Consider the following 55,544-nt stretch of genomic DNA (forward strand, 5'->3'; position numbering starts at 1 on the left):
ACGCTGGCAACAACATGTGATTGACCACCATTGGTACGGACGTCAGCCGCACGGTCCCCAGTGGTACACCAGGGCCACCTTGGGTCAGGGCATTCACTGCCTGCATTTCGTCGCGCATAACCTCGGCATGCCGATGCAGCGAGCGGGCGAATTCAGTCAAGATCAACCCTGCCCCGCTGGTTTCAACGACGGCCCGCCCCAGACCCTGCTCCATCGCGCGCAACCGCCGCGTCACTGTTGTCTTGTCCACACCCAGCTGACGGGCTGCTCCCTTTAGACTACCGGCCTGCGCCACAGCCAATAGGTATCGCATGTCATCCCAATTCATGACTGCAACTTTGCATCATAGTGATGCACTTTTCCACCCTATCCAGCAGATTTGCAGCAGTTCATTCTATCCCGACCCAATCAGAAAGGACACGAAATGCTCTATTGCGTTACCTTCCAGGACAATCTCGGCCAAGAACACCTGCGTCAGAAATATATGGCCGATCACCTTGCCTTCCTGACCACGCTTGGCCCCAAGATGATTGGCGCCGGGCCGCTGTTTAACGGACCAGACGGCCGTGGTGGCATGTGGTTGGTCGAGGCTGAGAGTGCGGCAGATGTCCAAGGCCTGGTCGAACAGGATCCGTTTTGGCCCACCGGCCTGCGTAAGAGCGTCGAGATCCTGGAATGGCGTCAGGTGTTCCGCAATGGACAGCGCGTCTAGGGTTGCTCGCCCCGCTTTGCAAATGTAGCTTGGCGATTGAGTAAACTTGCAAATATGCGGGCATCCGACCATGGCCACCCTAAAACTTTACGCTGGCGCCAAGCTGCGCGAGATACGCACGCGCCTGACCCTGACGCAAAAGGATTTTGCAGCCAAGCTAGGGGTTTCGCTGCCTTATCTCAACCAGATGGAAAACAACAATCGACCGGTCTCGACCACCGTTGTTCTGGCGCTGGCACAAGAATTCGGGCTGGACGTGACCGAGCTTAGCACCGGCGACAGCGAGCGTCTGGTCAGCGACATGCGCGAAGCGTTGGCCGACCCGATCTTCGCCGACACCATGCCACCTCTGGCCGACCTGCGTCTGACCGCATCCAACGCTCCGGCGCTGGCGCGGGCTTTCATCGAGTTGCACAAAAGCTATCGCCAGACTCATGAGCGGCTTGCCTCGCTGGACGAGGCTTTGGGCCGCGAAGACGCCCGCATTCAGGCCAGTCCATGGGAAGAGGTGCGCGATTTCTTCCACTATTGCGACAATTACATCGACGCGGTGGATCACGCCGCCGAACGGTTCTCGTCCCAAGCCAACGACGCAAGCGACGTGCGCACCGCCGCCCTGGGCAGCCTGTCGGCACGCGGCATTCAGGTAAAATTCACAGACATCGAAGCTTTGCGCAGCTTCGACGCCAAAGCCCGCGTCTTGCATCTGTCGTCGCGCTCTTCGCCACAAACTCAGGTCTTTCAGATGCTCCTCCAGGTGGCTTTGGTCAGCCAGGACAAGCTGTTAGAGGCGACGCTGGATTTCGCCCGCTTTCACAGCGAAGAGGCGCGCTCCATCGCCAAAATCGGCCTGGCCAACTATTTCGCGGGCGCCGCGCTGATGCCTTACGGCACTTTTCTAGCCGCCGCGCGGGACTGCCGCCACGATCTCGAACTGCTCAGCGCGCGGTTCGGAGCATCCATCGAACAGGTGGCACACAGGCTGTCGACGATGCAACGCCCCGGCGCCAAGGGCATCCCGTTCTTCTTTGTCCGCGTCGATCAGGCCGGGACAATCACCAAACGCCACTCGGCCACGCGCTTGCAGTTTGCCCGCTTCGGCGGTGCCTGCCCTTTGTGGAATGTACACCGTGCCTTTGAAACACCCGGGCACTTCCTGCGCCAGCTGGCTGAAACGCCAGACGGGGTACGCTATATCTCGCTAGCGCGAGATGTGTCGAAACCTGGCGGTTCTTTTGGTGCGCCCGTGCGCCGCTATGCCATCGCGCTCGGCTGCGAGGTGCGCCACGCCGACGCGCTGGTTTATGCTGACAACATGGATGTCTCGAACGCCAGCGCCTATGAACCCATCGGCATCTCATGCCGCATCTGCGAGCGGCAAAATTGCCACCAACGCTCAGTCCCGCCACTTGAGCGTCGCCTGACGATCAACGCCAACGAGCGCGGCACCTTGCCTTATGAAGTGAACTGACCCCTTTCTCGTGCCAGAAATTTCACGGGGAGTCGCCAAAGACGACGGGGCAGCGCCCCAAATCCTTTCAGAATTGATGAATTTCGCAGCGAAACACCCTGTTCACCTCAAGTTACCTTTGCGAAACCCGCACAATTCTATAAGAGCGAACAAACGACTCAGAATAAGCAGGCGAATGTTCGATATATCCTCTTCGCGGCCGCAGCCCGAAATCCGAGCCGCAAGAGACTGGATCAAGGTCCTCTCGCAGTATCGCACCCCCAACGCAGGTCGCAGCTGGTTCGAGCTGGCGGTGACAGCCGGTCCATTCCTATTGTTGTGGGCGCTTGCCTGGTGGGCGCTGTCGGTCAGCTATCTATTGGCCTTTGTCATCTCGCTGGTCAGCGCAGCTTTTCTGTTGCGGCTGTTTACCATTCAGCACGATTGCGGCCATGGCGCGTTCTTTGAAAATCGCACGCTCAACGATTGGCTTGGACGCATTCTGGGTGTCCTGACACTGACCCCATACGACGTCTGGAAACGATCACATTCGATTCATCACAGTGGTGCTCGGCAATCTGGCGCGGCGCGGGATCGGCGACATCCATACCGCTACAGTGACCGAATATCGCGAGATGAGTCCTATGAGTCAGTTGATGTACCGGCTCTATCGCAACCCCATCGTGCTCTTTGGCTTCGGTCCCGGCTACCTTTTCTTTCTGCAAAATAGACTGCCACTGGGCTTCACCCATCAGGCCAAATACTGGGTAAGCGCCATGTGCACCAATGTGGCCATCATCGCGGCTCTGGCTGTGATCTGGTATTTTGGCGGGTGGGCACCCATCCTGCTTATCTTTGTCCCCAGCACCCTGCTAGCTGCAACTGCGGGCATGTGGCTGTTCTATGTGCAGCACCAGTTCGAAACTGCCCATTGGGACGCAGATGAAGACTGGCAACTGCATGATGCAGCCTTGCACGGCAGCTCTCACTACATCCTGCCGCCAGTACTGCAGTGGCTGAGCGCCAACATCGGCATCCACCACGTGCACCACCTTTACAGCCGCATCCCCTTCTATCGCCTTCCCGAGGTGCTGCGCGACCACAGCGTTCTGGCCGAAAGCAACCGCATGACCATCCGCGAGAGCCTGAAAAGCGCGCGCCTGCATCTGTGGGACGAACATTCCCGTCGCTTACTGTCATTTGCGCAGTATCGCGCGTTGACCGACTGACGTGGGGAGGGGCGCTTAAACGCCCTTTTTTGTTCACGAGCTTACTTCACCCAGTGGTGAGGCTGGTTCCGACCATTTCATTGAGTACCGCAGGCTTCTTGCGCGGACCCACCTCAATCAGTTTGCCGACGAGGCGAAACATCTGTTTGCTTCTTTCCCTAGCTTGAACAGGATCAAGCGCGGCGCAAGAAAACACATCGGATATCGCGTCGTTTTGCCTATGCTTGCAGTCGGAAGGCGAAAAACCCCGAGGTGTTGCATGGCCATTGAACCGTTTTTGAATTGCCGGAACTTGGCCGCGTCGGTTGATTTCTATACCAAGACCCTTGATTTCGAATTGGTCGTCGCTCCAAACCCTGATCCATCGAGTTTCGAATCTCGCTATGCGGCCCTTTCGAGAGACGGAGATATCCTCCACCTAAGCAGCCACGCCCGCGAGGATGGGGTCTTTGGCGCTGAAGTCTATGTCAGAGTGGATAATATCGATGAGCTCTGTGAAAGGTTCGTTGCCAATGGGGTCAAGCTTACCGTGCCGACCGGTGGCAGTCATCCAGTCGATCAGACCTGGGGAATGCGTGAAATCGGATTTCGAGACCCGGATGGGAACAAGATAACGTTCGGGCAACCATTGGCTCTCTGAAGTCCAAATGTTTTACGCCTGCCACCAAAGTGGCAGGCGTATGGCTTTGCAAATCATGAGGAGAGCGACTTGAGCACTCCATTGCGTTCTTCGCTCAGGCTTCACGCCTTGGACAACATGCCCCAGATTTCGTCCTTGAGAGCAGCGCGTTTCTTGCGCAAGTCTACCTCGGCCAGCTCTTCGAGTGGCTCGACATTGGTCTCGGCACGATGCACGGCACGGTTAATCTCGTGATACTCATCCGCAAGCCGGGCAAAATGCGCATCCGACTGCTTCAGCGCGCTCATGGCGTCTATCTTGTCGGGGAATTCCTCGGCCAGTTCATGCGGGGTGTGAGACATCTGTTCGCTCCTTTTCTTAGGTTCGAACAAAGCCTAGATCGCCCTGACGCCCCCCGCTTTGACCCGGATCAAATGAGCGAGGAAAACCCATCTTTTAGTCACTAGTTTTTGGCTGCCCGCCAGCCTGCGCGCCGTGCCTCATCAACGGTACAAAACCACCGTTCCCCCTTGGCTGGGCTGATCCGTGTCCGGTTGTAATGCGATTGACCGGGGCGGTGGAAAATACGCTCACCCTTGGCCGAGATATTGCCCTTTATTGCGCAGCTTGCCGGGAGCTCTTCTGTCCGCTTTGTAGCGCGATGATCCCAGGGCAGCATGACCCCAGTGGCATGCAATCCCGTCGCCTCTGACTTGGCGCGGTTTTCAGCGCCGACATAGGCCGTCGAATATTTGCGAAAAGCAAAGGCCAACCCTCGCGACACCAGTGTTTGTCCGACATCACGACCCTGAACCTTGCAGCGCGCAACTGTGCGGCCATAGCGATCCTGAGTGACGCGCGCGCACTGGGCCGCTCGCCCATCATAGAGGCTGCGCACTTTTTGCGTGGCCCAAGCTCCGCATGCCCAGCCCTGCCCCGAAGCACGGGTGCAGGTTTGATCCAATTCGGGCGCGTCGATACCGTGCAACCGCACGCGGGTGCCGCCAACATCCCAAGTGTCGGCGTCGATCACTCGCACCGGGCCAGACAGATCAGCAAAGCCGACCGCTGGCAGAGCGGCCAGAACAAAGGCGAAACAAATTCTTAACATGCCTCTGATATGCGCCCCCGATAGGGCGCATTCAACACGTGTTGTTAAGAAAGGTTAACGGCCCGTTGTCACCTTTGTGCCGTTTCCCAGTTTGGATTGATCCAAGGCACATCATTGGCCCGCGCCAATGCATCACGCCCCAACAGGTGATCGGACATCTTCTCACCCACCATGATCGACGGCGCGTTGAGGTTGCCGTTGGTGATGCGCGGAAAGATCGAGCTGTCGGCGACACGCAGACCATCGACGCCAATCACGCGACCTTCGGGATCGACCACGGCGTTTGGATCATCCGCTTGCCCCATCCGGCAAGTGCCGCAGGGGTGATAGGCGCTTTCAACATGCTCTTTGATGAACTCGTTCAGGTCCTCGTCGCTTTGCAGAGTATCGCCGGGCTGGATCTCGTGACCGGCAAAGGGCGCAAACGCCTCTTGCCCGAAAATCTCCCGCGTCAGGCGAATGCAGGCGCGGAAATCCCGCCAATCGTCTTCGTGGCTCATGTAATTGAACAGAATCTTGGGCGCATCCTCGGCGCGGTTCGACCGCAGGGTGACGGCTCCACGCGACTTGGACCGCATCGGGCCGACGTGCGCCTGGAACCCGTGCCCCTCGGCCGCTGCCTGCCCGTCATAGCGTACCGCCATCGGCAGGAAGTGATACTGGATGTCAGGATATTGCACGCCTGCTTGCGAGCGGATGAAGGCCGCGCTTTCGAACTGGTTCGATGCCCCCAAACCGGTCTTGGTGAACAACCACTGCGCCCCAATCGCCCCTTTGGAGATCAGGTTCCAGTGTTTGTAGAGCGTGATCGGCTGGGTCGCGGCCTGCTGGATGTAAAGTTCCAAGTGATCTTGCAGGTTCGCGCCAACACCGGGGCGGTCTGCTACGACATCGATGCCATGTTCGGCCAGATGTGCACCCGCGCCGATGCCCGACAGCATGAGCAGCTTGGGCGAGTTGATAGACGAGGCCGCCAAAACCACCTCGCGCCGGGCGCGGATAATCTGTTTTTTGCCGCCCTTGATGATCTCGACGCCGGTGGCGCGCCCCTCTTCCATCACAACGCGCGACGCCAGCCCATTGACCAGATCACAGTTCGGGCGTTTCAAAGCGGGTCGCAGATAAGCATTGGCGGCGGACCAGCGACGGCCTTTGTAAACCGTCTGCTCCATCGGGCCAAAGCCCTCTTGTTTCTCACCGTTGTAATCGCCGGTGACCTCATATCCGGCCTGCTGACCCGCATCGACAAAGGCCTTGAACAGCGGGTTTGAACGAGGTCCACGTGTCACATGCAGCGGGCCATCCGTGCCGCGCCAGGTGGGGTCACCACCATGACCGCCATCGTGCCAGGTCTCCATCCTTTTGTAGTAGGGAAGCACATCCGCATAGGACCAGCCATCTGCGCCCATCTCGGACCAATGGTCGAAATCCATCGCATGGCCGCGCACATAGACCATGCCGTTGATCGAGGACGAGCCACCAATCACCTTGCCGCGCGGACAGGCAAGACGGCGACCATCCAGATGCGGCTCTGGCTCGGACTGATAGCCCCAGTCATACCGCGACATGTTCATCGGATAGCTGAGGGCCGCAGGCATCTGGATGAACGGCCCCGCGTCGGTGCCGCCATGCTCGATGACCAAAACCGAAGCCCCCGCTTCGCTCAGGCGATAGGCCATAGCGCAGCCAGCATGGATCCGGCCCCTACGATGACAAAATCTGCTTCCATTTTTCAGGCTCCTGCCAAACCCGCCGGGGTCGCCTGCGATGCAGGCGTCAAAATTTCATGCCTCCGGCGGGAGTATTTTCAAAAAGATGAAGGGGTTATTCGCCACGCGGGAAGCGTTGGCTGTCCTCCAGATTGTCCAGGTTCATGTGGTTGCGCATGTAGCGTTCCGAGGCCTTTTGCAGCGGCTGATAGTCCCACGGGTAGTACCCGCCCTGCCGCAACGCCTCGTAGACCACCCAGCGGCGGGCCTGGCTGGCGCGCACATCAGCATCAAAGCGGTCCAGGTCCCAGCGGGCCTCTGACTTGGCTTTGATGGTGGCCAGCGTGCCCGCGTGAGCCGGGTCGTCCGCCAGGTTGGTCAGCTCGTGCGGGTCGGTGTCGAGATTGAACAGCTGATCGGGGTCCAGCGCGCAGCGGTTGTATTTCCATGGACCGTAGCGCAACGACACCAGCGGCGCATAAGACGCCTCGGCCGCGTATTCGATTGCCACAGGCTCTGTCCGCTCGGTCCCCTGCGCCAGTGGCACAAGGTTGGTACCATCGGTCCAGGGTGCGATTTCGGCCATATCCACACCGGCCAACGCGCCCAGTGTTGGCGTCACGTCGATGGTCGACACAGGCGTATCGATTTTGCCCGCAGGCATGTCGGGCGCCGAAATCATCAGCGGCACGCGGGACGAGCCTTCGTAGAAGCTCATCTTGAACCACAGGCCGCGCTCACCCAGCATGTCGCCATGATCCGAGACGAACATGATGATCGCCTCTTGCCGGGTGGTTTCCAGCACGTTCAGGATTTCGCCGATCTTATCATCCAAGTACGAGATATTGGCGAAATAGGCTTGGCGCGAACGTTTGATGTTCTCTTCTGTGATGTCAAAGCTGCGCCAGTCGTTGGCGTCAAAGATCCGCTTGGCGTGAGCGTCGTGATCCTCATAATCCATCGCCGGGACCTCGGGTAGCAGATGCTCGCAATCCTCGTAGAGGTCCCAGTACTTCTTGCGCGCCACGTAAGGGTCATGCGGATGGGTAAAGCTGACGGTCACGCACCAGGGGCGGTCATCATTGCCGCGCGCCAGATCATAGAGCTTGGCGGTCGCGTTGTAGGCGACCTCGTCGTCATATTCCATCTGGTTCGAGATCTCGGCGACCCCTGCCCCAGTGACCGAGCCCATGTTGTGATACCACCAGTCGATCCGCTCGCCCGGCTTGCGATAGTCCGGCGTCCAGCCGAAATCGGCCGGGTAGATGTCAGTGGTCAGGCGGTCTTCGAAGCCGTGTAGTTGATCCGGGCCCACAAAGTGCATCTTGCCCGACAGGCAAGTGTAATAGCCCGCACGACGCAGGTGGTGAGCATAGGTGGGGATGTCCGAACGGAATTCAGCCGCGTTGTCATAGACGCCAGTGCGCGAAGGCAACTGCCCCGACATGAAAGATGCCCGGCCCGGCGCACACAAAGGCGAGGCCGTATAGGCATTGGCAAAGCGGGTCGAGCGCTCTGCCAGCTTTTTCAGGTTCGGCGCATGCAGCCAGTCAGCGGGGCCATCAGGAAAGAGGGTACCGTTGAGCTGATCCACCATCAGGATCAGAATGTTGGGGTTTGTCATTTTCCGCTCTCGATCAGGGTATTCAGAACGCGCAGGGCGTGGTTGACGGCCAGTTGCGGCTCTTCCGGGGCGCTGAGTGCAGCGTGAATGTAAAGCCCGTCAATCAGGGCAATCATGTTTCCGGCACCTTCCACCGGGTCCGCCAGCAGCGGGCGCAGCGCATCGACCAGGTTCGAGCGCATGCGCGCCTGATAGATCTGCCACAGGCGCAACGCATCGTCGTTGGTCTGGGCCAGCACATAGAATGTCATCCATGCCGCGATTACATCCGGCGTGAAACAGGACGGAGCAAAGCAGGCGCGGATGATGGCCTGCGCCCGCTCGTGACGTGGGGCCGCTTTCAGCTCGCTGCGTGCTTCGGCGCCAAAATCCGTCAGGATGCGTCGCATAGCGGCCAGAAATATCTGATCCTTGCCGCCAAAGTAGTGGTGCGCCAAAGCGCTGGACATGCCCGCACGTTTGGCAATTTGACTTACGGTGACATCCAAAGATTTGGAGGCGCCAAGCTCGGCGATCGTGGCGCGCACGATGGCGTCACGGCGGATGGGTTCCATTCCAACTTTAGGCATTCACGCGTCTCCGGCAAGGTACAGAGAAAACGCTATGCGCTTTTTATTGACTCGTCAATCAAGAACCGGACGTTCAGTTCCTTCGTTGAAACCTAAGGATATTTCCGCGCGGCAGATGGATCATTTCAAGCGATGGCCCTTCGACCTGCACCTGTCCATAACAAGTTGCTTCCGACTCGCCATCAGAATGCATGATCAGGTAAGGCCCGCCGTCCGAAAAATCGTTGCATGTGTCGGCGATACGGATCGCGGCCTGTTCAACCACGTCATCGCCATAGGTAAATTTCATCAGCGACCCGAAGAGGTCTAAACCAGAGGCGTCATCGTCGTAAGACTGCCACCGACCTTGCATGTCCGCGAGTAGATCATCGGAATCTTCCCACCCGCGCGCAAAGAGCTTGTAGGGAACTATGTCAGCTGAGCGGTCGTAAACGGTTTCGAGGTCCCCGTGCACGATGACCGGGCTGCCAGAGCGAAATCGATCCACAAAATCAAAAGCATCCTTTCCCTCGCGTCCGTCTTGACGAAAAAATATCTGGTACCCTTCAGCGAACAGGCTGCACACTTTCTGCCCCACCTCCCCCGAACAGGACTGAAAGTTCCCTGCGGCGCTGTAAGGTTCGCCGTGCACACCCGGAGGCACAAAAGCTGGCTCTGAAGCGGGCGCCGGTCTAGAGACATTGGCAAGATACGCGACGTGGTCCTTGGACGTCTTACCGGTGTCCAGTTCCATGAATTGACCTTCGCTGTAGCCTCGCCCGCTGCAATCCGCGTCTCCGTTGATGTCAAACGCATCAGATAGAATGCAAAACCTGATCCCTTCGTGGTCGAATTCCCATCCGTCAGCCTTTGCCATCAGGTAATAGAAACGGTTTACCAGATCTCCACCTACCACCGTGGCACATTGGTCCGGCTCGATGTTCCACCACCCTTGGGACAACCATCCGTCCCCTGATTTGTACCCAACAGCGACGGAATGGAGGGCGGTTGTATCATTGCACACCGCCAATCCGGCAACAGCCGGTCCGGCAGCCAGCAGTCCCAAACCCAATGTGATTGCACGCAAAGACATGCCTCCACCCTAGGGGCAGGTAGCCAACCCTGACAAGCATTAGAGCTTGGGGGTATTGGGGTTCGGTGTGATCTGCCTGCGCTTCAGCACCGCCTCGCGCCATGTGATAAAGCTGATAGCACCCAGGATGAGGGTGCCGCCCAGAACAACCCAGATGTCCACACCCTCGTCAAAGATCAGGGCCCCGAGCAGAGTTGCCCAGATCAATTGCAGAAACGTCACTGGCTGCGTCACCGCAACCGGCGCTGCCTGCATTGCCAAAGTCATGAAGTAATGCCCACCGGTGGCAAAACAGGCGATCGCAAAAAGGATGCCCAGTTGCGGCCACGTGGGAGTTACCCAAACAGCCCACGCAAAAGGCGCTATTCCAATGGTCACAAAAATCGACATCATTGCGACAACAACAACGGGGCTGATCTCTTCGACCAGCATTTTGACCATCAAGTACGAGATCCCCATGCAAAGCGTCGTTCCCAGCATCGCCAGATGACCCGGGCTGATCTCGCGAAAACCAGGGCGCAGAATTATCATTGCACCAACCAGGGCGACGATGATCGCCGTAATTCTGCGCGCCGCCATGGTCTCGCCCAGAAACAGCGCGGCCCCGATCGTCACATAGACCGGCGTCAGATAATTCATCGCTGTCACCTCGGCCAAGGGGATCTGTGTCATGGCAAAGAACCACAGCATGACCGCAGCGCTATGGATCACGCCCCGCAGAGTGAACAGCCCCCACTGGCGCCCGGTCAGTCGCGTCCGCATCAGCGTTCCAAGCGCAGGTACAAAGAATACCAGACCCAGAAAATAGCGCAGAAACGCCGACTGTGTGGGATGCATGGTAGAGCCCATGGATTTCACAAGTGCCGTCATCACCACAAAGGACAATCCCGCGGCCAGCATCCAAAGGATACCGGCGACAGGGCGTTGAGTGGCTGTCACGCTGGCTTGGCTCATGCGCCCCTTGAACACCCATTCACGGGCAGGGGCAACCCTTCACATCGCAACAAGTTTTAGGGCAATTCCCCACATTACGACGCCGATACACGCGTCCAGAACTTGCCACGCCCGAGGTCGGGCAAACAGCGGCCCCAAGGCCCGCGCGCCATAGCCAAGCGAAAAGAAGAACACAAAGCTGGCCAACATCGCTCCAAGAGCAAAACTCACCCGGTCGTCATATTGCGCCGAGATCGAGCCCACCAGCACAACAGTGTCCAGGTAGACGTGTGGGTTGAGCCAGGTGAACGCCAACACCGTGGCCAAGGTTGCGGCCAACCCGCTGATCCGATCGCCGCTCATGTCCATGCTGGCCCCACCCTTCCAGGCCGAGCGAAAGCTCATCGCGCCGTAGAACAGCAAAAACAGCGCTCCACCATATCGCATCGCGGGCTCGAACCAAGGAACGGCCTGCGCCAAGGATCCCATGCCGTAGACCCCCGCCGCAATCAAAACCGCGTCCGACACCGCACAAGTCAGGCACACCACAAAGACATGCTCGCGCCGCAAGCCTTGACGTAGAACAAAGGCATTCTGCGCACCAATCGCTAAGATCAGGCTGAAACCAAGGGCAAAACCGGCAAAAAACGAGGGTGACATAGGGCTTCCTGGAGTTGAACGTCCGATTTGACTAAGCCGAAGTTTGCCAGTAATCCAGTTAAAGTTACTCATGGCAGGTAAGTTTCACTAATGCAATTCGACCCTCAACATCTGTCCGCGTTGTCCGCCATCCTGAGCCTCGGCAGTTTCGAGGCCGCTGCGGCAGATCTTGCTGTAACCCCATCGGCCATATCCCAACGGATCAAGGCGCTCGAAGACCGTCTTGGCACTTCCCTGATCAACCGTGGAACACCGTGCACTGGCACGGCGGCAGGCATTCGTCTTGCAAAACATGCCGAAGATGTCGGTCTGCTCGAGGCGCAGGTGAGCCGGGAGCTTTCACTGGACACAACACCCGGAACTGCACGATTGCGGATTGCCGTGAACGCCGACAGCCTTGCGACCTGGTTCGTGAGTGCCATGGCGGCGGTTCCGGACGTCCTGTTTGATCTGGTTCTGGATGATCAGGATCATTCGGCTGACTGGCTGCGCCGAGGTGAGGTTAGCGCGGCCATAACTGTCACAACTAAACCCGTTACTGGATGTGACACGATCCCCCTCGGTGCGATGCGTTACATAGCAACCGCCAGCCCGCAATTTGTGGAAAGGTGGTTTCCGGAAGGCGTAACCGCCAAGGCTCTGGCCGATGCGCCTTGCCTGACGTTCAATGCAAAGGACGGTCTGCAACGCACGTGGCTTCAAGAGAACTTCGACACGCGCATTTCGCCCCCCACTCATTTTCTGCCGTCCACGCAAGCATTTGTGGACGCGGCGCGCAATGGCATGGGGTGGGGCATGAACCCAGTCAACCTGGTACGTGGACCAATCCGAAATGGGCGATTGACGCCGTTAATTCCGCATACGCCTCTTGACGTTCCGCTCAGCTGGCAGGTCAGCCGCGTTATGGCTCCGGCCTTGGCTCCCGTCACAAAGGCCGTCAAACACGCGTCAAGCAAAGGGTTGATTCCAGCCTAAGCCCAACCAAAAATCAGGCGCCATACGAAGGACCCGCAATGTTTGCCCGCGAAGACCTGACTTATACCACCATGCCGCTACCTGACCGTTCAGACATGGACGACGACGAAATGCGAGCGGCCGCACTGGCGTTCTTTGAGGTCATGCGAAAACGCCATACGGTGCGCGACTATTCCGACCGTGCTGTATCCCAGACTGTTATTCAGGACTGCATTCGAACAGCAGGAACAGCCCCTTCGGGCGCCAATCATCAGCCGTGGCATTTTGCTGCCATCTCAAACCCTGCACTCAAGCAACGCATTCGCGAGGAAGCCGAAGAAGAAGAACGCCGGTTTTATGCGGGCGGTGCGGGCGACGAATGGATCAAGGCGCTGGAACCCATTGGAACGGACGCGGTCAAGGAACACCTGACTGTAGCACCGTGGCTGATCGTGGTCTTTGCTCAACGCTGGGGCCAGTTCGACGATGGCACACGTTTCAAAAACTACTACGTCCCCGAAAGCGTCAACATCGCCACCGGCTTTCTGCTGGCCGCCTTGCATCACGCAGGCTTGTGTACTCTTACCCATACGCCCAACCCTATGCGGTTCTTGAACGAAGTACTAAACCGCCCGGCCTCAGAAAAGCCCACGATGATCATCGCTGTGGGGCACCCGGCCCAAGATGCGACCGTGCCCGAAGTGGCCAAGATGAAAAAACCCTTGGATCAGATCTTGACCATCCACGATTGATCAGCAAGCGGTTCCCGCGCATGGTTAACCCCATGCGCTTCGTTCCGGCCTCTGCCTCTTTGCCTTACGTCTTCTGGCTGTGGATCGCCTTGCCGCGTGCGCTTATCTTAGGTGCCTTGACCGGACTCGGATCATCCCTGACGGTGCCCGCGCTAGCCCTCTACCCGCTTTTGGCGATGGATATCGCGGTTTTTGTCTGGCAGGTCATCTGGTTTCAACGCAGCGCCGACACCCACGTGGTCGCCCACGGCGGCCTGGCTGCAGTCTGGGGTGGTCAACTGGCGCTGCTGGTGATCGCCGGTTTGGGGGCTGCAATGTGGTGGGGGCTGGCGCTCGACACGCATGCGCCGCCAGAATTGGAGCTATTCACTGAGCGGATGGATCGCGAACATGCCTCAACCTACCGGTTGGAGTTATCGCAGGACGGCACCACGCTGATGTTTCAAGGGGCGATCACCTTTGGCCTGACCCGCCGGGCCACTGCCATTGCCGATGCAGCACCGCAGTTGGCAAAAGTCACCCTCCACAGTCCCGGTGGTCACATCTACGAGGCGCGAGGGTTCGCCAATCTGATCCTCGAACGCAACCTGAATACCCAAGCCGTCGGCGATTGCACTTCTGCTTGCACCCTTCCCTTTGTGGCCGGTCACAAGCGCTCCTTGGCAAAGGGTGCTCAGCTGGGATTTCACCAATACGCGCTGAACTTCGACACCGCTCTGCCACAGATCGATCTGCAACAGGAACAAGACAAAGACCGAGCCTTGTTTCAGAGCCAAGGAGTGCAGCTGTCCTTTCTGGACGTCATGTTCGACACCCCCAGCATCGGCCTGTGGTATCTGACCGAGGCAGAGGCGCGCGATGCGGGCCTCATCACCCCCTAACATTATGCCAAGCCTCACACATCAGCGTTCTGCGGTGCCGCGCCTCGCTGCAGGCGAGGCGCCCGGCCCAACGGAGCGAGGGCCCGTCAGGGCATGACGCGAAGGCGGGAGAGCCCCCTACCCATGTTTCGCCGCCAAATGCGGAAAGCTGTCGACAAATCGCCCGAACTTGTGGCGGCCGCATGTCACCGCTTCGTACCGCGCAGGATTATTCGCCGAGACACAGCCCGGTATCGGCGCGAACTCCGCCTCATAATCCGCATCGATGAAAAACGGGATCGAATAGCGCTCACGTCCGCTGGTGTTCACAACCCGGTGTAGGTTGGCCAAGTACACGTCATTGGTCAGACGCTGCACCAGATCGCCGATGTTGATCACAAAGGTTCCGGGGATCGGCGGCCCTTCTACCCAATCACCGTCGCGGTTCATCACCTGCAACCCGCCCACGTCATCTTGCGCCAGGATGGTCAGGTTGCCGTAATCCGTATGTGCGCCAATCCCCATCACGCTTTCGTCGACCTTGCCTGTCTGCGGCGGATAGTGCAGCAGTCGCTGAATGCTGATGGGGTCGCGCATCTTGGCCTCGAAGAAATCTGGCATCAAATCCAGGCTCTGCGCGATGCCCCGCAACAAGATGGCTGACAGCCGCTTCATCTCTTCATGATAACCATAGACCGCATCCCGGAACACCGGTAGCGCGTCAGGCCACTGATTGGCACCAAAAAACGGCACATCGACACCTGGCGTTTCCGGCCCAAGGTCGAAACACTCTTTCAAATCCCTGGTTTTAGTCGGGTCCGTGTTTTCGCCAAACACTTCGATATATCCCCGCATCGCCACGCCCGAGTTACCGATGTGCAGCTTCATCTTCTCCTCCAGAGGCAGGTCAAAGAACGCACGGGTCTGGGCAAAGGCGACCTCAACCGTCTCGGCTTCAACGCCGTGGTTCTTGACATACATGAACCCCACATTGGACAGCGCCCACCGGATATCTTTCGCGACCCTTGCCGGGTCGCTTCCATCCACCAAAGCGGCAACGTCGATCACCGGAATGCGGTCAAAGGATTGGCGCTCAGCACGCAGGCTGTCGTCGAGTTGGGCCAGGGCGGCATCGGACATGGGGTTCCTCCATTCATGTGCCACCAGAAACACGAGGTCGCGCCAGTTTGACAATTGCGAAAATTCTCACCATGGCTTACTTGTAGTAAGTCATTATCGAGCAAAAATGCACGAAACAGCCCTGCGGGAAAGCACACAAATGCCAAAACGTCCCTATGATCTGCCCCCGCTGAGCACGCTCTCCAGCTTTGAGGCAGCCGCCCGCCACGAGAGCTTTAAATCCGCCGCACAAGAGTTGAACGTGACACCGGCCGCCATCAGTCATCAGGTCAAGGCGCTTGAGGTAGAACTGGGCCAGCGGCTGTTCCAACGTCATCAACGCGGGGTGAAACTCTCCGAGACCGGGCAGATGTTGCAACTGGCCGTTCAGCGTGGATTTGACCAGATATCAGTAATTGTGACGCAGCTTCGGCAAGACAGTCAAACGCGAGCCGTGACCATCGGCGCCACAACGGCGGTCTCGTCCCTCTGGCTGACACCCCGGCTGGCCCGGTTCTGGAAACGGCATGGCAACATCGCAGTCACGCAAAACATCTCGGACACGGATCATGCACAGACCGGGTGCAATCTGAGCATCCACTACGGTGACATGACCCGCGACAGTGGCGATTGCCGCCCATTGTTTCGCGACCGGATCGCCGCGCTCGCCAGCCCTGAATTCGCCGCCGAGAACCCCACGGTTGCATTAGCAAATCTAGCCCACCTCCCCCTGATCCACCTGAATGCCCCGGACGAGCGGTGGACGGACTGGCGCACATGGTGCGCGGCGCTGGACTATGACGGCCCTATCGGCGAAGGGCTGCGGGTCAACAACTACACCATCGCCTTGCAGGCGGCTCAGGATGACATGGGCGTAGTACTGGGGTGGAATGCGCTGACTGCGCCGCTTGTGCAATCGGGCGCGCTGGTGCCGCTGCTGCCACAGGACATCGCCGCGCCCTTGGATTTCTACATCAAGACTCACGCAACGGCCCCAGACCGCGCCCACCTGCTGCGCGACTGGCTGCTAAGTGATCAGGTCTGAGCTCGGTTCGCTGGGACCTGATCGGCTAATCCTTTCAAGTTCCCATCGATGATCCTGCCTATCATCATCTTCATCTAGGTCTGCCGCACTATCCATCCCAAAGGACCGAATTTGACACAGTAGTCAAATTTCCATGTCACACACGCCTGCCCCCAACGGGGGTGATGCGAATATCGGCTGAGGCCACGCGCAACGGCTTAGGAACCTTGTCCGACAACTTGACGGTATAACCCTGTCCAGACGCCCATTCGTGAACTCCTTAACCAGCGAGTTGCCGTTCTTGAAATGGTTCCGGCGTCTCGAGCCCACGCCGATCTGTCTCATTGGCTGCTGATCGACCGACACAAATTCGCGAGTAAAGATGTCGATTTACATGAAACGCCCCAAGATTATCCAGATCCTGCGATCAACACGGACACCGATCACGGGACGAGAATTGGCCGATGAGATGGAATTGTCCCTCAGCTCTCTTTATCGCGACATGGCCGAGCTGAATGCGCAGAGCATTCCAATCACGAGTAAAGCGGGCGTGGGCTACGTATCGGGCGATGGCTACGTCATACCACCACTGACGAATTGTAGGCCGCTGCCCTTGGCGCAACATGGGTCGCCTCCGAGGCGGACCCGTTCCTGCCCCTGGGCAACCCGCGATTTGGTGGCTAACTGCCCCAAGCCATCCCCAGGGAACTGCGCCCTTTTGTACTGGACGCCAGTTCAAAACCGATCCGGACTCGCTTCAAGGCTGAACCGCGCTTTGATAGTGCGCTGCTGTCACGCCAGTCGCGAGCGGTATCGCCTGCAACTAATCTAGACTGAGCGGGTGCAGGAGCCGAAAGTCTTGGCCGACAAGTACCCGGGGCGGCAGGCCGTTCTGATGAAGCGATGGGCCGTAGTGTCACTCGAAAATGAAAACGCCTATCGCGATCAAGTCGCGATAGGCGCAAGATCAGCATCTGTAGAAAGACTTACAGCTGCTCCATCACCTCGTCCGAGGCTTCAAAGTTGGCGGTGACACGCTGAATGTCATCGTCGTCCTCCAAAGCATCAATCAGCCTCATCAGCTTTTGCATGCCTTCCAGGTCCAGCTCTGTGGTGGTGGTGGGTTTCCACACCAGTTTGGTCGAGTCCGACTCGCCCAGCGCAGCTTCCAACGCGTTGGACACGTCATTCAGATCGGTGTCGGCGCAATAGATGATGTGGCCATCTTCCGAGCTTTCGCAGTCTTCGGCACCTGCTTCAATCGCGGCCTCAAACACGGTGTCCGCATCACCCGCGTCGGCATTGTAAACAACCTCACCCTTGCGGTCGAACATGAAGCCAACGGAGCCGGTCTCGCCGAGATTGCCGCCGTTCTTCGAGAACGTCGAGCGCACGGTCGATGCGGTGCGGTTGCGGTTGTCGGTCATCGCCTCGACAATGACGGCCACGCCGCTCGGACCATAGCCTTCATAACGGATTTCTTCGTATTCGTCGCCCTCGCCCGCCTGGGATTTCTTGATCGCGCGGTCGATCACATCCTTGGGCACCGACTGCGATTTGGCCTCTTTCACGGCCAGACGCAAACGCGGGTTTTTCTCGGGGTCCGGATCGCCCATTTTGGCGGCCACGGTGATCTCTTTGGACAGTTTGGAAAACAGCTTGGACCTCAAAGCGTCCTGACGGCCTTTGCGGTGCTGAATATTTGCCCATTTTGAGTGGCTTAGCCATGTGGTGCTCCTGCAAGAATATGGTTTCGCAGGCTTCTATAAAACAAGCTGGGTGCCGGGTTCAAGCATCCGACACCCCGTTTGGTGCTCTGATCAGCTGTCCGGGCTTATATGTTTGGCAATTGCCTGCAAGGCCGACACCATCTGCATCTCGGTTTCGGGCTTTTCGTTGTACTCGGGATAGGCCGAATTCATCGCAATCACCACGCCCCTGCCCGGGTTGATGTAGAGGAACTGACCATAGATGCCGATGGCCGTGAAATCGCCACCATCGCGATCAACGGGAATCCACCACTGGTTCTTGTAGCCTAGTGGAAAGTCCGAGGCGGCATGGTCCCCCGGCTTTGATTGTGGCGTGTCCGTGGTTATGGATTGTTGCAACCAAGCCTCGGACACCACCCGCTCGCCGGTCATCGACACCCCACCGTTCAAAACCATCTGTCCCACTCGCGCCAGATCACGCAGGCGCAGGTTGGCCCCGCCAAACGCCACTGGCTCTCCCATCTGGTCTACCAGCATCTGTGCGTCCGCTTCGGCCCCGATCTTGGCCCACAACTTGTTGTGGAAAAATTCTGCGTATTCCTGTCCAGTCGCTCGGCGCAGCACCCAGGCCAGCACTTGGGTTTCGATACTGGCGTATTGGTTGAACGTTCCTGGCTCGCGCTGACGCACCATGGTGGTCGAAAACTCATCCAGCGAGCCGCGTAGGGTCGCAACCACTGTCTGCACGATGTCCGAGTTCAGATCGTCGTAATCTTCGACGTACCGAATGCCTGAAGTCATATCGAGAACCTGTTGCACGGTCACGCCATCATATCCGGTGTCCGTCAGTTCAGGGATATAGCTGGTCACCTGCGCAGTCACATCCAGCTCACCCGCATCATGCGCCACCCCCACAAGGATCGAGGTCAGCGACTTTGTCACCGACATTTCGATGTGATTGGTCTCGGCGCTGTTGCCTCGGGCATAAGCCTCGTGGATCAGCTTGCCGTCCTTGAGCACTGCCAGACCGGTCCAATGGAAGGCATCGAACAGCTCTTGGGTGGATAGGTCCTGCCCGTCATAAGTGAATGTCGTAGGCAGAACATCGGCCTGCTCCGCAACTTCGAACTCGGCCATGGGACCACCCCGTTCGATGGTGATCGAGGGGTAGGCTTCATAGAGCGTGCGGAAATTCTGGTCGATGTTCTCTGGTTCAAAAACCGCCGAATAGGCCATCAGGGCGCGCACGTCCTGTATCTTGCCCCAAAACACAGCTCCGCCGATCAGGGTCAGCGCCACTATGGCAACTGCCCCGCGTTTGATCCATTTCATGTGGGTCTCCTCCGTTTTTTCAGTCGGGTCCGTCCGACATCAACAGCTGATGCGCGGCCTTGCGGACCGCTTGGGGGTCGGACGGCATAAAGCCGATATCGGCAAAAAACGTGGCGCCAAAGCCCATGGACACGATGCCATATGCGCGACGTTCACGGTCCAGGTCGCTGCGGCCGATGCCGTCTTGCGCCATAACGGTGGACAGTTCTTGGCACAGGCGTTGATAGAGCCCGCGCAACCGCTCCTGAATGCGATCGTCCAGCGCGGCATAGGGCCAAAGCTCATCCACCATCAGACTCAGATCCTCGTCGCCCAGCAATTCACCTAGCACAAGATCAACCAATTGTGGGGCGCTCAGACTCCCCTGCTTGACCTGTTCCAGTTCTTCCAGTTTGGCCTCGCCTCGTTCGATCATCCGGTCAAAAAGCAGCAGCACGAGGTCGATCTTGTTGCCCGCAAAATACCGCAGCAGCGAGCGCGGCAAACCCGCCTCTTCGGCCACTTTGGCCAATGTCAACTTGGCCAAACCATCGCGCAGCACGATCCGTTCCAACGCATCCAAAATTTGCGCCTTGCGTTCGATTTCCATCTTGGGACGTGCCATGGTGGTCGCCTTTTTTGTTTCTTGTCGATTAGACAATTTACGAAATAATGTGATTCTTGTCACTTTGACAACTTTAATCTCTCGCGACCCCGCGTCACGATTTCCTGACCCGGTGTGGCGCGAATTCCCCGTCGCACCTTTGGGTTGAACCGGCTAGGGTGCGGGCATGACGACTGATCAGATAATATTGTTTTCACTCTTTGGCTTGGTGTTCGCGTTTCTTCTGTGGGGGCGGTTCCGATACGATCTGGTTGCCTTCACAGCCCTGATGCTGGGCGTGGTATTGGGCGTGGTTCCCGTAGCGGACGCCTTTTCCGGCTTTGGTCACCCCGCCACAATCGTTGTGGCGCTGGTGCTCGTCGTCTCAGCCGGTTTGGTCCGGTCCGGCGCGGTTTTCCTGATCACCCGCACGTTGGTTGATGCTTCCCGAGGGCTTGGCTCGCACATCGCGCTGATGGGCGGGATCGGTGCGGTTTTGTCGGCTTTCATGAACAACGTAGCCGCCTTAGCCTTGCTAATGCCCGTCGACATCCAAACCGCGCGCAAAGCGGGTCGAGCACCGGGGCTCAGCCTGATGCCACTGAGTTTTGCCACCATTCTGGGCGGCATGGCTACGCTGATCGGCACCCCTCCCAACATCATCATCGCCTCGATCCGGCAAGAAGCTGTCGGCGAACCCTTTGCCATGTTCGACTTTGCCCCCGTGGGCGGGATTGCGGCCATTGCGGGCCTGATCTTTGTCGCCCTGATCGGCTGGCGCCTGATCCCGACACGCGGCGACGATCAGGAACACACCGAAGCGCTGGCGCAATACATCGCCGAACTAACCGTCCCGGAAGACAGCCCCCACATCGGCAAACGTCTGGCCGAGTTGGACGAGGCTGCTGAAAAAACCGATGTCGCCATTCTGGGCCTGATCCGTGACGGAAAACGCCGCTATGGCCGCGCTGCAAATGCAATCCTGCGCTCAGGCGATGCGCTGGTGCTGGAGGCTGCGCCAGAAGCGCTCGATGAATTTCGTACCGCCCTAAACCTGGACTTTTCCGACAGCCGCCGACAGGAGGTGCTGAAGGCAGCTGGTGACGGTCTTGAAGTGATCGAGGTGGTCGCGACCGAGCACAGCCGGATCACCGGCAAGACTTCGCAATCCATCGGGCTGGCGTGGCGGCAAAGCACCGTCCTGATGGGCATCTCGCGTCAGGGCAAGCGGATCACCAAACAGGTTCGCAAGACAGAAGTTGAAGCGGGTGACATTCTGCTGTTGATGGTCCCCCGTGACCGCGGCCCGGATGTTACCGACTGGCTGAACTGTCTGCCTTTGGCCGAACGCGGCCTGAACGTGACAGCCAACGAAAAGGTCTGGCTCGCCATCGGGCTCTTTGCCGCTGCCGTATTGGCGGCCTCTGTCGGCCTTCTTTACCTGCCAATTGCCCTGGGGTTGGTGGTCGTGGGCTATGTCCTGACCAAGATCCTGCCCATTTCCGAGATCTATGATCACATCGAATGGCCCGTCGTCGTTCTGCTGGGGTCGATGATCCCGTTGGGCGCCGCACTGGAAAGCTCAGGCGGGACCGAGTTGATTGCGGGCAGCCTGATCTCTCTGACCAATGGCTTGCCTGCCTGGGCGATTTTGACAGTGTTGATGGTTGTGACAATGACCCTGTCGGATGTGCTCAACAACACTGCCACCACCATCGTGGCCGCGCCGGTCGGCATCCAGATGGCCAACACGCTTGACGTCTCCCCCGATCCGTTTCTGATGGCGGTCGCGGTGGCGGCCTCGGCCGCCTTCCTCACCCCTATCGGACACAAGAACAACACGCTGATCCCGGGCCCCGGCGGATACCAGTTTGGCGACTATTGGCGCATGGGCCTGCCGCTTGAGGTGTTGATTGTCGCCGTCTCCATCCCGTCCATTCTGGTCTTCTGGCCGATGTAACCCCCGGAAAGGAACCCCATGAGCCACGACGGTTACCTGCTGACCGCCCAAGCCATCGCCGCGATGGAAGGCACTGCCAAGACCCATTTCCTGAACCCCAACGCCCAACGGATCAACAAATCCCCGGGCGACGCCACTGGCCTGACCGGTATCGGCGTACACGTCATCGAGGTCGAACCGGGTCGAGACACCACCGAGTACCACGTGCATCATTTCGAGGATGAATGCGTCTATATTCTGTCAGGTCAGGCGGTCTCGATCATAGACGGTCAAGAGCAGACTGTAAGCGCGGGCGACTTCATCGGCTACCGCAAGGGCGGGCATGCGCACGGGCTGCGCAACGATGGGCCAGACCTGCTGCGCGTGTTGGTGATCGGGCAGCGGCTGGCGCATGACGTGGGCGACTACCCCAATAAGGGCAAGCGCATCTATCGAAACGAGGGGCTGGAATGGGACTATGTCGATCATTCAGCGATCAAGAACCCTTAGCGCGGCAATGGGGCCGCTTGCCCCTGCCCCACGGCACGGGTAATCCGGCCCCATGAAACCGTTCCTGATCCTGCAGCTTCGCCCTGAAATCGATGCCTCGGATGCCGAGTTCAACTCGATCCTCAAACAGACGGGCCTGACACCTGACCGCGCCGTCCGCGTTCGGCTGGATTGCGAAGACCTGCCAGCGGACCTGAACGTCACCGACTATGCCGGTGTCATCGTCGGTGGCGGTCCCGGCTGCGTCAGCGATGACCCGGCCACCAAATCCGAACTGGACGCACGGGTCGAGGCCGCGGCTCTGTCGCTGATGCCGCAGATCACCGCGCTGGATCATCCGTTCATGGGCTGTTGCTACGGGCTGGGCATCTTGGCGACCCACCTGAACGGCGATGTGTCCAAGGCGCAATATGGCGAACCGGTTGGCCCGTCGCTCTGTTCCCTGACGCCCGAAGGTGAGGCCGATCCCCTAACCGCTGGCCTCAAGCCGGTGTTCGACGCCTATGTCGGCCACAAGGAAGCGGTACAGAGCCTGCCCGAGGGGTGCGCGCACCTGGTGGCCTCAGCCCCCTGCCCGATTCAAATGGTCCGCTGGGGTCAGAACGTCTATGCCACTCAGTTCCATCCCGAAGCAGACGCGGCTGACTTTGAGCAGCGCATCAACATCTACCGCAACCACGGCTATTTCCCGCCTGAGGACGCCGATTCCCTGATCGTCGCCTGCCACAGCGCGGACGTGACAGAGCCGGGCAAGATCCTGAAACGGTTTGTTGCACGCTATGGCTAGGTACGTAACCTAACGGCACACCCCATTGCCCAAACTATCTTCCCCCGCATAGGCTGGCCAAAACGACCTTGGGAGGGGTGGTATTGGATTTTCTCATCAACGTGGGTCTGCCGCTGTCATTGGCGGTCATCATGCTGTCGCTGGGCATCGGGCTCGAGGTGGCTGATTTCAAACGTGTACTGACGCGTCGGTTTCCTTTTGCCATTGGCGCGCTCAGTCAGGTGGTGCTGCTACCCATCGTTACCTTTGCCCTGGTCACCACCTTTGCCTTTCCACCCGAGATCGCCGTGGGTTTCATGCTGCTCAGCTTCTGTCCCGGCGGCGTGACCAGCAACATCCTGTCGAAACTGGCCAACGGCGATGTGGCGCTGTCCGTTACACTGACGGCCGTGATTAGCCTGTTGTCTATGCTGACTGTGCCAGTGCTCGCGGCTTGGTCGGTCACCCATTTCATGGGCGAGGCCGCGCCTGAGGTGTCAATCACCGGACTGGCCATCGCCATGTTCCTGATCACCACTTTGCCCGTGGCGATCGGCGTGACCCTGCGCCATTTCGCCCGCAACACGGCCCTGGCAATCGACGGGCCGCTGTCAAAAATCGCAACAGTGCTGTTTGTTTTGATTGTGATCGCAGCGCTGGCCGGAAACTGGCAGCTCTTCATCGACAATCTGGGCATCATGGGGGCGGGTCTGATATCGCTCAACGTGATCCTTCTGCTGATGGGACTGGGACTGTCCCGCATCGCGGGCCTCAGCTGGACCGAAACCAAAACCATTGCCATCGAAACCGGCGTCCAGAATTCCGCGCTCGGGATCACGCTCGCCGCGTTGATCACCGCAACCACCACAGGGCTCAGCCCATTGGCCCTGCCCGCCGCAGTCTATGGGATCACGATGTATTTCGTCTCCCTTCCATTCATCCTCTGGTTTCGTAACCGCTAAAGGAGCCTGATCCATGACCACCAACACCGCAGATGCCATCATCGTGGGCGGGGGGCTGGCCGGGTTGGCCGCCGCCGCAGAGCTGGGAGATCGGGGCAAAAAGGTCATCCTGCTGGATCAAGAACCTGAGCGGTTCCTCGGCGGACAGGCCTTCTGGTCTCTGGGTGGCCTTTTCATGGTCGATACGCCCGAACAACGCCGCATGGGCATCCGCGACAACGCCGACCTAGCCTTGCGCGATTGGATGGGCAGCGCGCAGTTCGACCGGGCCGAGGATGAATGGCCCCGCAAATGGGCCGAGGCTTATGTGGAATTCGCCGCCGGAGAGATGCGCCCCTGGCTGCATGAGATGGGCCTGCGCTGGTTCCCGGTTGTTGGGTGGGCAGAGCGTGGGGGGTCTTATGCCAATGGCCACGGCAATTCGGTCCCTCGTTTTCACCTCACATGGGGCACCGGACCCGGTGTGATTGAACAATTTGAACGGCGTGTGCGCGAACATGCACGCGCCGGGCTGATCGACTTGCGCTTTCGCCATCAGGCCAGCCACATCATCATGCAAAACGGTGCGGCCAGTGGTGTTTCCGGTGAGGTTCTGTCGGATGACGGTGCCGAGCGTGGTCAGAAAACCAACCGCGATGAGGTGGGCGAGTTCGAGGTCTACGCCCCCTCGGTCATCGTCACATCCGGCGGCATCGGTGGCAATTTCGAATTGGTCCGCAAATCCTGGCCACGTGATCGGCTGGGCGAGCCGCCAAATGAGATGGTCGCGGGCGTGCCGTTTCACGTCGATGGCCGCATGATCGCGATCAGCGAAAAGGCCGACGGTCATGTGATCAACGGTGACCGCATGTGGCATTACACCGAAGGTGTCAAAAACTGGGATCCGATCTGGCCCAGCCATGGTATCCGCATCCTGCCGGGTCCCAGCTCGATGTGGTTCGACGCCACTGGAAACCGGCTGGAGCCGCCCTGCTTGCCCGGTTTTGACACGCTGACCACCCTCAAAGAGATCCTGAAAACGGGCTATGAATACAGCTGGTTCGTGCTGACCCAGAAGGTGATCAAAAAGGAATTCGCTCTGTCGGGCTCCGAGCAAAACCCTGATTTCACCTCGGCCAAATGGTCCGAGGTCATCCGCCAGCGCATCCTGTCAGGTAAAAGAGCCACCGACCCGGTCGAGGCGTTCAAGGAAAAGGGCGAGGATTTCGTGGTCGCCAATACTTTGGGCGATCTGGTGCGTGGCATGAACCAATTGGGGGGTGATCTGATCAACGAGGATCACCTGCGTTCTCAGATCGAGGCCCGCGATGCGCAGATGGACAACCCATTTAGCAAAGACGCGCAGGTCATGGCCATTCATGCTGCCCGCAACTATCGCGGCGACAAGCTGATCCGCACCGCCAAGCCACACAAGTTCCTTGACCCCAACAATGGCCCCTTGATTGCAGTCAAGCTGCACATCCTGACCCGCAAGACGCTTGGTGGTCTTCAGACCAACCTGGACAGCCAGATGCTGGGGGCTGACGGCCAAGTCGTTCCAGGCCTCTTCGCCGCTGGTGAAGTCGCTGGCTTTGGTGGTGGAGGTTACCACGGCTACAACGCTTTGGAAGGCACGTTCCTGGGTGGCTGCATCTTCTCGGGGAGAAACGCAGGCCGCTCCCGCGCCATCGCGTAGGCTTACCAGCTCCCTCCGGCGCCACCGCCGGAGGAGGACCCGCCGCCAAAACTTGACCGGCTTGAACCGCCAGAGCTGGAACTGTCGGACAGTTTCGGGATGGTGCGGATTTCGCTGTCGTGGTGGCCACAGTGCTTGCAATCATAGTCCACCCGCTTACGGCCGGTGCTGGACTTGGTTGCAGCACTCAGCACTGTGCTGGTGGTGGACAGCGTGCGATAGTTGCACTGTGGACAGGCGCCATAGCCCGAGAACCAGCTGCGATAGCGGTTGATGTCCATGTGCCCGCAAGACCGGCAGTGCCACACGTCGTAGTCGACGGATTTCAGATATTCTTCAAGCTGTTGACCGCCGTCCAGATGCGCGTCCTCTGCCTCTTCGCCTGCGCGCTCCATCAACGTCTTGCATTGTTCGCACGGACGTGGGCGATTGCGCAGGTATTTCCGAAGCCACCAGACAAAGCCGCCCAGTGGAACCAGCACCAACGCCAAGAGCCCATGGCCAATCGCTTGGATCTTGCGCCATAGCCATGTGATCCCCTGCTGAAACGAACCGGCGTCCCACTGCCCGGGATAGACGCCGGACACTTCGCGCACAGTCTCATCCGTGCCCTTTTCCAGGCCCGCCTCATATTGATCGGCCCGGAACCACGGCAAAAAGCCCTGATCCACGACGCTCTGCATCCGCGCGTCCCAGCTGCTGTCATAACCATCGCCCAAAGCGATCCACATCTCGCGGTCATAGCGCGAGATCAGGATCAAAACCCCATCGTTGCGGGTGGCATTGCCCACGCCCCATTCATTGAACGTCGTTGTGGCAAATGACCGAATGTCGCCAGAATGCCCATAAAACGCCATGTCCTGAATGGTCAGCAGAGTCATCTCGACCCCGGTACGATCATACAACTCTTCGAATTTAGCTTGGATGCGCTGCTCGGCTTCATCCGAGAGCAGATCCACGTAGTCATTGACATAGAGATCACTGTAGCCGGGTAACTGCACCCCATCGGCTGTGGTGATCTTGGTCGGGCGTTTGCGATGCTCGGCCTTTAACGGTTGCGTCGGAGGTACTGGTTCCACCACGGTGGTCGGCTTGGTCAACACACCGATGCCGTAGCCAATCGCCCAGCCGACAAATACAACGGCTGCCACGATCATTATCGCAGTGCGAAAGTCCCGACCCGTCATGCATCCCCCTTTTGAGCCCCCGGTCGAGGCTATCCCGATTTACCGTTTTTGGAAAAGGCTTTACGACCCCAGATTAAAGCGCATGACTGTGACACCCGAGTCGTTGGTCAAAGCCAATAAATCGCCGTTTCGAACAAACCCGGAAACCTCGGCCAAGGCGCTCAGGAATTCCTTCTCAAGCTTGTCGTATGGCGGCGGGCAGGCCATCAGGGTTCCGGCCATATTATCAGGGAAATCGATGTCATTGCCCGAAATGTCAGCCTTGCCGGTAAAGTTGTTGCACCCCCTTGGCCCCAAATGAGCCCGCTTCAGCAAACTGAATGCCGGGGCGTTTTTCGGTTGTCAGCACCTTGCCACGCAATTCAGTCAACCGCCATTGAGTGTTCTCCAATCCGGTTTCAACATCCTTGCTCACTTTGATCATCACGACCTCTGCCGAATTGCCTGCACCACGTGTCAGAACCGGATGAACGGTATCGTTGGTGAACAACAACTTGCCATCCAGAAAAACCGACGCCTGAACGGCATAGCTCATGGCTTCGTTGATCAGCGCATCGTCATATTCGAGCGAAAAGGATGTTGGTACTCCGGTCATGGCATAGCGCTTGCTGGATAGAACCGTCGCTTCCACGTCCTGACGCGAGATGTCCACCAATTGAACATTCAGCACCGCGCCCGGAGGCAGGGCAATACGTTCGCGATAGCTGGCTGTGCCGTTGAGTGTCCCGGCCACGGCACCTGTACCAATAGCAGCACACAGCGCCGCGCTTGCAAATATCTTACCTACCATCATCTCATTCCATCCGAATTCATTCATGAATACTCAGATCGGAGCGCAATTTGACGTTTCAAGTCAAGCCTTGGCAGATGCGCGGAAACAGACCGTTCCCCGCAGGCCTTACAACGGCCAGATTAGCGGGATTAGGGCCGAGGCCAGCAAACCCACGGTCAGGTTCAGAGGAATGCCTACTTTCATGAAGTCCGTAAAACGGTATCCACCCGGACCATAAACCAGCATGTTTGTTTGGTATCCGATGGGGGTTGCAAACGACGCCGAAGCCGCAACCATGACCGCCACAACCAAGGGTCTGGGATCAATTCCCATTGCCTGAGCCAAGCCAATAGCAATAGGCGTCACAACGACGGCAACCGCGTTATTCGAAACCAACTCGGTCAAAACCGACGTCAGGAGATAGATTGCCCACACAATCAGGAACGGGGGAACCTGCTCCAGGTAAGGGGCAAGCGCATCAACGATTAGGCTGACCGCACCTGAACTTTGCAAAGCGGCCCCGATTGCCAGCATCGAAAAGATGAGCGCCAGCAAGCGTCCGTCGACGAAAGAGAAGGCTTCGTCCGCGTCGATGCAGCGCGTGACCAGCACAAGGGCGACCGCCATTATCGAAAGCATCAGGATCGGTGCAACGCCCAGCGCAGCCAACGCGACGATCCCGACCAGAGAGGCAACGGCAATCGGTGCGTGGCTTCGCCTGTACGCACGATCCGAAGGTTGGGATACGTCGACCATATCCATGTCCACCGCCAACCTTTGGATATCTGCAGGCGCCCCCTCGAGCAGAAGGGTGTCGCCTACGCGTACCACCAGATCATCCAGCTGTCGGCCAATGTTCTGGTTGCGGCGATGCACAGCCAGAACATAGACACCATACCGGCGCCGCAGTCGCAAATTGCCCAGCGATCGTCCAACCATCTTGCAGCCCGGCGTGATCAACACCTCAACGGTCGAAGTTTCCACTGCAGATACCTGATCTACCCGCTTGAGTTCCTTGTTGCTTTGCAGACTTAGGAGTTCCGTCATCCGTGTGCGCAGAACAACCCGGTCGCCCAACTGCAACTCGACCCCTTTGAGGTTCCGACGCAGCGAGGTATCTCCGCGAACCACGTCAATCAAACGCACCCCGGGACGTTTGAACAGTTGCACGCCCGTCACTTCGCGTCCGATCAAGTTGCTGTCGGGTGGGATAACGGCCTCGGTAAAGAACTTCATCTTGGACTTGTCAGAAAGAAGCGTCGCCATACTGTCCCGCTCGGGCAGCAATTTCGGTGCAATGAACCGCAAATAGAGCATTCCGTAGACAACGACCGCCAATCCCAGGGGGTTACTTCGAAGATCGAAAAAGCCTCCATTCCCTGTGCCCGTGCCACACCGTCGACCAAAAGGTTGGTCGATGTTCCGATCAAGGTCAGCGTTCCGCCCATGATCGCGGCATAGCTCAACGGAATCAGTAACTTCGAGGCAGGCATATCGAGCGTGCGCGCGATCTGCACAAAGACAGGGATCATCACCACCACCACCGGAGTGTTGGACACAAAGGCAGAAGCGATCACAACAAACGCCATCAGCAACCCGATGGCGAACCCGGGGTTCACTTCGGTCTGTTTGCGGGCAATCGACGTGAATGCATCCAGCGCACCTGTGCGCACCAAAGCACCCATGATGATGAACATCGCAGCAATGGTCCATGGTGCGGGGTTTGCCAGCACTGGCAAGGCCGCATCGTATGGCAACACCCCTGTCACCAGCATCAGTGAAACCCCTGCAATGGCAACAACTTCTGTCGGAAAAGACTCTCGCAGGAACATCACAAACATGATGCCCACGATGATCAACGACAAGATTGCGGATCCGGTGTCGGAAAGCTGGATTAGCTGCATGTTTCCCTTGGTGCCTAGCGGGCATCATTGACAAAAAGACCGAAGGCCACTGTCCCTGATTGCCACGGTTCGGGCAAGCCTGCGTTTGCGCCTTTCCGTCAATTACGAACCAATTCAGAACGTTTGCCCCAAATTCAGGCGACACGCGGGGGTTCCGACAGGATTACAGAGTAGGAATTGCGGTCTGCAGTCGACCGCCCACACGGACCATGCTTATCGACTTGGCAGCCCCAGAGCGATCGTCAGTTTCGACAAAGACGCCAGACAGCGTTGCCTCTTCGGTCGCAGGTGTGAAGCGCGCTTTGGGCATGCCCGTAATAAATCGGCGCAACGGTTCCATCTTGTCCATGCCGATGACGGAATTGTAGTCTCCACACATGCCGGCATCGCTCAGGTAACCAGTTCCCCCAGGCAACACCATGGCATCCGCAGTAGGCACGTGAGTGTGCGTTCCGACAACAAGGCTGGCCCGACCATCGCAATAGTGGCCCATTGCCATTTTTTCGGACGTCGCCTCGCAATGAACATCCACGATGATCGCATTGGCAAGTCCGCCCCGCGGGTGCGATTTTAGAACGGCTTCAACTGCCGAGAAAGGATCGTCAAAGGGCCGCTTCATGAAGACTTGACCAAGAACTTGCAGCACCAGGACCTTGCGACCGCCCGGTGCATTGAACAGCCGGTACCCCTTGCCGGGGGCGCCCTTGGCAAAATTCAACGGACGAATGAGCCGTGGTTCCTTTTCGATGAACTGCAACATGTCCTTTTGGTCGAACGCGTGGTCGCCCAGCGTCACGCAATCGGCCCCTGCATCAAGCAGCAGTTTCGCGTGATCTCCTGACAGCCCCATACCGTTTGACGCGTTCTCACCATTGACCACGACAAAGTCCAACCGCCAGTCCTCGCGCAGACGCGGCAGGTTGTCCCGAACAGCCGCACGTCCGGCGCGACCCATTACATCACCAAGAAACAAACATCTCATGGCGCTGTCCTAGGCTGCTCGGCATTCAGGAACAAGGTCAAACAGATCAATAGCCTATCAAACGGCGGAATTCCCCCGCGTAGCCTGTGGTTGAAAACTGGAACAAGTGATGCAACCTTTGTTCCCAGCTCAACTGCTAAACAAAACCCAAAGCAAACCGAGGTAATGCAATGAAACCTATATTGACAACGTTGTTTGTGTTTGCGGCTCTGCCTTCCGCCCCCTTTTGGCCGCAGATACAAAAACGTCCCTGGCCAATCCTGCCGCAACATTTTGCGTTGAAAACGGTGGCACATATCAATTGAGCAAAGATGAAAGCGGCAATTCCGTTGGGATCTGCATTTTGTCCGATGGGTCAAAAGTCGATGCCTGGGACTACATCCGATCGCATTTCAAAGATTGATACCGAAAACCAAGTTCCAAACCACTTCCACAGTTGGAACATCCTCAGGCTGCGAGAGGCTTCAGCTGGTCGAAAAAATCCAGCTTCAGCGCGCTAAAACACCCTGAAACCTGGGGCGCTATTGTGCAGGTCGCTAGAACGTCAGGACCCGGCTTTCCGTGACCAGCATATTGAGCGGCTGGTCCGTCGGTTCCAGAGGCAGGTCCTCGGCCTCCTGCGCGTCAAAGGCAAACCCTATGGCCAGTGTCGGACGCTTGGCGCGCAACCCCTCAAGCGTGCGATCATAAAAACCACCGCCATATCCCAGCCGCCCGCCGTTTGCGTCAAAGGCCACCAGCGGCACAATCAGGATTTCAGGTTCGAAATAGTCGTCCACCTCGGGCACTTGCGCCCCAAACGGACCAGCGCGCAGCGCGCCTTCGGGCGTCCAGCGCGAGAATTTCAGCGCTTGCCCTTCACCCTGGATCACCGGCACGCCCACGGAACCATAGGCCGAGGCCTCGGCCATGGCTGCCAGCGGGTCAATCTCGGTCCGGATCGGCATGTAACCTGATAGCGAAACACCCCGGTGGTAAGCCAAAACCTCGGACAGACGCCCTGCTGCTCCAGGAATGCGCGCATCAAACGCCGCCTTACGCCGGGCAAAGCCAGCTTTTCGTGCTTCTGCCTTGATCGCAACCAGATCGCTCATAACAGCACCACCGTCGCCAGTCCCAAAAAGATGAAGAACCCCATGACGTCCGTTGTGGTCGTCACAAAGGTTCCCGATGCCAGCGCCGGGTCCACGCCCAGCTTGTCCAGCACGATGGGTACTACCGTACCTGCAAAGCCCGCGATGATCATGTTCACGACCAAAGCCGAGCCAATCACGACCCCAAGCATCGGAGAGCCAAACCACATGAGCCCGATCGTCCCCAACACAAGCGCAAAACACAGACCATTGAGCACGCCCACCATCACTTCGCGACGTATCACCCGCCACATGTTGGATGAAGTCAGGTCACGTGTGGCCAGCGCCCGCACAGCAACTGTCAGCGATTGTGTGCCCGCGTTGCCTCCCATCGACGCAACGATGGGCATCAGAATGGCCAACGACACCAGCTGCGAAATCGAGATCTTCGAATTGCGAAATCACCAGCGAGGCGCAAATGGCGGTAAACATGTTCACCCCAAGCCACGGCAGACGCCGCTTGCTGGTGTCGGCCACACTGTCCGACAACGAGCTTTCTTCGGCCACACCGGCAAGACGCAGAATGTCTTCTTCGTGCTCTTCATCCAGAACGGCCATGGCGTCATCAATGGTGATGACCCCCACCAGCCGGTCGTCATCATCAACAACCGGGGCCGAAATCAGGTGATACTGGTTGAACGCATAGGCCACATCCTCTTCGTCCTGGTCGACGGGGATGGTTTGGAATTCCTCTTCTGCAATCTCGGTCAGCAGTACCTCGCGTTTGGTCCCCATCAGCTTGCCAAGGGTCACGTAGCCAATGGGATGCAGGCGCGGGTCGACAAGGATCAGATGATAAAATTGCTCCGGCAGATCGTCGCTGTCGCGCATAAAGTCGATGGCTTGGCCGACTGTCCAATGCTCGGGCGCCATGACGACCTCGCGTTGCATCAGACGGCCAGCGGAATTCTCTGGATAGGCCAGTGCCTGTTCAACTGCGATCCGGTCGGCGTCTTCAAGCGCGTCCAGAATGGCCTCTTGCTGCGGCTCTTCCAGGTCCTCGACCAGGTCGACCACATCATCGCTTTCCAGCTCGCGCACAGCCTCGGCCAGCACGTCGGGCTTCAGGACCGCGATGACTTCTTCGCGCACAGATTCGTCGAGTTCGGACAGGATCTCGCCGTCAAACTCGCGGTCGTACAGGCGGATCAGACGTGAACGATCATAGGGATTGATCTGTTCCAACAGGTCAGCGATGTCGGCCGCATGCAGCGGCTCCATCAGTTCAGTCAGCTTTTCACGGTCTTCGACATCAACTGCATAGAGGATCGCCGCAACCTGCTTGCGGTCCAGCTCATAGGCGTCGTCGTCCGAGGTGATATCAAGATCGATGGGAGTGTTGCCTGTGGTCATGTTCTGCTCCCTTCTGGATTGGCCGCAAAATAGAAGAAGCTGCTACCAGAAAACAATGACAATAGCGCAATTTACCGAAATCAACGGGGCCTCTATCCTGTGTGATGGAAATTGACTGCGCATTGACGGCACGAGGAGCACCACAAAATGGCCAGCCAGACCATCCTGCAGGGACGTGTTCTGTCCTTTACCGGCACCCCGTTTGAGGGCGAACCCGGCGATGCCGTGCAGGTACATGAGGCGGTTGTTGTGTCCGGGCAGCATATCGCGGCTTTGGGAAGTCTGGACCAATTGAAGGCCGACTACCCCGAGGCCGACGTTGTTCATCACGGCGACAAGGTGATCATGGCAGGCTTTGTCGACGCCCACGTGCACTATCCTCAAACCGCGATGATTGCGAGCTGGGGCAAACGGCTGATCGATTGGCTGAATACCTATACCTTCCCTGAGGAGATGAAGTTCGCCGACCGCGCCTATGCAGACAACATCGCTGGCCGTTATCTGGACCTGACCGCCGACCATGGCACCACAACCATGTGTAGCTTTGCCACCATCCACCCTGAAAGCGTCGATGCGTTCTTCGCGGCGGCTCAGGCACGTGGTCAGCGCGTGGTCACCGGCAAGACCTGCATGGACCGCAACGCACCCGAGGGGCTGCGGGACACGGCGCAAACGGCCTATGACCAGTCCAAGGTCTTGCTGGAGCGCTGGCAGGGTGTCGACCGGCTGGAATACGCGATCACGCCGCGGTTCTCACCCACTTCGACGCCCGAACAGCTCGAAGCCATGGGCGCGCTTTGGGCGGAACACCCCGACTGCCTGATGCAGACGCATCTGAGCGAGCAGACGGATGAGATCGAATGGGTGCGCAACCTGTTCCCCGAGGCCCGCGACTATCTGGATACCTACGAGGCATTTGGCCTGCTGGGCGGGCGCGGCCTCTATGGCCATGCGATCCACCCGGAGCCGCGCGAACGGGATCAACTGCGCGAACATGGTGCGGCGCTGGTGCACTGCCCAACGTCCAACACCTTCATCGGTTCAGGCCTCTTTGACATGGCAGGCCTGATGGCCGAGGGACAGCGGGTTGGTCTGGCCACCGACACCGGTGGCGGGTCGAGCTTTTCGATGCTTCGCACCATGGCGGCGGCCTATGAGATCGGCCAGCTGCGCGGCGTGCCGCTCCATGCGGCTCAATTGCTGTGGCTCGCGACCATTGGATCAGCCCGCAGCCTGCGGATGGACGACAAGATCGGTAACCTGGCCCCGGGGATGGAGGCGGACCTGATCGTCCTTGATCTCGCCTCGACCCCAGCAATTTCGCAACGCTCTGCCGTGGCGGATGACCTGTGGGAGGCGGTGTTCCCCACCATCATGATGGGCGACGACCGCGCCATCGCCGAGGTCTGGATCAACGGCCAGCGGCGCTGATCGCACCCCTTGAGGGGTGCGAGCCTCCGGCGGGTGTATTTTTGAAAGGGTGAAGCCCAGGGTTTACGCCTGAAGCGCACGGGCCAACTGGTTCTGGCGTTCGATCACCCGTGGCAGGTCGATGCTTGTGACATGGCCATCACGGACAATCTGGCGACCCTCGACAAAGAGGTGTTTCACCTTCGTGGGGCCCGCCAACAGCAAGGCGGCTGGGTCCCAGCTGCCTGCGCTTTCCACGCCCGTCACATCCCAGATCGCAATGTCGGCCCGCTTGCCTGGCGCAAGTCGCCCGCAGTCCGGGCGGTTCAGCACGTCCGCGCCACCACGCGTTGCGATCTCAAGCGCTTCGCGCGCCGACATGGCATCGGCACCGTTGTTTACCCGTTGGAGCAACATGGACTGGCGCGCCTCGGCGATCAGATTGCCGCTGTCGTTGCTGGCTGAGCCATCGACACCCAAGCCGACGTTTACGCCTGCGTCCCGCATAGCGCGCACCGGTGCTATACCGCTGCCCAGTCGACAGTTGGAACAGGGGCAATGGGCTACGCCGGTCCTGGATCGTGCAAATAAATCAATCTCTTGCCCGTCCAGCTTCACGCAATGGGCATGCCAGACGTCATCCCCTGTCCAGCCCAGATCCTCGGCATATTGCCCAGGGCGGCAGCCAAAGTTTGCAAGGCTGTAAGCAATATCTTCGTCATTTTCTGCCAGATGGGTGTGGAGCATCACTCCCTTGTCCCGTGCCAAATTGGCTGCATCTCGCATCAGATCGCGGCTGACCGAGAATGGTGAACACGGTGCCAACCCAACGCGGACCATCGCCCCCTCGCCGGAATTGTGGAAGGCGTCGATTACGCGAATGGAATCCTCAAGAATGGCGGCTTCTTTTTCGACCAGACTGTCTGGCGGCAGGCCCCCGTCGCTCTCGCCGATGCTCATCGCGCCGCGCGTAGGGTGAAACCGCATCCCGATCTCGGCGGCCGCCGCAATGGTGTCGTCCAGACGCGATCCATTGGGATAGAGATAGAGGTGATCCGAGCTGAGTGTGCAGCCCGACAACGCCAGCTCAGCCAAACCCACTTGCGCCGAGACAAACATCTCTTCGGGCCCAAAGCGCGACCAGATCGGATAGAGCGTCTGCAGCCAGCCAAACAGCAACGCGTCCTGCCCGCCGGGCACCGCGCGGGTCAATGATTGATAAAGATGGTGATGGGTGTTCACCAGGCCCGGCGTCACCACGCAGCCCTTGGCCATTACTGTCTCGCCGCTGGTTTCCAGCGCTTGCCCGATCTGGGCAACTACCCCGTCGCGTATCAGGATATCGGCAGCCGACAACTCTTGCCGCTGATCATCCATCGTCAAGATGACATCAGCGCTCTTGATCAGAACTTCATGCATATCGCACACTCCACCTGTTTGCCCACCTCAGGTCGAAGTGTGAAATGCACCGATGGAAAGTGGGCTGAAGAACCGGTGCGGGAGAAATCCTAGCGCTAAAATGGCAATCTCTCAAGGCGAGACTATTTAGACTTTAGAATATTCAGTGCTGCCGCATGAATGTTAGAATTGGCCGCGGCCAGCACGCGCCCGCCATTGTGAGCCGGGCCACCCTGCCAATCGGTGACGATACCGCCAGCCGCCTCGATCACACCTATGGGGCCTTGGATATCATAGGCGTTCAACCCTGCTTCGATCACCAAATCGACCTGCCCAGCCGCCAACAAGGCATAGGCATAACAGTCCATCCCATAGCGGGTCAGCCGCACCTGGCTTGCCACGGCTTCGAATCCGGCGCGTTCCTCCGGTGTTCCAACCTCAGGAAACGTGGTGAACAACACTGCATCCTCCAGAGACTGCGTATCTCTGGTTTTCAGCTCTGCCACACCTTGCGGACCGGTCATTTCCGCCCCGCCTGTCGAGCCTACAAACCGTTCACCGATATAAGGCTGATCCACGATACCCAGGATTGGCCCCGTTTCGGTCGACAGCGCAATCAAAACACCCCAAGTCGGGGTTCCGCTGATAAACCCACGCGTTCCGTCGATAGGATCCAGAACCCATTGCCGACCAGATTGTCCTACGCTCTGGCCGAATTCCTCGCCCCAGATCCCGTCATCAGGCCGATGTCGTCTCAGAACTTCGCGCATGGCCTGTTCGCCTGCGCGATCTGCGGCTGTGACCGGGTCAAAGCCATCGGTCAGCTTGTTTTCGGCAGTCAGGTCGGCACGACGAAAAAATGGCAGAATCGCTGCTCGTGCAGCGTCTGCCATTTCATGTGCCACTTGCAGGTCAGTAATCGCGTCAGAAGTCATGTGTCACGAGTGACATTCGCGTACTTCAATTGCAAGTCTAAGTTGTCAGCCCTGTTTCACGCAACGTCGCTTAGAACGCGGGCAAGTTCGAACAAGCGACGGCGCTGGTTCTCAGGGATTGCATAGTAAGACCGCACCAGGTCCAAAGCTTCCTTGTCTCCCATCAGATCAGCAGGGACATTCGGCTTTTCCGGCGTGCTTTTATGTGCGTCATCCAGCCCTTCAAAGAAGAAGCTGACAGGTACATCCAGAGCATCCGCGATGTCCCACAAACGCGAGGCGCTGATCCGGTTCGCACCTGTTTCATACTTTTGAATTTGTTGGAATTTGATGCCGACTTGCTCGGCCAGCTGTTGCTGCGTCATACCGATCAACCAACGACGGTGCCGTACGCGTTTGCCCACATGGACATCAACGGGATGGGTCATTAGGGTATCTCCTCTGTTTCACTGACAACCGTCCGGGTTTCGACAACAGGGCGCGGCGCTCGTCCCACAATTGAGGCTTGCCGTTTAACATATCCCTAATTTCACCAATGCGACCCGAACCGCACCACAGGGAAAATATTACGAACTTTTCGATTGAATTCAACCCGGTTGATTCCGATAGCCCCAACACAAGTTTAAGGATGTGGCTCAAATTAAATTGAATGATGCTACGCAAATTGGCGGAACGCCATGCATCAAAGGGTTGCAGACGCATCCGTTTGTTCGCATTACCAAGCCCGACATTCGGATCAACAGCTGCGGTTCACCTGCAAGAAAACAAGGAAACCAGGATGCTTGCTTATCAAATACAATCCCAGGGTGAGTCCGCTTCCCTAGTTGAGATTCCCTGTCCGACCCCCGGCCTAGGGCAGATCTCGGATCTGTATCCGGGCCACCGGGCTGAATTTTGCCGATCTGCTGATGCAGAAAGGGACATATCAGGACATTCCCCCTGCCCCTTTCACGCTTGGACTTGAGGTTGCGGGTGAAATCGACGCCGTTGGACCGAACGTAAGCGGCTTGAAAACAGGCGACCGAATCGCGGTGTATTCCGGTCATGGCGGGTTGGCAGAGTACGGGGTCTTTGATGCCGATCGCGCCGTCAAACTGCCTGACACGATGAGCTTTGAAGACGCGGCCGCTATTCAGATCGCCTATGGAACGAGCCACCTTGCGCTGGATCACCGCGCGCAATTGCAACCGGGTGAAACACTTTTGGTGACCGGTGCAGCAGGCGGCGTTGGATTGACTGCCGTGGAAATAGGCAAGCTCATGGGCGCACGAGTGATTGCCCATGCGCGGGGCGCTGACAAGCTCGAAGTTGCCAGAAAGGCTGGAGCCGACATTGTGATCGACGATGCCGAAGATCTTCGCACTCGCGTTAAGGAACTTGGCGGTGCTGACGTGGTGTATGACGCGATAGGTGGCGAAGTGTTCAAGGCCGCGTTTCGCGCCACCAACCCCGAAGGTCGCCTGCTGCCCATCGGATTTGCCGGTGGCGAAGTCCCGCAGATCCCGGCAAACCACCTGTTGGTCAAAAACCTGACAGTCATCGGATTCTACATCGGCGGCTATCTGAAGTTCCGCCCTGACGTGGTTCAGAACAGTTTCTCCACCCTATTTGACTGGCACACCCAAGGGCGAGATCAAACCACATATCAGCCACACCTTACCTTTGGGCCGGGTCGCAGAAGGCATGCAATTGCTCAAAGATCGTAAATCTACAGGCAAAGTGATCATCACCGCCTAATGGCGATGAACTCGCTGGTGCTCCCCCCAGTCCTAGTTCCACTGGTATTGGGCTAGAGTTGATGCAGCCAGGTTTCGTAGTTTTCGGCCGTGTTTCGCCGGGTCACATCAACCCGGCGTAGGGTTTTGGCTCTTTCTCGATACGCGCGCGGAGATTGATCGTACCGGGCGCGAAACGCGCGGGCAAAGGCTGACGCGTTGTCGAACCCGCAAGACCATGCCACGTCATAAATCGGACGGTGGGCCTGTGCTGGATCCGCCAGATGCCGCGCAACAGCACGAAGTCGACGAGAACGGATGTATCTAACGACACCGCCATAAGATTCGAAAATCCGATACAGCTTGCTTCGGGATACCCCGGCGTGGCGCGCAACATCTTCCGGTGACAGGCAAGAATTGGCGAGATGCTCCTCGATGAATTTCTTCACGATTGCAATTGTCGCCAAGGGGACGTCCGACCCCGTGATGGGCGATCCATTGACTGTGCCGTTCAGACAAGCCGAAACCAATCCTGCGACATGAGGTACAACTTCGACGGCCTGCGCATGAGTCATTTCAGGCGCGATGCTGCGCAATGTTTGGATCTGATTGTGCAACAGCCGCACCAAAGGTTGCTCAGACGGAAGATAGCGCAAATGCTGATCGTCAGGTTCGTGCAAAAATGGAGCCACCATTTCGCGCGGCAAGATCAGGGAAACATTGGTAAAATCGTTTGTTACCGACTTTGCTTTGCGTGCAAGATCAAAGACCACAAGCCCGCCTTTGGGCGCCACGTCGTTGGCTATTCCCTGATCCGTCGCCATGTTGCCATGCGAAAACAGCTGGATCATGTAGTGATCCATTCCATCGGCAGCAATGCGTTGTGATGTACGCGACCATTTCTGTTGCCGCGAACTGGTTTCTGCAAGCATGACGCCATCCAGCAGATGGCCATCCACACTTGCGCTGAAGTCGCTTTGCCGGACGTCTGCTGCCGCCTCAACTTCAAAAATACAAGAAATACTCTCGCGCCACTCTTCGAATCGACGACGAGACGGCAGATCCCGTACAGAAAAATGACTGTGCGCCAATCGCGCGGAAGAGGCATCGTTATGCGCCTCTTCTAAATCAGGCATGTAGCCCCCCTCGCCATACACACCCATTCTTGCCGCGGGCAGTTTACTGTTAACTCTGATAGTCTATACGACTTCGCAATCTCGGCAAGTCAGCTCTTTGCAAAACCAGCTCAAATTGACTCCATGTCCTGAATTCTGTGCACTGCGTCCACCCGAGTTGAAAGTCATTGTCACGTGGATTTACCCTCCGCTACCCCTAGGTGCAGCTGCGCTGGATCGGCACGGGCTTTTGAGGCAAGTGAGCAGTGAGTGGGTTGACTTGTGAAGAGGCCTCTTCACGCGTCTGTCCGGCAAAAGCTGTCCCAGGGAACCCAAAGCTGCACAGAGTCTGCTGAGCGTTTTGACCAGTTTTTTAGGACGTAACAATTTTTGTGTGACGTCTCTGGCTCTCTGTCAGTCTTGGGTTCCCCCAAATCACCTGCAAATATCAACCTACGGCTTTCAGATGGGTTCCACCAAGATTGACAAAACTCTGTCGGACCAGTGACACCAGTTCGTCGACCACTGGGCCTTTGCTACCAGTCGCGCCATACAGGTTGATTTTGTGAACAGGCAGGTTCGGCAGGCCCCCTCCGCTATCGATTTGCACCAAATATCTGGGTTCGGTCCCTTCCAACATGGCATGGACGGCAAGATCAGCACTGACCGTGGCTTCGATAGTGCGGTCATTGTCGGTTTCCACCGCCAAATCCCAGGGCACATCTGCTTCATCCAACGCTGCTAAAACCTTGGGCCGGAATAGGCAACGGCGTCCCATGGCAACACGCAACGGTCGCTGACGCCATGCGGACCCGTCCGGGGCCCCAACCCATCGCAAAGGCAGTTCAGCGATTGTTTCACAATCTGGGCCTGCGTCCACTTCGGTGGTCAGGATGACATCGCATTCACCTTTTTCAAATTTCTCTTTCAGCAGCAGAGAGTGAGAGGACAATAGTTGTACCTTCATCCGCGGGTATGCGGCGTTGAACTGCTTTAGGACGCGCGGAATTGCCGGATAGACGATGTCATGTGGCACACCAAGCACGACTTCGCCTTCGAAAGCCTGATCCGTCAGGCGCCCAATCACTTCGTCGTTCAACGCCACCATGCGTCTCGCATAGGCCAGCAGCTGTTCGCCGGATGCGGTCAATGCGATCCCGCGCCCGGAGCGGTCCAACAGTTCCAGCCCCAGCAACTCTTCCAGTCGCTTTAACTGCATAGACACCGCGGATTGCGTCAAGTTCAGAAATCCAGCGGCCTTTGTGACACCTCCGCTGTCCGCAACCGCCACAAAGGAACGAAGGGTGGTGATGTCCAAGTTTCTCATTATCACAATCCTTGATGAATTATATCAAAAACATTCGTTTTCATAATCAAACACAAGATGCCATATACATCAAGGAAATTGATCAAATGAGCCGAAATCATCAACACCGGAAAGGACACCGAACCATGACCCTCATCAACACCTCGATTGCCCCTTGCCGCCCGCGCGCTTCGCTTCTGCAGACCATTTCGCGTTTGTTTGCAGTGAGTAGCCAACGCCGCTCCCTGTCGCAGATGGACGACGCAATGTTGGATGATATTGGCGTTTCACGTGCCGAGGCAGAACGCGAAGCCCGACGCCCAATTTGGGACGCTCCGGAAACATGGCGTTGCTAAGCCATGAACAATAAGACACAGATCGGCAGCCCCTAAATGCAAACACTGCCGATTTGACCCATTTTCGGTACAGATCAGGTACCGGAAATACTTGAATTTTCGCCCAACCTCTCCGATATTCTGTATGAAAGCTGCCGGTTTCTCCGTGCGGCCCCAAAATGTTAAATGGAGACCATTGATGGCACAATTCGACACGGTCCGGACGGCCGCAGGCGCGCGCACTGCCGAGATCGACGAGGGCCTGCGCGCCCACATGAACAAAGTCTACGGCACCATGTCCGTTGGCATGCTCATCACTTTTGCTGCTGCTTGGGCGATCTCCGGCCTGGCCGTGACTGCCGACCCAACGGCGGCCGTTGCTCAGCTGAGCGCAGACAAATACCTGACATCGTTTGGTTACACGATCTACGGCTCGGCTCTTAAATACGTGATCATGTTTGCCCCGCTGTTGTTCATCTTTGGCTTCAGTGCAGGCATCAACCGCCTGTCAGCATCCGCTGCACAGCTGGTGTTCTATGTCTTTGCAGCGGTGATGGGCTTGTCGATCAGCTCGATCTTCCTGGTTTTCACCGGCCAATCGATCATTCAGGTCTTCCTGATCACTGCGATCGCCTTTGCCGGTCTGTCGTTGGTGGGCTACACCACCAAAAAAGACCTCTCGGCCATGGGCACCTTCCTGATCATGGGCGTCATCGGCTTGATCGTGGCCTCGATCGTCAACATCTTCCTGGGTTCGCCAGCGGTTGCCTTTGCAATCTCGGCCATCGGTGTTCTGATCTTTGCCGGTCTGACCGCCTATGACACTCAGCAGATCAAGAACACATACCTGCAGATGGCCCACGCGGGCGACCAGGAATGGCTGGGCAAGGCTGCCATCATGGGCGCGCTGAGCCTCTACCTGGACTTCATCAATATGTTCATGTTCCTGCTCCAGCTGTTTGGAAACCGCGAGTAAGCGCACCCCAACACACCACATTCTGAAAGGGCGGGTTCACATCGAACCCGCCCTTTTTCTATGTCTTATGGGATATTCTTATGATCATCCGCCCCCTTGCTCATGATCATGCGCATCGGATTTTACCGCTGCTCCACCTAGTTCACGCATTGCATGTGGAACATCAGCCAGAACGCTACCCGCCAATAACCGACGATTTTCAGACGTTGGAGTGGCTGACGGGCTGGATGCAAAACGACAACATGCATTGTCTGGTTGCCAAGGGCGACGATGCGCTTTGTGGCTATGTAATCTATGAGATCGAGCACCGCCCTGCCACGCCTGTCCGTCGCGCCGAGACACGGGCCATGCTGCACCACATCTCGGTAGATGCACGTCATCGGCGCAAGGGCATCGGGAGCGCGTTGATCGACGCTATGAAAACCCACCTGGCTGAAACGGGGGTCGACATCATTGCCACGACATACGCCAGCTTCAACGAGGCATCGGCACGGCTGATGGCCGATGCAGGGCTAAGCCCCAAAATGATTTACGCGGAATGGCGTGCCTAGTCTTAGCTACAGTTCAACGCAACGGCATAGGCAGTGGTGCGTCGTGCATTTTTGCCGTTCTGATAAGCCGGACCCGTTGCCAGACAGCCGGTGAGACGCGGCACCGAGTTCACGAACTCTGCCCCTGCCCCTTCTTGCATCCGGCTGGAGTCTCCTTCGGCTGTGCGCAACACGGCAAAGAGCACGCGGTTCACTTCGACCATGCTCAAAAACAGGGTACGGCCAGAACCACCAACCTCAACCGCATTTGACGGCGTCCGACCACCTGCATCAATGGCGGCTCCTGCCATTGCACTGACGTCTGCGCTTTCAGCCTGCAAACGAACCGGCGGGATCGCTGCCAATCGCGCCGGGACAGATGCCCCACGAGAGACATAATCCGCCGAACCCTTGGCCTCGCTCAACGTCCTGGGTTCTCCGTCGATACCCGTAAATCCAACCCCCTCACGTGGAAAAAGCTCCACACAAGCGGACAAAGTCAGGGCGGAAAGACAGGCAGGCAGCAGGATTTTTTTCATGACAATCGAAGGTTAGTGGCAGACACCGCTAGGCTAGCGGCAGCCGCCCCCACATAGCAAGCGCTGTTTCATTCGAATGGTCGCGAAGGTCATTTTGGGTTGCAAAGGTACCTCAATTACTCCCAGATACTTGACTAGATCTGCTGGAATTGAGGAAAATTATCCAACGTTCCGTGTCGCGTTTCCCCTCTTGGCGACCTTTTTTCCAAACCATATGCCTATGCACGGCCTGTCGGACTGTGTTGGCTTCGGCGCCAACATGACAGATACATCGTCATTTTCCTGACGCAGCGATCAGAGATGCTAGTCAAATGTGAACGAAACCCTGGCCGTGGCAAAGAAAAAGGGTCACGCGTAGACGTGACCCTTTTTCAGGATTAATCCAGATCAGTAAGACTTACTTGATCTTACCTTCCTTGTACTCGACGTGCTTGCGCGCGACCGGGTCGTACTTACGCACAACCATCTTTTCGGTCATGGTGCGGGCATTTTTCTTGGTCACGTAGAAGTGGCCAGTGCCAGCGGTCGAGTTCAGACGGATCTTGATGGTCGTCGGCTTCGCCATGAGTTCTCTCCTGAGCCCAAAAGGCGCGGGCCTTTCGGTTGAATTCCTATGAGCGTGCGCTTTTACCTGTCCCGGCCCGCGAGTCAACACCAGAATCGAAGTCTTGGCACCGCAAATTGCATTTCCTGCCAACGTCTGCCCCGCACCGATCCTGGCTGAATTAGACTAGATCACGGATCTGTGATACGATCCGTCCAAGACCCAATACATCAAGTCGAACCGAAAAACGGCACGAGGCCGCGCTTCAGGCAACGAAAGTGCGAGCAGTAGCGGCGATTGTGCCGCGCTCTATTGGGGGAATATACTATGACGAATTGGATGATCAGTGGCGAAGAAATGGCCAACTGTAACTGCAATTTTGGGTGTCCGTGTCAATTTAGCGTCCTGCCGACTGACGGAACCTGCGAAGCTGCTGTGGTCTACGATATTGAAAGCGGACATCACGGTGATGTCGACCTGAGCGGGGTTAAGGCGGCATCGGTCTACAAATGGCCCGGCCCTATTCACGAAGGCAACGGCGAGATGCAGCTGATCATCGACGCCACCGCGAGTGCTGCGCAAAAGGCGGCCCTGGAGACGATCATGACAGGGGGTGACACCCAGGAAATGGCGACCATGTGGTTTGTGTTCGGTGCCATGTGCCCAACCAAGCATGAAACCCTGACAGCAACGATTTCGGTTGAACTCGACAGGGAAAACCGAGTCGGAAAGGCCACCGTTGATGGTGTTTTCGAAGTTGAAGGACAGCCACTGGCCAATGTTGTCTCGGGGGAACCTCACCGGGTACGCTTTGATTTGCCAAATGGATTTGAGTTTGCTCAGGCTGAGGCCGCACAGGGCCGAACCAGAACCATGGGCGGAGCTCTGTCTTTGCTGAAGAACACCGGCACCCACGCTCATTTTGCCCGGCTGCATCTGAGTGGAGACGGCGTCGTACGCGCCTGACGGGACCCGATCATGACACGAAACACTGGCGCTGCCGCGTCTGAGCGCGTTGAGCAATTGCTCAGGCGCGACAGGGCAATCGTTCTGATCAGCCTCACGCTGGTTGTTGTTCTGGCGGCCACATACACCGTGTTCGGGGTCGGCATGAACATGTCGGCTGTTGAGATGACGCGCATGGCTCGCCAGGTCGGAGAGCCCATGCAAATGGGTTCTGCCGCGCCGTGGACTGCGCTTCATGCGGTGCTCATATTCCTGATGTGGTGGGTCATGATGATCGCCATGATGACCCCAAGCGCTGCACCCACCGTGTTGTTGTTTGCTGCCATCAAGAAAATGGGGCCCGACGCACCCAGGTCGGGCGCCTTCACCGCTCTGTTCCTGGTTGGGTATCTTGTGACCTGGGGGATCTTCAGCCTGGGCGCGACCGGGGCGCAATGGGGTCTTGAGGCCGCCGGACTATCGGATGGCCCAATGATGACGCTCAAATCCAAGGGCGCCGCCGGAGTGCTGCTGCTGGCTGCTGGTCTCTACCAACTCTCGGCCTTCAAGGATGCGTGCCTGCGTCACTGCCGCTCTCCTGCCCATTTTCTGGCCGAGCATCATCGCCCCGGCCTTTTGGGGGCCTTTGCCACTGGCGGGGATCACGGGCTGTATTGCCTGGGCTGTTGCTGGGCCCTGATGGCCCTGCTCTTTGTTGGCGGGATTATGAATCTCTACTGGATTGCGGGAATCGCGATCTACGTGGCCCTTGAAAAGATCGCCCCGAAGGGTCGCTGGCTGTCATTTGTCACCGGGGGCGCACTTGTCTGCAGCGGCCTCTACCTGAGCGCAACTGCCGTGACTTCAGCGATGTGACGGTCGCCCGATTCGACAGAAAACGTTTCAAAAACCACCAATCCCAAAGGAGGGAACCATGCCACTATTTATCACCTATGCGTCGTACTCGACATCTGGTCTGCAAGGCCTGCTGTCAAAACCCGAAGATCGCGGGGTCGCCATTCAGGCACTTATGGACAAAGTCGGGGCAAAGGTCGTCGCGCTTTACTTCACGACCGGATCCAATGACGTTGTCATGATCAGCGAAGCCGCCGATGGCACCGACACCGTTGCCTTGGGCATGGCGGTTGCCGCCTCAGGTGCTGTTCAGGACGTCGAAACGGTTCGGGCCTGGACCAGCGCCGAATTTGGCGACATCGCCAGCAAGGCCGCGTCGTTGACCTCGGGCTATACCCCGCCGGGTGGGTAAGTCCCTGTCGAGTGAGCGCGCGGAGGGCCTGTAAGCCGGATTCTGTTCAGGGGTTGCCCCCTTTGATGACCATTCATCTAGGCCACGCATTGCTGCGCGGCTCGAGCTGCCAACCCGACCCCTCTCGGCTGAAGCGCGCCTAGCGGCGGTATCGACCAAGGCCGACACAGGCCCGCGCGGGGGTCCTATTTGGCATTGCTCCGGTGGGGCTTGCCGTGCCACCCCTGTTGCCAGGGGCGCGGTGGGCTCTTACCCCACCGTTTCATCCTTACCGCGACAGGCGCGGCGGTATCATTTCTGTGGCGCTCTCCGTCGGGTTTCCCCGCCCGGGCGTTACCCGGCACCGTTGCTTCATGGAGTCCGGACTTTCCTCGCGTGGGGTCGCCCCCACCCGCGGCCATCCGGCCCTCCGCGCAAGCGGCTGCGTATGCGGTGACAGAGAAGGCGTCAAGAGGAGAAGGCAAGTCTTCTTAAGACAGGGGTACTCCCGCGCCCGAGCAGACCTGACTGCGTCAGCCCTGCGAACGGACTTGGGCCGTGCGCCTCGCCTTTGGCTCGGCGCGGTCTCGTCTGTCGTCGGTGTTTCGCTACAATCGAACCGTTGCTGCAAAGCGCCAACCGCCGCGCGAAGCGCGGCCCGGCCCAACGGGAGGAGATGTTTCGCCAAAAACATCGACAACAGGCGGGAGTGCACCCGAAATCCCCAGCCATCATCTGCGGTTCAGGTACACTCAGGTAATTCTTACAAACGCTGTGAGTGATCAGGTCCACAAGGCTGTGTGACCCAGCGGAGAAAAATCTTCTGGCTCCAGCGGGCCGTGAGCCCAGGGACGATAGCGCAAGCGAACCGCAGCCAGAAGAGTTTCGTCATCTACATCAGCCGTGAAGCCGCAATCGCGGGCAAGTTCCCGAAATAAACTCATCGAAGCTTTTTGCGGCCCGGTGTCATGCCCCCGCTCTGCAGCCCACTTCTGCCGTTCCAACCGCTGCCAGTCGAACCGCAAACCCGGGTCAAACTTGCGCCCTGGCGCCATGTCGGAATGTCCGATTACGCCCGATGGTGGGATTTGCCAGCGATGTAAAACTTGCGGCAGCAAGCGCTCCAGCGCCGCGATCTGGGGCTCCGAGAAGGGATGATCGCCCCGATTGTCGAGCTCTATTCCAACCGAACGCGAATTGATATCATTCTGACCGTGCCACTCTCCGGCCCCGGCATGCCAGGCGCGATCTGCCTCTCGCACCATCTGCCATAATGTCCCATCCATTCCGACCAGGTAATGGGCCGAAACCTCGGCCGTGGGATCGCACAGTCGTCTCAGGGCGGCCTTGGCACTGGTCATCGCCGTATAGTGCAGCACCACAAGCGTCGGTGTCAGCCCGTTCCGCCTGGCACCAAAGTTCGGCGACGGATGCCAGAGCGCGCCCCTCGCATCTACCTGTGGGTCAATTCTGGACGGCACGACGGAACGGCGCAGGATCCCAGTTGCAAGCGTAGCCGTCCCCGTCTGGATCCAGGGATTTGCGGTCACGTTCCGGCCCACCTTGGCTCAAAAATTCTATCTGCGCCTGATCCGCCGACGCATAAGCTGCGCAGTTGCGCTTCGACTTAGCCTCAAGGTTGAAACCCGCGCGGCTATAAAGCTTGGTGCCACGGGGATTGTTGGTATTGAGAGCGTAGCTGACGATATTCGGTTGAGCTGTTCCGGCCCGCTGCGGAACAGCAGTAGCTGTAACCACTTGATATTGTTCACGGTTGCGTGCAATCCGCTCGGCATCACTTTCGATGGACTGACGGCTGGAAACTGCGGAAAAATCCTGTTCATCAGAAATCGAAGGATTATCCAGCACTTGCGGCGGAGGGTTGGACGGGCTGGCCTGAACTGGAGCAACACCAGAATTTTGTGCTGCTGCTGCAAGCGCCGCTTCGGTTTCATTCGCGATGTCCTGGGCCGTCAGGGTACTGCCGGTCGCAAGAGAGGCCGATGGAATTGCGGTCTGTGGATCGGTGGGCGTCGAAGGGGTAGCATCAGCAAACAAGCCCGGCGCCTGAGCAGGTTGTAAAGTTTGCGTTCCACCAGACGGCAGGGCCTCGGACGATACAGCCGCAGCTGGGATCAACGGATCACCATTGATCGTCTGTCCAGCCAAGGCGGCTTCGCGTTCGGCCTGCTCCGGTGATGGACCGAACCCGACCCCGGCTGCGGAATCGGGAACCTTTGGATCACAAGCTGCAAGAACCCCGATGACGGGGATCAAAAGATATGGGCGCATGGCTGCTATCCTGCCGTTTTTTGCTCTTACTTGAGCAGCAGCATTACCACCATTTTGCTGGTTTGGCTACAAAGCCCGCAGCCTCTTCGAGCGCGTAAGCGGTATTGAGCAAATCACCCTCTTCCCACGGGCGCCCGATCAGTTGCAGGCCCAGGGGCAGACCCTGTTTGTCCACGCCTGCGGGCACCGCGATACCGGGCAGACCCGCCAGGTTCACGGTGACTGTAAAGACGTCATTCAGGTACATCTGAACCGGATCCGCATCTGTCATCTCACCCAACCCAAAGGCCGCTGAGGGGGTGGCAGGCGTCAGGATCGCGTCGATGCCAGCGGCAAAGACATCCTCAAAGTCTTTCTTGATCAGGGTGCGAACACGGCGCGCGCGGTTGTAATAAGCGTCATAGAAACCTGCCGACAGCACATAGGTGCCGATCATAACACGGCGCTGCACCTCAGGGCCAAATCCTTGCGCGCGGGTCTTTTCGTACATCTCGGTGATGCCGTCACCCGCCTCTAGCGTCGCACGCTGGCCGTAACGCACACCGTCATATCGCGCCAGGTTCGACGACGCCTCAGCCGGAGCGATCACATAATACGCAGGCAGCGCATACTTGGTGTGCGGCAGCGAGATATCGACGATGTCGGCACCAGCGGCCTTGAGCATCTCTGCGCCTTCGGACCACAGCTTTTCGATCTCGGCAGGCATACCGTCCATACGGTACTCCTTGGGGATACCGATCTTCTTGCCCTTAATGTCGCCGGTCAGCATCGCCTCGAAATTCGGCACCGCCAGATCAGCGCTGGTGCTATCCTTCGGGTCGTGGCTGCACATCGCCTCGAGCATGATAGCGGCGTCGCGCACGTTCTTGGTCATCGGTCCGGCCTGATCCAGCGAGCTGGCAAAAGCCACCACGCCCCACCGTGAGCAGCGGCCATAGGTAGGCTTAATACCGGTGATGCCGGTAAAGGCCGCAGGCTGGCGGATCGAGCCGCCAGTGTCGGTGCCGGTTGCGGCCAGGCACAGGTCCGCGGCCACAGCCGAAGCCGAGCCGCCCGACGAGCCGCCCGGTGTCAATTCAGCGGTGTCGCCTTCGCGCCGCCAGGGGCTGACCACATTGCCATAAACAGAGGTTTCGTTCGACGAGCCCATCGCGAACTCGTCCATGTTCAACTTGCCCAACATGACAGCACCTGCGTCAATCAGGTTCTGGCTGACGGTGGATTCGTATTCGGGTTTGAACCCTTCCAGAATGCCGCTAGCAGCCTGGCTGTCGACACCTTTGGTGCAGAACAGATCCTTCATGCCGATCGGCAGGCCGCACATCGCAGGCGCATCACCCTTTGCAATGCGCGCATCCGCAGCCTTGGCACGCTCCAGCGCGATCTCGGGCGTCTTGTGCACAAACGCGTTCAACGCATCAGCGGCATCAATGGCGCTCAGGCAACTTTCGGTCAGCTCCACGCTGGTGGTCTCACCCTTGCGCAGCAGGTCACGGGCCTGGGCCAGGCCCAGTTTGTTCAGATCGCTCATGTCTTACTCCACCACTTTCGGCACAGCGAAAAAGCCCTCGCGGGCGTCGGGGGCGTTAGCCAGCACTTTGTCCTGCTGGCTGCCATCATTCACCACATCTTCACGGCGCTTCAGGCGCTGTGGCGTCACCGAGGTCATCGGTTCGACCCCTTCCACATCCACTTCGTTCAGCTGCTCGATGAATCCCAGGATCGTGTTGAACTCCGAGGCCAGCGCCAGCAGCGCGTCATCCTCGACCTTGATCCGGGCCAGTTTGGCCACCTTGGCGGCGGTGCTTTGGTCAATCGACATGGGAACCCTCAATATCGCGTCAGTGAGGCATTTACCCCCCTTTTCCAAGGCCGCAAGGTCGCATGTCACCGCGCTGCGCCGTTCAAAGTTTTACGCAACCTCAAAAGACGTGCCGCCTGTTTCAAGGCAATTGATCTTTCACATCAGACAAAACCCCGGAACCCAAGGTTCTCTGAAATCCAATCGGCGCTGCGTGGGTGAGGTCGAACCGACCGTGGCACGCAGGTTTTCAATGTTGGATAGAGTGGCGGGGAGACGGGGATTCGAACCCCGGGGACGCTCTCACGCCCAACGGTTTTCAAGACGGCAGGGGGCCTTTTGGCCCCTTGTTTTTATTGGCTTTTTGACGTGCTCCGTCGTGTTTTAACGTATGCGACCCATGCGACACATGCCTACGTTACATTTGGATGTTACACGGCGTGGGGGTGAGCGGCCTCAGTCTGACTGCCCAACCCTGAACAGCAGAAAGTTTGCGAAAACCACGAGGGGGAACCAGAGCGGTCGCCAGTCCCCCTCGAAAAAGTACAAGGTGACGATGGTCGGGGCGACCCACCCAAGCAGGATGACAGCGATCAACTTCATGCCGTGCTCCCTTCGCAAAAGTCAGCTTGTTCGAAAGCTTTGAACGCTTGTCAGTTGCAGTTGATACTGCCAACCACACCCATTGTCATTCCGTTGGAAGAGATCGTGCAATGCGTTGATTTGTTTGCAGCAGACATGGCCGCAACCATAGCACCGTAATCAAACTGCTGACCGCGGAACGCGAAGGTTGGTGTAATGCCACCGTCGCCACCGCAAGCATAGGCGATGCCGTACCAACTAAAAGGACCGGGCATAATGTCGGCGACCAGCCCTCCGGCATTCGACCAGCTGTCGATGATCGAGAAGTTACCACCACAGACCTTCTGGGCTTTCTTGTAAACTTTTGCAGGATTATGCGCTGCCTTCGCCATGTGAATTTCGCTTGCGCTGACGCTTGTTGCTGCAACGACGAGGGCGATGGCGGTTGTGATAGTCTTAAGCATGATTTGTCTCCCAAAAATGTCTGTATTACGGCTTTGTGCCGCCATGTCCCTAATTTGGGGACAGAACGAACCTGCGACTTGTGAGAACATGCCATTTGCTTGTGATTTGGGGGCACTCGAATATCAATTTGACTACCCGTGACGTTGGTTCGAACTTCGCCTGACTGAAATCTCGATGGCGGTTGGGCGTCACACCGGGCCTGCATTCGCGCAGGCATGGTGGTATCACTGCTTTGCTGGAGGCCGGTGTTCCGCTGGAGGCCGTGTCCTAGCATGCCGGTCACGCAACAACCGATATAACCGCAACGACTTTTGGCCGGGTGACGGACGATCTAGAGAAAAAGCAGGTTGCCCAAGTTGTCGGCGGTCTGTCGTCGAAGCCCAAGGAGGCTCCGGCAGCGCCCTTGTCGGACGACGTGATGAAAATGGCGCTGGAATACGCCACGTCATCGGGCCAGCAGCTTGAGCAGGTTCTGGCCGTTTTGCGCGTTGAAACCCAAAACAAGGCAGCGGAATGATGCTCTTGTCGCGTGGGGATGTATGTGCCGCAAATACCTCTTTAATACACAGCGGTGTCACATGCCCGCGTGACCCGAAGGCCGGATAGGCCATTCAACCAACCAGCATCAGACCCGTTTATCGTGTTGTTTTGGCTATAAAAAAATAAGGGTTCTGGTGGCGGGGAGACGGGGATTCGAACCCCGGGGACGCTCTCACGCCCAACGGTTTTCAAGACCGCCGCATTCGACCACTCTGCCACCTCCCCGCGTGCGATGTGATTTAGGCTGTCGTTCTGTACAGCGCAAGCCGAAAAAAGGGGGAATTTTTGCCGACCCCGAAGCAGCGGACTTTCATTGGCAAGCCATGCGCGTTATGGTCGCGGCGAACGGGCCTGAGGCTCGAACATGAGCGAATGACCGGACAACCGGCACCCAGGGCGTGAAACACGTCCAAAGCAGGCAAGGAATACGACATGATCCAACGGACAAAAACACGCAGGTTGTCGAAAAGGCTGGTTTTGTGTGCGGCAATGCTGGGCGTGTTGGCAGGATGCGAAGAAGGTGCACAGGTGCCGTTTCTGCAACCCAAAGACAAAGACACAGAAACGACTACCGAAGCCACCGGTCAAAGCACCAAACTGATCGAACGAGATGTCGAAGCGCCCGAAGTGTTCGAAGTGACAGAAGCAGGATTGTGGGACGGACGACCCTCGTTGGGGGGCGTCTGGGTGGCTCATTCCGGCGTAACCGAACCCGAGCGGGTCATTATTCGCAACAACTCGAACGGTAAATTCGTGATTGGCGCCTTGTTCCGCCGCGAACGCGATATTCCTGGCCCGCGCATTCAGGCCTCTTCCGATGCAGCGGCGGCTTTGGGCATGTTGGCCGGTTCCCCGGTCGAATTGCACGTAACCGCGTTGCGCCGTGAGGTGGTCGATGAAGCACCCGCAGACGAGCCTGTAGAAGCGGATACGATTGAGACCGAGGCTGAAATCGCCGAAACTCAACTTGATCCGATCGCAGGAGCAGCCGCCGCAATTGCAGCCACGGAAGCAGCGCCCCAAGCTGAACCCGAACAGCCCCCGGCTCCTGCAGCTCCGGCACCGGAACCGAAAACCTCTTCATTGAGCAAACCCTATATCCAGATCGGCATCTTCAGCGTCGAAGAAAACGCCAACCGCACTGCAAATCAGATGCGCAGCGCTGGGGTGGTACCAACTGTCTTTGAGCAGAGCGCGAACGGCAAACCGTTTTGGCGTGTCGTCGTCGGCCCCGCCCAGACGAAATCCGAGCGCTCGGCCTTGCTGAAAAAGGTTAAAGAGACCGGCTTCTCTGACGCCTATGCCGTGACCAACTAAGGAGAGCTGACCTCGTGCTATCGACGTTCCGTTCTACTACTGCAGCGTTACTTATGACATTGGCCGCCGTCCCGGCGCTGGCTTTTGATACGAGCGCTAAGGCTGCATATGTCCTGGACCAGAGTACCGGGACAGTTCTATTGGCCAAAAACGCCGAAGAGCCCCTGCCTCCAGCTTCGATGTCAAAGTTGATGACGCTTTATGTGGCGTTCGAGGCACTCCGCGAAGGGCGACTGACATTGGATGAGAAGCTGCCAGTTTCTCAACATGCAATGAACTACGGCGGTTCGACCATGTTCCTCAATACCCAGGACAAGGTTCGGGTCGAGGACCTTATCCGTGGAATTATCGTGCTCAGCGGAAACGACGCTTGCGCGGTAATTGCCGAGGCACTTAGCCCTGATGGATCCGAGGCAGGCTTTGCTCGCTACATGACTCAACGGGCCAAGCAAATGGGCATGGAAAACTCGACGTTTGCCAACTCAAATGGCTGGCCTGCGGCAGGACATCGGATGTCGGTGCAAGACCTTGCAATACTTGCGAGCCGTCTGATCTCGGACTTCCCTGAATACTATCCTCTTTTTGCGGAAACCGAATTTGCATTTGACGGGCGCGCGCCTTCGAATACCCGCAACCGCAACCCCTTGCTACGACTGGGGATCGGCGCAGATGGCCTGAAAACCGGACATACGCAGGAGGCCGGGTACGGCCTTGTGGGTTCGGCCAAACAGGCGGACCGCCGCGTGATCTTTGTGGTGTCGGGCCTCGACAGCACGGCGCAGCGCGCAGAGGAGGCGGAAGCCATCGTTAACTGGTCGTTTCGCCACTTTAGTCAAAAGACCATCGCCAAAGCCGACACCCCCGTCGCCCAAGCCCAAGTCTGGATGGGAAGTCAACAATCGGTAGGGCTGGTCCCGGCCGAAGATCTGAGCTTGCTGTTACCGGTTCTGGGCGGCAAAGAGGTTCAGGCCGAAGTGGTCTATGACGGGCCACTCAACGCCCCTATCGCCAAGGGTCAGCAACTGGCCGAGCTGGTGATCAAACCCGAAGGTTTGCCCGAAATGCGCCGTCCGTTGGTGGCCGTACAGGACGTGCCTCTTGGTGGTTTCGTGGTGCGGATGAAAACGGCCGCAAGCTTGCTGCTCAAGCAATTCACTGACGGTCCTGCGGGGGCGATGTGACAACACCCAAAGGTCTATTCCTGACGTTCGAGGGCATCGACGGATCAGGAAAATCCACCCAAGCGCGGCGTTTGGCCGATCACCTGCAAGCTCAGGGGCGTGACGTCGTGTTGACCCGCGAGCCCGGCGGCTCGCCCGGGGCCGAAGAAATCCGGCGTCTGGTTTTGGAAGGTGACCCCGACCGCTGGTCGGCCGAGACCGAGATCCTGCTCTTCACCGCCGCACGCCGCGACCATCTGGAACGTACCATCCTGCCTGCGTTGGAGGCGGGCAAAGTTGTGATCTGCGACCGGTTCGCTGACAGCACCCGCATGTATCAGGGCCTGTCACGTGGCGACCTGCGTGCGTTGGTTGACCAGTTGCACGGGCTGATGATTGGACGCGAGCCGGACCTGACGATCCTTGTCGACATGGATCCCGAAACCGGTCTGAGTCGCGCCAAAGGCCGTCAAGGCACCGAAGAGCGGTTCGAAGATTTCGGACCCGAACTGCAACGCAAGATGCGCGCCGGGTTCCTTGCCTTGGCAGATGAATTCTCTGGCCGCTTTCGCGTGATCGACGGCAATCGGGACATGGACGCCGTGGCGCGCGATATTGCAAGCGTCGTCGAACAGGCTCTGGTATAGAGCGGACATGAGCGACGACCTCCCTTCCCCGGATCAGGCGCCCGGCGCCCCCCACCCGCGTGAAACCGCCCAGTTGTTTGGCCAGGATGCGGCGCAGGCGGCGTTTCTGGATGCCTTTACCTCTGATCGTCTGCACCACGGCTGGCTGCTGACCGGGCCGCAGGGTGTCGGCAAAGCAACGCTGGCGTGGCGCATCGCGCGGTTTTTGCTGGCAACGCCCCCGGTGGATGATGGTGGCCTGTTTGGTGCGCCGCCCCCGCCCACCTCGTTGAACATTGATCCGGATCACCCGGTTGTGCATCGCATGTTGGCAGGCGCGGAACCGGGGTTGGCGTCGATCACCCGCTCGGCCAATGATCGCGGCACCATGCGCGGCGAAATTGTGGTGGATGACGTCCGCAAACTGGGTCGTTTCTTTGGCCTGTCATCCACGGACGGTGGACGCCGTGTGGTGATCGTGGACAGCGCCGATGAAATGAACACCAGCGCGGCCAACGCCCTGCTGAAAATGCTCGAAGAGCCGCCCGCACGCACCACGCTGT

The 55,544-nt window shown here is 58.1% G+C and carries 55 protein-coding genes, 1 tRNA gene, 1 other RNA gene and 6 pseudogenes (2 of these 63 cut by a window edge); 28 read left to right on the plus strand and 35 right to left on the minus strand.

Annotation, left to right across the window (positions count from 1 at the left end):
* Window positions 1-313 carry the start of a LysR family transcriptional regulator gene (locus tag ACZ1HE_RS14520; RefSeq protein ID WP_472621869.1) on the minus strand. The gene continues 524 nt to the left of window position 1, outside the view, so 313 of the gene's 837 nt are visible here — the first part of the coding sequence; the start codon lies at window positions 311-313; the stop codon falls past the left edge of the window.
* Window positions 314-424: 111 nt separating this feature from the next.
* Here ACZ1HE_RS14520 and ACZ1HE_RS14525 point away from each other — a divergent pair, with 111 nt between their 5' ends.
* The 4 genes and pseudogenes from ACZ1HE_RS14525 (at window position 425) to ACZ1HE_RS14540 (ending at window position 4,031) form a co-directional block, all read left to right on the plus strand.
* Window positions 425-712: a YciI family protein gene (locus ACZ1HE_RS14525; RefSeq protein ID WP_472621871.1), complete on the plus strand. Its 288-nt coding sequence runs from the start codon at window positions 425-427 to the stop codon at window positions 710-712.
* A gap of 70 nt (window positions 713-782) precedes the next feature.
* Window positions 783-2,183 (plus strand): helix-turn-helix domain-containing protein, encoded by a 1,401-nt coding sequence (locus ACZ1HE_RS14530; RefSeq protein WP_472621873.1) that lies wholly within the window; start codon window positions 783-785, stop codon window positions 2,181-2,183.
* A 76-nt stretch (window positions 2,184-2,259) separates the two neighbouring features.
* A pseudogene (locus ACZ1HE_RS14535) lies at window positions 2,260-3,391 on the plus strand (fatty acid desaturase).
* Window positions 3,392-3,650: 259 nt separating this feature from the next.
* Window positions 3,651-4,031: a bleomycin resistance protein gene (locus tag ACZ1HE_RS14540; RefSeq protein WP_472621875.1), complete on the plus strand. Its 381-nt coding sequence runs from the start codon at window positions 3,651-3,653 to the stop codon at window positions 4,029-4,031.
* Between the two features lie 101 nt (window positions 4,032-4,132).
* Here the strand turns inward: ACZ1HE_RS14540 and ACZ1HE_RS14545 are convergent, their stop codons facing one another.
* The 8 genes and pseudogenes from ACZ1HE_RS14545 to ACZ1HE_RS14580 all read right to left on the minus strand — a co-directional run bounded on the left by ACZ1HE_RS14545 (window position 4,133) and on the right by ACZ1HE_RS14580 (window position 11,688).
* On the minus strand, window positions 4,133-4,372 hold the full coding sequence (locus tag ACZ1HE_RS14545; RefSeq protein WP_209247217.1) for a YdcH family protein: 240 nt from the start codon (window positions 4,370-4,372) through the stop codon (window positions 4,133-4,135).
* A gap of 101 nt (window positions 4,373-4,473) precedes the next feature.
* Complete coding sequence (locus tag ACZ1HE_RS14550; protein WP_472621877.1) at window positions 4,474-5,121, minus strand: thermonuclease family protein; 648 nt, start codon at window positions 5,119-5,121, stop codon at window positions 4,474-4,476.
* 68 nt (window positions 5,122-5,189) lie between these two features.
* A pseudogene (gene betA, locus ACZ1HE_RS14555) lies at window positions 5,190-6,850 on the minus strand (choline dehydrogenase).
* A gap of 95 nt (window positions 6,851-6,945) precedes the next feature.
* Complete coding sequence (gene betC, locus ACZ1HE_RS14560; RefSeq protein WP_472621879.1) at window positions 6,946-8,454, minus strand: choline-sulfatase; 1,509 nt, start codon at window positions 8,452-8,454, stop codon at window positions 6,946-6,948.
* Window positions 8,451-9,023 (minus strand): choline-binding transcriptional repressor BetI, encoded by a 573-nt coding sequence (gene betI / locus ACZ1HE_RS14565; RefSeq protein ID WP_472621881.1) that lies wholly within the window; start codon window positions 9,021-9,023, stop codon window positions 8,451-8,453. Before betI ends, betC begins: the two co-directional genes overlap by 4 nt.
* 73 nt (window positions 9,024-9,096) lie before the next feature.
* Entirely contained in the window at window positions 9,097-10,095 is a 999-nt protein-coding gene (locus ACZ1HE_RS14570; RefSeq protein ID WP_472621882.1) for a DUF1036 domain-containing protein, read from the minus strand.
* A 39-nt stretch (window positions 10,096-10,134) separates the two neighbouring features.
* Complete coding sequence (locus ACZ1HE_RS14575; protein ID WP_472621884.1) at window positions 10,135-11,049, minus strand: DMT family transporter; 915 nt, start codon at window positions 11,047-11,049, stop codon at window positions 10,135-10,137.
* 39 nt (window positions 11,050-11,088) lie between these two features.
* Complete coding sequence (locus ACZ1HE_RS14580) at window positions 11,089-11,688, minus strand: LysE/ArgO family amino acid transporter (protein WP_472621886.1); 600 nt, start codon at window positions 11,686-11,688, stop codon at window positions 11,089-11,091.
* 90 nt (window positions 11,689-11,778) lie between these two features.
* On the opposite strand from ACZ1HE_RS14580, the gene ACZ1HE_RS14585 reads away from it, so the two are divergent.
* The 3 genes from ACZ1HE_RS14585 to ACZ1HE_RS14595 are packed head-to-tail and all read left to right on the plus strand — an operon-like array spanning window position 11,779 to window position 14,275.
* The gene (locus tag ACZ1HE_RS14585) at window positions 11,779-12,663 is read left to right on the plus strand and encodes a LysR family transcriptional regulator ArgP (protein WP_472621888.1); all 885 of its coding nucleotides are present in this window, start codon (window positions 11,779-11,781) and stop codon (window positions 12,661-12,663) included.
* A 38-nt stretch (window positions 12,664-12,701) separates the two neighbouring features.
* Window positions 12,702-13,394 (plus strand): nitroreductase family protein, encoded by a 693-nt coding sequence (locus ACZ1HE_RS14590; RefSeq protein ID WP_472621890.1) that lies wholly within the window; start codon window positions 12,702-12,704, stop codon window positions 13,392-13,394.
* 32 nt (window positions 13,395-13,426) lie between these two features.
* On the plus strand, window positions 13,427-14,275 hold the full coding sequence (locus ACZ1HE_RS14595; RefSeq protein ID WP_472621892.1) for a COG3904 family protein: 849 nt from the start codon (window positions 13,427-13,429) through the stop codon (window positions 14,273-14,275).
* A gap of 117 nt (window positions 14,276-14,392) precedes the next feature.
* Here ACZ1HE_RS14595 and ACZ1HE_RS14600 read toward each other — a convergent pair whose 3' ends face one another.
* Complete coding sequence (locus ACZ1HE_RS14600) at window positions 14,393-15,394, minus strand: isopenicillin N synthase family dioxygenase (protein ID WP_472621894.1); 1,002 nt, start codon at window positions 15,392-15,394, stop codon at window positions 14,393-14,395.
* A gap of 139 nt (window positions 15,395-15,533) precedes the next feature.
* Between ACZ1HE_RS14600 and ACZ1HE_RS14605 the strand changes: the two genes are divergently transcribed.
* Both ACZ1HE_RS14605 and ACZ1HE_RS14610 read left to right on the plus strand, forming a co-directional pair.
* Entirely contained in the window at window positions 15,534-16,418 is an 885-nt protein-coding gene (locus tag ACZ1HE_RS14605; protein WP_472621896.1) for a LysR substrate-binding domain-containing protein, read from the plus strand.
* 373 nt (window positions 16,419-16,791) lie between these two features.
* Window positions 16,792-17,229 (plus strand): helix-turn-helix domain-containing protein, encoded by a 438-nt coding sequence (locus tag ACZ1HE_RS14610; RefSeq protein WP_472621898.1) that lies wholly within the window; start codon window positions 16,792-16,794, stop codon window positions 17,227-17,229.
* 154 nt (window positions 17,230-17,383) lie between these two features.
* On the opposite strand, the pseudogene ACZ1HE_RS14615 reads toward ACZ1HE_RS14610, so the two are convergent.
* The 3 genes and pseudogenes from ACZ1HE_RS14615 to ACZ1HE_RS14625 all read right to left on the minus strand — a co-directional run.
* Window positions 17,384-18,115: pseudogene (locus ACZ1HE_RS14615) on the minus strand (YebC/PmpR family DNA-binding transcriptional regulator); the annotation flags it as partial.
* A 102-nt stretch (window positions 18,116-18,217) separates the two neighbouring features.
* Window positions 18,218-19,438 carry a serine hydrolase domain-containing protein gene (locus ACZ1HE_RS14620; RefSeq protein WP_472621900.1) on the minus strand — a complete coding sequence of 407 codons (1,221 nt, stop codon included), beginning with the start codon at window positions 19,436-19,438 and terminating at the stop codon, window positions 18,218-18,220.
* Between the two features lie 19 nt (window positions 19,439-19,457).
* Window positions 19,458-20,042: a TetR/AcrR family transcriptional regulator gene (locus ACZ1HE_RS14625; protein WP_472621902.1), complete on the minus strand. Its 585-nt coding sequence runs from the start codon at window positions 20,040-20,042 to the stop codon at window positions 19,458-19,460.
* A 166-nt stretch (window positions 20,043-20,208) separates the two neighbouring features.
* Between ACZ1HE_RS14625 and ACZ1HE_RS14630 the strand changes: the two genes are divergently transcribed.
* From ACZ1HE_RS14630 to ACZ1HE_RS14650, 5 genes are all read left to right on the plus strand, one after another.
* Window positions 20,209-21,981: an SLC13 family permease gene (locus tag ACZ1HE_RS14630; protein WP_472621904.1), complete on the plus strand. Its 1,773-nt coding sequence runs from the start codon at window positions 20,209-20,211 to the stop codon at window positions 21,979-21,981.
* Window positions 21,982-21,999: 18 nt separating this feature from the next.
* The gene (locus tag ACZ1HE_RS14635; RefSeq protein ID WP_472621906.1) at window positions 22,000-22,470 is read left to right on the plus strand and encodes a cupin domain-containing protein; all 471 of its coding nucleotides are present in this window, start codon (window positions 22,000-22,002) and stop codon (window positions 22,468-22,470) included.
* Window positions 22,471-22,522: 52 nt separating this feature from the next.
* Window positions 22,523-23,257 carry a glutamine amidotransferase gene (locus ACZ1HE_RS14640; RefSeq protein WP_472621908.1) on the plus strand — a complete coding sequence of 245 codons (735 nt, stop codon included), beginning with the start codon at window positions 22,523-22,525 and terminating at the stop codon, window positions 23,255-23,257.
* A 77-nt stretch (window positions 23,258-23,334) separates the two neighbouring features.
* The gene (locus ACZ1HE_RS14645) at window positions 23,335-24,198 is read left to right on the plus strand and encodes a bile acid:sodium symporter family protein (protein ID WP_472621910.1); all 864 of its coding nucleotides are present in this window, start codon (window positions 23,335-23,337) and stop codon (window positions 24,196-24,198) included.
* Between the two features lie 13 nt (window positions 24,199-24,211).
* Window positions 24,212-25,873, plus strand: a complete 1,662-nt coding sequence (locus ACZ1HE_RS14650) for an FAD-binding dehydrogenase (protein ID WP_472621912.1) — start codon at window positions 24,212-24,214, stop codon at window positions 25,871-25,873.
* Between the two features lie 2 nt (window positions 25,874-25,875).
* Here ACZ1HE_RS14650 and ACZ1HE_RS14655 read toward each other — a convergent pair whose 3' ends face one another.
* The 5 genes and pseudogenes from ACZ1HE_RS14655 to ACZ1HE_RS14675 all read right to left on the minus strand — a co-directional run bounded on the left by ACZ1HE_RS14655 (window position 25,876) and on the right by ACZ1HE_RS14675 (window position 30,718).
* A complete protein-coding gene (locus tag ACZ1HE_RS14655; RefSeq protein ID WP_472621914.1) occupies window positions 25,876-27,060 on the minus strand; it encodes a TPM domain-containing protein in 1,185 nt (394 codons plus the stop codon).
* A gap of 60 nt (window positions 27,061-27,120) precedes the next feature.
* A complete protein-coding gene (locus ACZ1HE_RS14660; RefSeq protein WP_472621916.1) occupies window positions 27,121-27,375 on the minus strand; it encodes an META domain-containing protein in 255 nt (84 codons plus the stop codon).
* On the minus strand, window positions 27,317-27,877 hold the full coding sequence (locus tag ACZ1HE_RS14665) for a YbaY family lipoprotein (RefSeq protein WP_472621918.1): 561 nt from the start codon (window positions 27,875-27,877) through the stop codon (window positions 27,317-27,319). The genes ACZ1HE_RS14660 and ACZ1HE_RS14665 overlap by 59 nt, the downstream gene beginning before the upstream one ends.
* Window positions 27,878-27,958: 81 nt before the next feature.
* A pseudogene (locus tag ACZ1HE_RS14670) lies at window positions 27,959-29,736 on the minus strand (SLC13 family permease).
* Window positions 29,737-29,899: 163 nt separating this feature from the next.
* On the minus strand, window positions 29,900-30,718 hold the full coding sequence (locus ACZ1HE_RS14675; RefSeq protein ID WP_472621920.1) for a TIGR00282 family metallophosphoesterase: 819 nt from the start codon (window positions 30,716-30,718) through the stop codon (window positions 29,900-29,902).
* A gap of 226 nt (window positions 30,719-30,944) precedes the next feature.
* Between ACZ1HE_RS14675 and ACZ1HE_RS14680 the strand changes: the two genes are divergently transcribed.
* On the plus strand, window positions 30,945-31,121 hold the full coding sequence (locus ACZ1HE_RS14680) for a putative hemolysin (RefSeq protein ID WP_472621922.1): 177 nt from the start codon (window positions 30,945-30,947) through the stop codon (window positions 31,119-31,121).
* A 133-nt stretch (window positions 31,122-31,254) separates the two neighbouring features.
* Here the strand turns inward: ACZ1HE_RS14680 and ACZ1HE_RS14685 are convergent, their stop codons facing one another.
* Entirely contained in the window at window positions 31,255-31,812 is a 558-nt protein-coding gene (locus tag ACZ1HE_RS14685) for a 5-formyltetrahydrofolate cyclo-ligase (RefSeq protein ID WP_472621924.1), read from the minus strand.
* Window positions 31,809-33,204: pseudogene (mgtE, locus tag ACZ1HE_RS14690) on the minus strand (magnesium transporter). Before mgtE ends, ACZ1HE_RS14685 begins: the two are co-directional and overlap by 4 nt.
* Window positions 33,205-33,351: 147 nt before the next feature.
* Between mgtE and guaD the strand changes: the two are divergent.
* A complete protein-coding gene (guaD, locus tag ACZ1HE_RS14695) occupies window positions 33,352-34,635 on the plus strand; it encodes a guanine deaminase (RefSeq protein WP_472621926.1) in 1,284 nt (427 codons plus the stop codon).
* Between the two features lie 63 nt (window positions 34,636-34,698).
* On the opposite strand, the gene ACZ1HE_RS14700 is transcribed toward guaD, so the two are convergent.
* From ACZ1HE_RS14700 to ACZ1HE_RS14710, 3 genes are all read right to left on the minus strand, one after another.
* Window positions 34,699-36,033 (minus strand): 8-oxoguanine deaminase, encoded by a 1,335-nt coding sequence (locus tag ACZ1HE_RS14700; protein ID WP_472621928.1) that lies wholly within the window; start codon window positions 36,031-36,033, stop codon window positions 34,699-34,701.
* A 122-nt stretch (window positions 36,034-36,155) separates the two neighbouring features.
* On the minus strand, window positions 36,156-36,947 hold the full coding sequence (gene hisN, locus ACZ1HE_RS14705; RefSeq protein WP_472621930.1) for a histidinol-phosphatase: 792 nt from the start codon (window positions 36,945-36,947) through the stop codon (window positions 36,156-36,158).
* A 56-nt stretch (window positions 36,948-37,003) separates the two neighbouring features.
* Window positions 37,004-37,375: a helix-turn-helix domain-containing protein gene (locus ACZ1HE_RS14710; RefSeq protein ID WP_085794954.1), complete on the minus strand. Its 372-nt coding sequence runs from the start codon at window positions 37,373-37,375 to the stop codon at window positions 37,004-37,006.
* A 350-nt stretch (window positions 37,376-37,725) separates the two neighbouring features.
* Here ACZ1HE_RS14710 and ACZ1HE_RS14715 point away from each other — a divergent pair.
* Window positions 37,726-38,684: pseudogene (locus ACZ1HE_RS14715) on the plus strand (NADPH:quinone oxidoreductase family protein).
* 52 nt (window positions 38,685-38,736) lie between these two features.
* Here ACZ1HE_RS14715 and ACZ1HE_RS14720 read toward each other — a convergent pair.
* Window positions 38,737-39,798 carry a helix-turn-helix domain-containing protein gene (locus ACZ1HE_RS14720; protein WP_472621932.1) on the minus strand — a complete coding sequence of 354 codons (1,062 nt, stop codon included), beginning with the start codon at window positions 39,796-39,798 and terminating at the stop codon, window positions 38,737-38,739.
* 427 nt (window positions 39,799-40,225) lie between these two features.
* On the minus strand, window positions 40,226-41,104 hold the full coding sequence (locus tag ACZ1HE_RS14725) for a LysR family transcriptional regulator (protein WP_472621934.1): 879 nt from the start codon (window positions 41,102-41,104) through the stop codon (window positions 40,226-40,228).
* A 14-nt stretch (window positions 41,105-41,118) separates the two neighbouring features.
* Between ACZ1HE_RS14725 and ACZ1HE_RS14730 the strand changes: the two genes are divergently transcribed.
* The 3 genes from ACZ1HE_RS14730 to ACZ1HE_RS14740 all read left to right on the plus strand — a co-directional run bounded on the left by ACZ1HE_RS14730 (window position 41,119) and on the right by ACZ1HE_RS14740 (window position 42,945).
* Window positions 41,119-41,439, plus strand: coding sequence for a DUF1127 domain-containing protein (locus ACZ1HE_RS14730; protein ID WP_472621936.1), 321 nt, complete (start codon window positions 41,119-41,121; stop codon window positions 41,437-41,439).
* 178 nt (window positions 41,440-41,617) lie between these two features.
* Entirely contained in the window at window positions 41,618-42,394 is a 777-nt protein-coding gene (locus ACZ1HE_RS14735) for a Bax inhibitor-1/YccA family protein (protein WP_472621938.1), read from the plus strand.
* Window positions 42,395-42,474: 80 nt separating this feature from the next.
* Window positions 42,475-42,945, plus strand: coding sequence for a GNAT family N-acetyltransferase (locus ACZ1HE_RS14740; protein WP_472621940.1), 471 nt, complete (start codon window positions 42,475-42,477; stop codon window positions 42,943-42,945).
* 2 nt (window positions 42,946-42,947) lie between these two features.
* On the opposite strand, the gene ACZ1HE_RS14745 is transcribed toward ACZ1HE_RS14740, so the two are convergent.
* Both ACZ1HE_RS14745 and rpmG read right to left on the minus strand, forming a co-directional pair.
* Complete coding sequence (locus ACZ1HE_RS14745; protein WP_472621942.1) at window positions 42,948-43,463, minus strand: hypothetical protein; 516 nt, start codon at window positions 43,461-43,463, stop codon at window positions 42,948-42,950.
* A 397-nt stretch (window positions 43,464-43,860) separates the two neighbouring features.
* A complete protein-coding gene (gene rpmG, locus ACZ1HE_RS14750) occupies window positions 43,861-44,028 on the minus strand; it encodes a 50S ribosomal protein L33 (RefSeq protein WP_039682682.1) in 168 nt (55 codons plus the stop codon).
* Between the two features lie 306 nt (window positions 44,029-44,334).
* Between rpmG and ACZ1HE_RS14755 the strand changes: the two genes are divergently transcribed.
* From ACZ1HE_RS14755 to ACZ1HE_RS14765, 3 genes are read left to right on the plus strand one after another with little or no spacing between them, the layout of a single operon-like run.
* Entirely contained in the window at window positions 44,335-44,973 is a 639-nt protein-coding gene (locus tag ACZ1HE_RS14755) for a DUF1326 domain-containing protein (RefSeq protein ID WP_461405496.1), read from the plus strand.
* Between the two features lie 12 nt (window positions 44,974-44,985).
* Window positions 44,986-45,828 carry a DUF2182 domain-containing protein gene (locus tag ACZ1HE_RS14760; RefSeq protein WP_472621944.1) on the plus strand — a complete coding sequence of 281 codons (843 nt, stop codon included), beginning with the start codon at window positions 44,986-44,988 and terminating at the stop codon, window positions 45,826-45,828.
* Between the two features lie 58 nt (window positions 45,829-45,886).
* Window positions 45,887-46,219: a GYD domain-containing protein gene (locus ACZ1HE_RS14765; RefSeq protein WP_108787077.1), complete on the plus strand. Its 333-nt coding sequence runs from the start codon at window positions 45,887-45,889 to the stop codon at window positions 46,217-46,219.
* A gap of 15 nt (window positions 46,220-46,234) precedes the next feature.
* On the opposite strand, the gene rnpB is transcribed toward ACZ1HE_RS14765, so the two are convergent.
* From rnpB to ACZ1HE_RS14800, 7 genes are all read right to left on the minus strand, one after another.
* An RNA gene (rnpB, locus tag ACZ1HE_RS14770) (RNase P RNA component class A) lies at window positions 46,235-46,632 on the minus strand.
* Between the two features lie 348 nt (window positions 46,633-46,980).
* A complete protein-coding gene (locus ACZ1HE_RS14775) occupies window positions 46,981-47,679 on the minus strand; it encodes an N-acetylmuramoyl-L-alanine amidase (RefSeq protein ID WP_472621946.1) in 699 nt (232 codons plus the stop codon).
* Complete coding sequence (locus tag ACZ1HE_RS14780) at window positions 47,663-48,490, minus strand: hypothetical protein (RefSeq protein WP_472621948.1); 828 nt, start codon at window positions 48,488-48,490, stop codon at window positions 47,663-47,665. Before ACZ1HE_RS14780 ends, ACZ1HE_RS14775 begins: the two co-directional genes overlap by 17 nt.
* Before the next feature lie 43 nt (window positions 48,491-48,533).
* Window positions 48,534-50,021, minus strand: a complete 1,488-nt coding sequence (gene gatA, locus ACZ1HE_RS14785) for an Asp-tRNA(Asn)/Glu-tRNA(Gln) amidotransferase subunit GatA (RefSeq protein ID WP_472621950.1) — start codon at window positions 50,019-50,021, stop codon at window positions 48,534-48,536.
* A gap of 3 nt (window positions 50,022-50,024) precedes the next feature.
* Window positions 50,025-50,312 carry an Asp-tRNA(Asn)/Glu-tRNA(Gln) amidotransferase subunit GatC gene (gatC, locus tag ACZ1HE_RS14790; RefSeq protein WP_472621952.1) on the minus strand — a complete coding sequence of 96 codons (288 nt, stop codon included), beginning with the start codon at window positions 50,310-50,312 and terminating at the stop codon, window positions 50,025-50,027.
* Between the two features lie 435 nt (window positions 50,313-50,747).
* Window positions 50,748-50,894 carry a hypothetical protein gene (locus ACZ1HE_RS14795; protein WP_472621954.1) on the minus strand — a complete coding sequence of 49 codons (147 nt, stop codon included), beginning with the start codon at window positions 50,892-50,894 and terminating at the stop codon, window positions 50,748-50,750.
* 50 nt (window positions 50,895-50,944) lie between these two features.
* A complete protein-coding gene (locus ACZ1HE_RS14800; RefSeq protein WP_472621956.1) occupies window positions 50,945-51,337 on the minus strand; it encodes a hypothetical protein in 393 nt (130 codons plus the stop codon).
* A 320-nt stretch (window positions 51,338-51,657) separates the two neighbouring features.
* On the opposite strand from ACZ1HE_RS14800, the gene ACZ1HE_RS14805 reads away from it, so the two are divergent.
* Window positions 51,658-51,855, plus strand: a complete 198-nt coding sequence (locus tag ACZ1HE_RS14805; RefSeq protein WP_472621958.1) for a hypothetical protein — start codon at window positions 51,658-51,660, stop codon at window positions 51,853-51,855.
* 158 nt (window positions 51,856-52,013) lie between these two features.
* On the opposite strand, the gene ACZ1HE_RS14810 is transcribed toward ACZ1HE_RS14805, so the two are convergent.
* A tRNA-Ser gene (locus tag ACZ1HE_RS14810) sits at window positions 52,014-52,103 on the minus strand.
* 207 nt (window positions 52,104-52,310) lie between these two features.
* On the opposite strand from ACZ1HE_RS14810, the gene ACZ1HE_RS14815 reads away from it, so the two are divergent.
* The 4 genes in view from ACZ1HE_RS14815 to ACZ1HE_RS14830 are tightly spaced (at most 53 nt apart) and all read left to right on the plus strand, a layout consistent with a single transcriptional unit that may run on beyond the window.
* Complete coding sequence (locus ACZ1HE_RS14815) at window positions 52,311-53,195, plus strand: SPOR domain-containing protein (RefSeq protein ID WP_472621960.1); 885 nt, start codon at window positions 52,311-52,313, stop codon at window positions 53,193-53,195.
* Window positions 53,196-53,248: 53 nt separating this feature from the next.
* Window positions 53,249-54,376 carry a D-alanyl-D-alanine carboxypeptidase family protein gene (locus ACZ1HE_RS14820; RefSeq protein ID WP_472621962.1) on the plus strand — a complete coding sequence of 376 codons (1,128 nt, stop codon included), beginning with the start codon at window positions 53,249-53,251 and terminating at the stop codon, window positions 54,374-54,376.
* On the plus strand, window positions 54,373-55,002 hold the full coding sequence (tmk, locus tag ACZ1HE_RS14825; protein ID WP_472621964.1) for a dTMP kinase: 630 nt from the start codon (window positions 54,373-54,375) through the stop codon (window positions 55,000-55,002). Before ACZ1HE_RS14820 ends, tmk begins: the two co-directional genes overlap by 4 nt.
* A 7-nt stretch (window positions 55,003-55,009) precedes the next feature.
* Window positions 55,010-55,544: the beginning of a DNA polymerase III subunit delta' gene (locus ACZ1HE_RS14830; protein ID WP_472621966.1), read on the plus strand. The gene runs 587 nt beyond the window's last position; 535 of the gene's 1,122 nt are visible here — the first part of the coding sequence; it begins with the start codon at window positions 55,010-55,012; its stop codon lies beyond the right edge, outside the window.

The organism is Falsiruegeria sp. JB4-1, assembly GCF_055693495.1.

Coding starts and splice junctions, on each gene's coding strand:
- ACZ1HE_RS14730 (WP_472621936.1), top strand. CDS start 41,119: ATGAATTATATCAAAAACATTCGTTTTCATAATCAAACACAAGATGCC.
- ACZ1HE_RS14635 (WP_472621906.1), top strand. CDS start 22,000: ATGAGCCACGACGGTTACCTGCTGACCGCCCAAGCCATCGCCGCGATG.
- ACZ1HE_RS14800 (WP_472621956.1), bottom strand. CDS start 51,337: ATGCTTAAGACTATCACAACCGCCATCGCCCTCGTCGTTGCAGCAACA.
- ACZ1HE_RS14735 (WP_472621938.1), top strand. CDS start 41,618: ATGGCACAATTCGACACGGTCCGGACGGCCGCAGGCGCGCGCACTGCC.
- ACZ1HE_RS14685 (WP_472621924.1), bottom strand. CDS start 31,812: ATGAGCGATCTGGTTGCGATCAAGGCAGAAGCACGAAAAGCTGGCTTT.
- ACZ1HE_RS14605 (WP_472621896.1), top strand. CDS start 15,534: ATGCCAAAACGTCCCTATGATCTGCCCCCGCTGAGCACGCTCTCCAGC.
- ACZ1HE_RS14540 (WP_472621875.1), top strand. CDS start 3,651: ATGGCCATTGAACCGTTTTTGAATTGCCGGAACTTGGCCGCGTCGGTT.
- ACZ1HE_RS14780 (WP_472621948.1), bottom strand. CDS start 48,490: ATGCGCCCATATCTTTTGATCCCCGTCATCGGGGTTCTTGCAGCTTGT.
- ACZ1HE_RS14675 (WP_472621920.1), bottom strand. CDS start 30,718: ATGAGATGTTTGTTTCTTGGTGATGTAATGGGTCGCGCCGGACGTGCG.
- rpmG (WP_039682682.1), bottom strand. CDS start 44,028: ATGGCGAAGCCGACGACCATCAAGATCCGTCTGAACTCGACCGCTGGC.
- betI (WP_472621881.1), bottom strand. CDS start 9,023: ATGCCTAAAGTTGGAATGGAACCCATCCGCCGTGACGCCATCGTGCGC.
- ACZ1HE_RS14710 (WP_085794954.1), bottom strand. CDS start 37,375: ATGACCCATCCCGTTGATGTCCATGTGGGCAAACGCGTACGGCACCGT.
- ACZ1HE_RS14610 (WP_472621898.1), top strand. CDS start 16,792: ATGAAACGCCCCAAGATTATCCAGATCCTGCGATCAACACGGACACCG.
- ACZ1HE_RS14745 (WP_472621942.1), bottom strand. CDS start 43,463: ATGAAAAAAATCCTGCTGCCTGCCTGTCTTTCCGCCCTGACTTTGTCC.
- ACZ1HE_RS14595 (WP_472621892.1), top strand. CDS start 13,427: ATGCGCTTCGTTCCGGCCTCTGCCTCTTTGCCTTACGTCTTCTGGCTG.
- ACZ1HE_RS14640 (WP_472621908.1), top strand. CDS start 22,523: ATGAAACCGTTCCTGATCCTGCAGCTTCGCCCTGAAATCGATGCCTCG.
- ACZ1HE_RS14740 (WP_472621940.1), top strand. CDS start 42,475: ATGATCATCCGCCCCCTTGCTCATGATCATGCGCATCGGATTTTACCG.
- hisN (WP_472621930.1), bottom strand. CDS start 36,947: ATGACTTCTGACGCGATTACTGACCTGCAAGTGGCACATGAAATGGCA.
- guaD (WP_472621926.1), top strand. CDS start 33,352: ATGGCCAGCCAGACCATCCTGCAGGGACGTGTTCTGTCCTTTACCGGC.
- ACZ1HE_RS14795 (WP_472621954.1), bottom strand. CDS start 50,894: ATGAAGTTGATCGCTGTCATCCTGCTTGGGTGGGTCGCCCCGACCATC.
- ACZ1HE_RS14625 (WP_472621902.1), bottom strand. CDS start 20,042: ATGGCACGTCCCAAGATGGAAATCGAACGCAAGGCGCAAATTTTGGAT.
- gatC (WP_472621952.1), bottom strand. CDS start 50,312: ATGTCGATTGACCAAAGCACCGCCGCCAAGGTGGCCAAACTGGCCCGG.
- betC (WP_472621879.1), bottom strand. CDS start 8,454: ATGACAAACCCCAACATTCTGATCCTGATGGTGGATCAGCTCAACGGT.
- ACZ1HE_RS14700 (WP_472621928.1), bottom strand. CDS start 36,033: ATGCATGAAGTTCTGATCAAGAGCGCTGATGTCATCTTGACGATGGAT.
- ACZ1HE_RS14525 (WP_472621871.1), top strand. CDS start 425: ATGCTCTATTGCGTTACCTTCCAGGACAATCTCGGCCAAGAACACCTG.
- ACZ1HE_RS14815 (WP_472621960.1), top strand. CDS start 52,311: ATGATCCAACGGACAAAAACACGCAGGTTGTCGAAAAGGCTGGTTTTG.
- ACZ1HE_RS14550 (WP_472621877.1), bottom strand. CDS start 5,121: ATGTTAAGAATTTGTTTCGCCTTTGTTCTGGCCGCTCTGCCAGCGGTC.
- ACZ1HE_RS14725 (WP_472621934.1), bottom strand. CDS start 41,104: ATGAGAAACTTGGACATCACCACCCTTCGTTCCTTTGTGGCGGTTGCG.
- ACZ1HE_RS14530 (WP_472621873.1), top strand. CDS start 783: ATGGCCACCCTAAAACTTTACGCTGGCGCCAAGCTGCGCGAGATACGC.
- ACZ1HE_RS14620 (WP_472621900.1), bottom strand. CDS start 19,438: ATGAAATGGATCAAACGCGGGGCAGTTGCCATAGTGGCGCTGACCCTG.
- ACZ1HE_RS14820 (WP_472621962.1), top strand. CDS start 53,249: ATGACATTGGCCGCCGTCCCGGCGCTGGCTTTTGATACGAGCGCTAAG.
- ACZ1HE_RS14570 (WP_472621882.1), bottom strand. CDS start 10,095: ATGTCTTTGCGTGCAATCACATTGGGTTTGGGACTGCTGGCTGCCGGA.
- ACZ1HE_RS14765 (WP_108787077.1), top strand. CDS start 45,887: ATGCCACTATTTATCACCTATGCGTCGTACTCGACATCTGGTCTGCAA.
- ACZ1HE_RS14575 (WP_472621884.1), bottom strand. CDS start 11,049: ATGAGCCAAGCCAGCGTGACAGCCACTCAACGCCCTGTCGCCGGTATC.
- ACZ1HE_RS14655 (WP_472621914.1), bottom strand. CDS start 27,060: ATGACGGGTCGGGACTTTCGCACTGCGATAATGATCGTGGCAGCCGTT.
- ACZ1HE_RS14585 (WP_472621888.1), top strand. CDS start 11,779: ATGCAATTCGACCCTCAACATCTGTCCGCGTTGTCCGCCATCCTGAGC.
- ACZ1HE_RS14760 (WP_472621944.1), top strand. CDS start 44,986: ATGACACGAAACACTGGCGCTGCCGCGTCTGAGCGCGTTGAGCAATTG.
- ACZ1HE_RS14600 (WP_472621894.1), bottom strand. CDS start 15,394: ATGTCCGATGCCGCCCTGGCCCAACTCGACGACAGCCTGCGTGCTGAG.
- gatA (WP_472621950.1), bottom strand. CDS start 50,021: ATGAGCGATCTGAACAAACTGGGCCTGGCCCAGGCCCGTGACCTGCTG.
- ACZ1HE_RS14755 (WP_461405496.1), top strand. CDS start 44,335: ATGACGAATTGGATGATCAGTGGCGAAGAAATGGCCAACTGTAACTGC.
- ACZ1HE_RS14545 (WP_209247217.1), bottom strand. CDS start 4,372: ATGTCTCACACCCCGCATGAACTGGCCGAGGAATTCCCCGACAAGATA.
- ACZ1HE_RS14590 (WP_472621890.1), top strand. CDS start 12,702: ATGTTTGCCCGCGAAGACCTGACTTATACCACCATGCCGCTACCTGAC.
- ACZ1HE_RS14665 (WP_472621918.1), bottom strand. CDS start 27,877: ATGAATGAATTCGGATGGAATGAGATGATGGTAGGTAAGATATTTGCA.
- ACZ1HE_RS14630 (WP_472621904.1), top strand. CDS start 20,209: ATGACGACTGATCAGATAATATTGTTTTCACTCTTTGGCTTGGTGTTC.
- ACZ1HE_RS14720 (WP_472621932.1), bottom strand. CDS start 39,798: ATGCCTGATTTAGAAGAGGCGCATAACGATGCCTCTTCCGCGCGATTG.
- ACZ1HE_RS14580 (WP_472621886.1), bottom strand. CDS start 11,688: ATGTCACCCTCGTTTTTTGCCGGTTTTGCCCTTGGTTTCAGCCTGATC.
- ACZ1HE_RS14650 (WP_472621912.1), top strand. CDS start 24,212: ATGACCACCAACACCGCAGATGCCATCATCGTGGGCGGGGGGCTGGCC.